The sequence below is a fragment of the Nitrospiria bacterium genome, assembly GCA_036397255.1.
Taxonomy (GTDB): Bacteria; Nitrospirota; Nitrospiria; order DASWJH01; family DASWJH01; genus DASWJH01.
The window spans coordinates 1-49021 of sequence record DASWJH010000066.1 but is presented as its reverse complement, the minus strand read 5'-3'; the positions used below and the strand labels follow the sequence as shown (position 1 = coordinate 49021).

The 49021-nt window shown below is 42.3% G+C and carries 44 protein-coding genes; 19 read left to right on the top strand and 25 right to left on the bottom strand.

The annotated features are described in order from the left end of the window. The first annotated feature begins 323 nt into the window (after positions 1–323). On the top strand, positions 324–500 hold the full coding sequence (locus VGB26_08945; protein ID HEX9757914.1) for a hypothetical protein: 177 nt from the start codon (positions 324–326) through the stop codon (positions 498–500). A gap of 151 nt (positions 501–651) precedes the next feature. Here VGB26_08945 and VGB26_08940 read toward each other — a convergent pair whose 3' ends face one another. Together VGB26_08940 and VGB26_08935 are read right to left on the bottom strand one after the other, a co-directional pair. After that, positions 652–1512, bottom strand: coding sequence for a GAF domain-containing protein (locus tag VGB26_08940; GenBank protein ID HEX9757913.1), 861 nt, complete (start codon positions 1510–1512; stop codon positions 652–654). A 121-nt stretch (positions 1513–1633) separates the two neighbouring features. Then, a complete protein-coding gene (locus VGB26_08935; GenBank protein HEX9757912.1) occupies positions 1634–2440 on the bottom strand; it encodes a class I SAM-dependent methyltransferase in 807 nt (268 codons plus the stop codon). Between the two features lie 409 nt (positions 2441–2849). Here VGB26_08935 and VGB26_08930 point away from each other — a divergent pair, with 409 nt between their 5' ends. Next, on the top strand, positions 2850–3617 hold the full coding sequence (locus VGB26_08930) for an HAD family hydrolase (GenBank protein HEX9757911.1): 768 nt from the start codon (positions 2850–2852) through the stop codon (positions 3615–3617). A 56-nt stretch (positions 3618–3673) separates the two neighbouring features. On the opposite strand, the gene VGB26_08925 is transcribed toward VGB26_08930, so the two are convergent. Further along, positions 3674–4273 (bottom strand): MBL fold metallo-hydrolase, encoded by a 600-nt coding sequence (locus tag VGB26_08925; protein HEX9757910.1) that lies wholly within the window; start codon positions 4271–4273, stop codon positions 3674–3676. A gap of 59 nt (positions 4274–4332) precedes the next feature. Then, positions 4333–5520 (bottom strand): hypothetical protein, encoded by a 1188-nt coding sequence (locus VGB26_08920; protein HEX9757909.1) that lies wholly within the window; start codon positions 5518–5520, stop codon positions 4333–4335. Between the two features lie 429 nt (positions 5521–5949). On the opposite strand from VGB26_08920, the gene VGB26_08915 reads away from it, so the two are divergent. From VGB26_08915 to VGB26_08890, 6 genes are all read left to right on the top strand, one after another. Then, positions 5950–7083, top strand: coding sequence for a Re/Si-specific NAD(P)(+) transhydrogenase subunit alpha (locus VGB26_08915; protein HEX9757908.1), 1134 nt, complete (start codon positions 5950–5952; stop codon positions 7081–7083). A gap of 65 nt (positions 7084–7148) precedes the next feature. Continuing rightward, complete coding sequence (locus tag VGB26_08910) at positions 7149–7427, top strand: proton-translocating transhydrogenase family protein (protein HEX9757907.1); 279 nt, start codon at positions 7149–7151, stop codon at positions 7425–7427. Between the two features lie 44 nt (positions 7428–7471). Next, the gene (locus tag VGB26_08905) at positions 7472–8869 is read left to right on the top strand and encodes an NAD(P)(+) transhydrogenase (Re/Si-specific) subunit beta (protein ID HEX9757906.1); all 1398 of its coding nucleotides are present in this window, start codon (positions 7472–7474) and stop codon (positions 8867–8869) included. A gap of 719 nt (positions 8870–9588) precedes the next feature. Beyond that, positions 9589–11028: a glutamate--tRNA ligase gene (gene gltX, locus VGB26_08900; GenBank protein ID HEX9757905.1), complete on the top strand. Its 1440-nt coding sequence runs from the start codon at positions 9589–9591 to the stop codon at positions 11026–11028. 4 nt (positions 11029–11032) lie between these two features. Beyond that, positions 11033–11887, top strand: coding sequence for a pyruvate, water dikinase regulatory protein (locus VGB26_08895; GenBank protein ID HEX9757904.1), 855 nt, complete (start codon positions 11033–11035; stop codon positions 11885–11887). A gap of 125 nt (positions 11888–12012) precedes the next feature. After that, a complete protein-coding gene (locus tag VGB26_08890) occupies positions 12013–12387 on the top strand; it encodes a hypothetical protein (GenBank protein ID HEX9757903.1) in 375 nt (124 codons plus the stop codon). Here the strand turns inward: VGB26_08890 and VGB26_08885 are convergent. The 6 genes from VGB26_08885 to VGB26_08860 all read right to left on the bottom strand — a co-directional run bounded on the left by VGB26_08885 (position 12384) and on the right by VGB26_08860 (position 19362). After that, on the bottom strand, positions 12384–13424 hold the full coding sequence (locus tag VGB26_08885; protein ID HEX9757902.1) for a hypothetical protein: 1041 nt from the start codon (positions 13422–13424) through the stop codon (positions 12384–12386). The two genes, VGB26_08890 and VGB26_08885, sit on opposite strands and share 4 nt — an antisense overlap. Positions 13425–13581: 157 nt before the next feature. After that, positions 13582–15585, bottom strand: coding sequence for a hypothetical protein (locus VGB26_08880; protein ID HEX9757901.1), 2004 nt, complete (start codon positions 15583–15585; stop codon positions 13582–13584). Between the two features lie 315 nt (positions 15586–15900). After that, positions 15901–16578, bottom strand: a complete 678-nt coding sequence (locus VGB26_08875) for a DUF3386 family protein (GenBank protein HEX9757900.1) — start codon at positions 16576–16578, stop codon at positions 15901–15903. Between the two features lie 55 nt (positions 16579–16633). Then, entirely contained in the window at positions 16634–17911 is a 1278-nt protein-coding gene (locus VGB26_08870) for an alpha/beta hydrolase-fold protein (protein HEX9757899.1), read from the bottom strand. A 76-nt stretch (positions 17912–17987) separates the two neighbouring features. After that, positions 17988–18950: a 4-hydroxy-3-methylbut-2-enyl diphosphate reductase gene (locus VGB26_08865; protein HEX9757898.1), complete on the bottom strand. Its 963-nt coding sequence runs from the start codon at positions 18948–18950 to the stop codon at positions 17988–17990. Between the two features lie 181 nt (positions 18951–19131). Then, positions 19132–19362 carry a hypothetical protein gene (locus tag VGB26_08860; GenBank protein HEX9757897.1) on the bottom strand — a complete coding sequence of 77 codons (231 nt, stop codon included), beginning with the start codon at positions 19360–19362 and terminating at the stop codon, positions 19132–19134. A 28-nt stretch (positions 19363–19390) separates the two neighbouring features. Here VGB26_08860 and VGB26_08855 point away from each other — a divergent pair, with 28 nt between their 5' ends. Next, positions 19391–20140 (top strand): competence/damage-inducible protein A, encoded by a 750-nt coding sequence (locus VGB26_08855; protein HEX9757896.1) that lies wholly within the window; start codon positions 19391–19393, stop codon positions 20138–20140. A gap of 33 nt (positions 20141–20173) precedes the next feature. Here the strand turns inward: VGB26_08855 and VGB26_08850 are convergent, their stop codons facing one another. Both VGB26_08850 and VGB26_08845 read right to left on the bottom strand, forming a co-directional pair. Further along, positions 20174–20473 carry a protease inhibitor I42 family protein gene (locus VGB26_08850; GenBank protein HEX9757895.1) on the bottom strand — a complete coding sequence of 100 codons (300 nt, stop codon included), beginning with the start codon at positions 20471–20473 and terminating at the stop codon, positions 20174–20176. Between the two features lie 75 nt (positions 20474–20548). Then, on the bottom strand, positions 20549–21517 hold the full coding sequence (locus tag VGB26_08845) for a hypothetical protein (GenBank protein ID HEX9757894.1): 969 nt from the start codon (positions 21515–21517) through the stop codon (positions 20549–20551). A gap of 239 nt (positions 21518–21756) precedes the next feature. Here VGB26_08845 and VGB26_08840 point away from each other — a divergent pair, with 239 nt between their 5' ends. Continuing rightward, on the top strand, positions 21757–22131 hold the full coding sequence (locus VGB26_08840) for a hypothetical protein (GenBank protein HEX9757893.1): 375 nt from the start codon (positions 21757–21759) through the stop codon (positions 22129–22131). On the opposite strand, the gene VGB26_08835 is transcribed toward VGB26_08840, so the two are convergent. After that, positions 22115–22747, bottom strand: coding sequence for a cob(I)yrinic acid a,c-diamide adenosyltransferase (locus VGB26_08835; GenBank protein ID HEX9757892.1), 633 nt, complete (start codon positions 22745–22747; stop codon positions 22115–22117). The genes VGB26_08840 and VGB26_08835 overlap by 17 nt on opposite strands. A 123-nt stretch (positions 22748–22870) precedes the next feature. Then, a complete protein-coding gene (locus tag VGB26_08830; GenBank protein HEX9757891.1) occupies positions 22871–23344 on the bottom strand; it encodes a hypothetical protein in 474 nt (157 codons plus the stop codon). A 194-nt stretch (positions 23345–23538) separates the two neighbouring features. On the opposite strand from VGB26_08830, the gene VGB26_08825 reads away from it, so the two are divergent. Next, positions 23539–24060 carry a DUF192 domain-containing protein gene (locus VGB26_08825; GenBank protein HEX9757890.1) on the top strand — a complete coding sequence of 174 codons (522 nt, stop codon included), beginning with the start codon at positions 23539–23541 and terminating at the stop codon, positions 24058–24060. On the opposite strand, the gene VGB26_08820 is transcribed toward VGB26_08825, so the two are convergent. From VGB26_08820 to der, 5 genes are all read right to left on the bottom strand, one after another. Beyond that, positions 24057–25511, bottom strand: a complete 1455-nt coding sequence (locus VGB26_08820; protein ID HEX9757889.1) for an SLC13 family permease — start codon at positions 25509–25511, stop codon at positions 24057–24059. The two genes, VGB26_08825 and VGB26_08820, sit on opposite strands and share 4 nt — an antisense overlap. Positions 25512–25740: 229 nt before the next feature. Next, positions 25741–27882 carry a bifunctional (p)ppGpp synthetase/guanosine-3',5'-bis(diphosphate) 3'-pyrophosphohydrolase gene (locus tag VGB26_08815; protein ID HEX9757888.1) on the bottom strand — a complete coding sequence of 714 codons (2142 nt, stop codon included), beginning with the start codon at positions 27880–27882 and terminating at the stop codon, positions 25741–25743. A gap of 24 nt (positions 27883–27906) precedes the next feature. Then, entirely contained in the window at positions 27907–29655 is a 1749-nt protein-coding gene (recJ, locus tag VGB26_08810; protein HEX9757887.1) for a single-stranded-DNA-specific exonuclease RecJ, read from the bottom strand. After that, a complete protein-coding gene (locus VGB26_08805) occupies positions 29656–29904 on the bottom strand; it encodes a helix-turn-helix domain-containing protein (GenBank protein ID HEX9757886.1) in 249 nt (82 codons plus the stop codon). It lies immediately after the preceding gene. A 133-nt stretch (positions 29905–30037) separates the two neighbouring features. Continuing rightward, the gene (gene der / locus VGB26_08800; protein HEX9757885.1) at positions 30038–31342 is read right to left on the bottom strand and encodes a ribosome biogenesis GTPase Der; all 1305 of its coding nucleotides are present in this window, start codon (positions 31340–31342) and stop codon (positions 30038–30040) included. A 156-nt stretch (positions 31343–31498) separates the two neighbouring features. Between der and VGB26_08795 the strand changes: the two genes are divergently transcribed. Next, positions 31499–32263, top strand: coding sequence for an alpha/beta fold hydrolase (locus tag VGB26_08795; protein ID HEX9757884.1), 765 nt, complete (start codon positions 31499–31501; stop codon positions 32261–32263). A gap of 68 nt (positions 32264–32331) precedes the next feature. Here the strand turns inward: VGB26_08795 and VGB26_08790 are convergent, their stop codons facing one another. Together VGB26_08790 and VGB26_08785 are read right to left on the bottom strand one after the other, a co-directional pair. Further along, positions 32332–32490 (bottom strand): hypothetical protein, encoded by a 159-nt coding sequence (locus tag VGB26_08790; protein HEX9757883.1) that lies wholly within the window; start codon positions 32488–32490, stop codon positions 32332–32334. Then, positions 32487–33824: a DUF4382 domain-containing protein gene (locus tag VGB26_08785; GenBank protein HEX9757882.1), complete on the bottom strand. Its 1338-nt coding sequence runs from the start codon at positions 33822–33824 to the stop codon at positions 32487–32489. Before VGB26_08785 ends, VGB26_08790 begins: the two co-directional genes overlap by 4 nt. Before the next feature lie 627 nt (positions 33825–34451). Between VGB26_08785 and VGB26_08780 the strand changes: the two genes are divergently transcribed. The 4 genes from VGB26_08780 to holA all read left to right on the top strand — a co-directional run bounded on the left by VGB26_08780 (position 34452) and on the right by holA (position 40436). After that, the gene (locus tag VGB26_08780) at positions 34452–36011 is read left to right on the top strand and encodes a fused MFS/spermidine synthase (GenBank protein ID HEX9757881.1); all 1560 of its coding nucleotides are present in this window, start codon (positions 34452–34454) and stop codon (positions 36009–36011) included. Positions 36012–36186: 175 nt separating this feature from the next. Then, a complete protein-coding gene (leuS, locus tag VGB26_08775; protein ID HEX9757880.1) occupies positions 36187–38790 on the top strand; it encodes a leucine--tRNA ligase in 2604 nt (867 codons plus the stop codon). 26 nt (positions 38791–38816) lie between these two features. After that, complete coding sequence (gene lptE / locus VGB26_08770) at positions 38817–39353, top strand: LPS assembly lipoprotein LptE (protein ID HEX9757879.1); 537 nt, start codon at positions 38817–38819, stop codon at positions 39351–39353. Positions 39354–39383: 30 nt separating this feature from the next. Next, entirely contained in the window at positions 39384–40436 is a 1053-nt protein-coding gene (holA, locus tag VGB26_08765) for a DNA polymerase III subunit delta (protein ID HEX9757878.1), read from the top strand. A 19-nt stretch (positions 40437–40455) separates the two neighbouring features. On the opposite strand, the gene rpsT is transcribed toward holA, so the two are convergent. Continuing rightward, entirely contained in the window at positions 40456–40773 is a 318-nt protein-coding gene (gene rpsT / locus VGB26_08760) for a 30S ribosomal protein S20 (GenBank protein HEX9757877.1), read from the bottom strand. A gap of 221 nt (positions 40774–40994) precedes the next feature. On the opposite strand from rpsT, the gene murJ reads away from it, so the two are divergent. Both murJ and VGB26_08750 read left to right on the top strand, forming a co-directional pair. Then, positions 40995–42590, top strand: coding sequence for a murein biosynthesis integral membrane protein MurJ (gene murJ / locus VGB26_08755; GenBank protein ID HEX9757876.1), 1596 nt, complete (start codon positions 40995–40997; stop codon positions 42588–42590). Positions 42591–43007: 417 nt separating this feature from the next. Beyond that, the gene (locus VGB26_08750; GenBank protein HEX9757875.1) at positions 43008–43535 is read left to right on the top strand and encodes an HTH domain-containing protein; all 528 of its coding nucleotides are present in this window, start codon (positions 43008–43010) and stop codon (positions 43533–43535) included. Between the two features lie 735 nt (positions 43536–44270). Here the strand turns inward: VGB26_08750 and lpxC are convergent. Beyond that, a complete protein-coding gene (gene lpxC / locus VGB26_08745) occupies positions 44271–45191 on the bottom strand; it encodes a UDP-3-O-acyl-N-acetylglucosamine deacetylase (GenBank protein ID HEX9757874.1) in 921 nt (306 codons plus the stop codon). 281 nt (positions 45192–45472) lie between these two features. Here lpxC and VGB26_08740 point away from each other — a divergent pair, with 281 nt between their 5' ends. Further along, positions 45473–46549, top strand: a complete 1077-nt coding sequence (locus VGB26_08740; protein HEX9757873.1) for an ATP-dependent 6-phosphofructokinase — start codon at positions 45473–45475, stop codon at positions 46547–46549. Between the two features lie 374 nt (positions 46550–46923). Here VGB26_08740 and VGB26_08735 read toward each other — a convergent pair whose 3' ends face one another. Together VGB26_08735 and ltrA are read right to left on the bottom strand one after the other, a co-directional pair. Then, positions 46924–47109, bottom strand: coding sequence for a DsrE family protein (locus tag VGB26_08735; GenBank protein HEX9757872.1), 186 nt, complete (start codon positions 47107–47109; stop codon positions 46924–46926). A 634-nt stretch (positions 47110–47743) separates the two neighbouring features. After that, positions 47744–48868, bottom strand: a complete 1125-nt coding sequence (gene ltrA / locus VGB26_08730; protein HEX9757871.1) for a group II intron reverse transcriptase/maturase — start codon at positions 48866–48868, stop codon at positions 47744–47746. Positions 48869–49021 lie beyond the last annotated feature (153 nt).

Below are 49021 nucleotides of genomic sequence, written 5' to 3'. Positions count from 1 at the left end.
GGGAATGACGAACTGGATTTTGCAGGAACCTCTAATACTTCAAAGGCTTCAACCACAGAATGACTTTGCCTTGACCCTTGCCCTGTATGGACCTTAAACACTTTTTAACAATTTTTACCCACTCGATTACACGAAGACCCATTATATTTAAGCTAAAAAAGACAACATAAAGACCACCGACCTTAAAATCTTGCCTCCTTGAAACCCATCTGGTATTCTCAATGAGAAAAGGCATTCCTTCAATTACATTACAGAGAAGGAGAATTCATGGGTTCCAATATTTAATTTAAAATCAAAAACCCCTTGGGAGAATAACCATGATCATGAGAGATGAGCTAGAATCCTTAAAAGACCAATCCATTGAGGTTACCTGCAATGGAATTGCCTACAAGGGCCGGTTGGTGGGATCTACCGAAGAGGAGGTCCATTTGCAAACCGCCATTCAATTTTTGGCTTTACCCATGGCGGGGATTTCCCAAGTCAAAAAATCAGAAGATTGAAATAAAACCCTCCCCATCAAAAGGGTTCTTCCAAAAAATTCGAGTCCATAATTTTTTCTATGTAAATGAATCCAATATAAGGAGGAATCTTTCTTAGACCTTAGTGAAGGGAATTTAACTATTAAAATGATCCAAAAATGTTTGAGAATTTTTAATCGGGAAAACCTTCCAACTCCGTTTTTTCTCCGGATTTGACCCCTTGTTTATTATAATGAAAAATTTCTTTCTCAATAGCCATGATTGCATCATTTCCAAAAATTGAAAGGAGTTTGAGATCTGGTTCTGAAAAACATTTCTCTCCACTGTACCTTACCCCTATCAATACACCAATGGGGGAATCATCTAATTTCAAAGGGACACCCAATATGCAGGTTTTGTCGGGAATTTCTAAATGGGAAAAATTCTCATCCCCAATATCATTGGGAAAACTCAGGGGTTCCCCGGCCCACATGATCTCCCATTCAAATCCTCCTCCTTTTTCAATTTCCCTACCCATGGCTTCTTTTTCGTTATTACCCGAGGCGGCGTAAGTGACCAATCGGTTTGAATTCCCTTCCACCAACATCAAGGTGACCAAATCAGCCTTCAAACATTCACGGACCTTTATCACCAAGAGGTTCATCACGGCCCGAACCCCCCCCCTACTCGTCAACGTTTTACTCACATCCAACAAGGCCGACAATTCTTCCACCCGCTGCTTTAATCCTTCTAAACGTGTACTTTCTTCAATCAGGGTCTGTCTTAAAATTCCAATTTTTCGATTAGCAAAAAAAAGATAAGCACAGCAAAAAATTATAATCCCCCCGAAAAGAGTCAGAATGGTTACGAGAACATTAGGTTTCACAGTGGAATCGTCTAAATTTCCAAGCGAATGTGGAAGAAAAATGGAAAGAATAAAAAGAGATAGAAGGAGAACCAAAAACATTGAAAAAAGAAACAGGTTCCGGTCCTCTTGATTTAGACTTTCCAAATTTAAAGCCGATTGCTTGAAAATTTTTTGTTGAAATTTCAACAAAATCAAATTCCTCAAGTCAGTTTAAAGAAAATCCACTTTTTCTATTCTAACGTAAACTTCTATTCTGTCAATAAATCAATAAAATTAGAAAGTTATAAATAAAAACGGAAAAAAAAGTCTAACTTTTTTGAGTCACCACCACAATATTATAACCAAGGCGGTAAAAAGGAAAGATTCCAGATAGGGGTTGATCCAGTTTTCCAAGCCAAAGGGCTAATTCCCCAAATATACTTCGCTCTCCCTCTTCAAGGGCAAACCGGTCAGGGACCAGGGATGCAAAAATATTATGCCCGTGAAATTCCAATGGTTTAAGGTTATATTTTGTAAGAATTTTTTGAAGTTCAGGGTAGGTAAACGTTTTAAAACACATACCGTTCCATATCCGGCTATCATGCCCCCTTCTCCAATGGGTCATGGCATCCCAAAGCTCAAGTGGATGATATAACAGATTAAAGTTCCATTTGTTATCTACTTCAAAAGAAACCAACCCTCCGGGCCTGGCCACACGGGCTAATTCCCCAATGGCATTCTCATAATCTTCCCGAATATGACTAACCACATCCCCATATGAAAAAACCGCATCAAAGCTCTCATTTTCAAAAGGTATTTTGGTAATACTTTCAGTAACAAACGAGACATTTTGATACCCCATACAGCGATTCCGGGCAAGCTCTATCAGGCCTGCCGCAATATCCAACCCAATAACCTCTTCAGCACATTTGGCCAATTGAATGGTTTGAAGACCACTTCCACACCCTGCATCTAAAACACGTTTGAACCTTCCATTTTTTGTAAGTTTAGGAATTAATTTGTTATAAAGAAGATAAGAATTGACCAGAAAAGGAACTTTAGAAACAATCAAATCAAGATTTTTGGCCATTTGATTATAGGTGTGAGCAACCTCCTGGATTGCACCTTCTCCCATAAAATCTCCTTCAACCTTTTACTGGCCCATCCACTCCGTTTATTAAAGACCGAACCCAAAAGAAAGAGAGGAATTTTTATAAAAAGGTCTCCCGATTGTCCTTTTAAATTTCGTGCGCAATCCTAACATAAACTTTTTTTTCAAACAAGAACGATAATTTCCTATAAAAACAACCTTTCCATTTTCCTAATCAATGGCCCTATTTAAGCCTTCGGGGTATTTTTTTAAAATAACTTTTGAGTTAAAAAAGACCCCAAGATTCCCTGGGTTCCTTTGTTTTTAAAATACAGATTTGACGAAAAAGGAAAATAGAAGGTATTATAAAAACCATTAATTGCCATCATAGGTTTTTAAAACCTTAGAAAACCGGAATATATAACCTCTAAAAAGAAAAAACCAAATTTCCTTTATGCCTAAATCTAAATATAAAGCGATTCTTCTTGATCTTTTTGGAACGGTGGTTCTTTTCGATGAAAAGAAACTTCCCCGTACCCGTGTCAATGGTTTGGAATATTCCAGTACAGCGGGAGAACTTTATAATATTCTGGCCAAATATTATCCGGAAATCCCATTGGAGTTTTTTTGCCAAAACCTTTTCGAAGTCAGAAGAGAAATAAAAAAAACAAAAGATGAAGATTTTCGGGAAGTCAATTCTCTGGAGCGCTTTCGGCGGGTAACCCATCGGCTTTCCTTACCCTCAGGAAATGGGGCAGAGGAAATCGCAAACCATTTTAATAAAGAACACATGAATTGGATTAAAACCTGTGTGACCTTTCCAATGGACCATCTCCCAATTCTGAAATCAATAAGTGAAATGTTTCCTTTGGCTTTGGTTTCAAACTTTGACCACGCCCCAACGGGTTATCAAATCTTGGAAGAATATAACCTGTTGCCCTATTTTAGAACCATCTTGTTCTCAGATGAAGTGGGTTGGTGCAAACCCCACCCTATTCTATTCACCACCGCATTGGAACGCTTAGGCGTAACCCCCGAGGAAGCGTTGTTTGTTGGAGATACGCCCGATTTGGATATTCTTGGGCCCAAAAATATTGGAATGGAAGTGGCCTGGATTGAAAACGCCGATCACCCTCTTCCTCCCGATTATCCTAAACCGGACTATTATTTAAAAAAATTCATTGATCTTCCCATACTCTTAACCTCAGGGAATTATCCCTAAATTTAAGGTCCCACAATATAAAAAAAGAGGATGTTTTTAACTTGGTGGGGGGTTATTTATTTATTTCCAAACTGAAGAAATGATTCCAGGGTTTGGAATTGAAGAAAAGGATTATGAGTTTTTTCATAAGCCAGTGTCGAACTTGGGTGGTCAGCGTAATTGTGACCAGGAAAAAGGATTGTAGGATCAGGAAGCTTCATTAACTGGTTAGTAAGACTCCAAAACATATCTTCCGCATTGCCTCCGGGAAGGTCATAACGGCCACAACTCCCTATAAAAAGGGTATCCCCTGCAATCAGACGGTTCTCTACATAAAAACACTGGGAACCCGGGGTATGACCCGGAGTGTGGATGAACTGAACCTTGAAACCACCCAAAGAAACTTCCTCGCCACTTTCAATTCGTTTGACATTAGGAAGTACCGCCTTTAATACTCCCGCCTCTTTTCTATGCACAAAAACCCGCGCATCCGTTTTCTCAACCAACTCTTCAAGTCCATTCACATGATCATGATGGGTATGGGTAACCAGAACCGTGGTGATTCTTAAACCCGCTTTTTCGGATTCCTGCAAAACAAAAGGAATATCCCAAGCAGGATCTACAACCGCAGCCGTCCGGCTCCCTGGGTCACCCAGCAGATAGACAAAGTTTTGCATGGGACCCAATTGCATCTGCCTGATCCATAGTTCGGGGGGAGAGTTGTTCTGGGGAATATTCAAGGGGTCGTCAGTTTACCGATTTTTTGTGCGGTGGTTTCCGAAAACCAGACCACCTTATCTTGATCTATCAAAATCGAGGTGGGACCACTATTCAATGTGGGAATTTGAAATTCAGTAAACCCATCAGTTGTCCCCGGGCTTGATGCTTGGGGGTCCAACCTTCCAATACGATTTCCCCGATATTCCGTAAACCAAACAACATTTGTATCGGGGTCAACGGTAATTCCACGTGGGGAACCCCCATTTGGAAGAATAAACTCGGAAAATTGCTTCCCGATATTTTTAGAAGGATCAAATAAACCAATTTTATTCCCATCTTCTTCGGTAAACCATATTCGGTCTTGAGAATCAATTGCAACCCCCGCGGGGTAACTGGTGGTTGTCGGTATAAGGTAAAAGGTTGGGAAAAAATCATTTGATGAATCCAATTTTCCTATTTGATTGGAGGTGGAACAGGAGAACCAAACATTATCTTGACTATCGACATCAATTCCCGAGGGTCCTTGACATATTTGGAATTCGTCGATTCCCACTCCCACACCGGTATTGGCAACAGCTGGATCTAGTCGCCCAATTTTATCTTTTAAGCTTTCTGTAAACCAAACCTTTCCTTTTGAGTCCAACGTAATTCCTAAAGGCCCACTATCTAGCGTGGGAATTGGGAATTCCGAGGCATTTCGGAAACCTACTTGTTCGATTACCCCTGTCCCAAACCCAGAAACCCAGTTTTTCCTGGTGAAGGGATCAAAAATCAAACCTCTTGGCTGGACACTTTTGGGATCAGGTGGAATTTGTTGATTTTGAGACTGGTTTGAGGCAGTGGGAAATATTATTCGACAAGCATCTTTTGCAGTCTGGCAATTTGGAAAAATTTCATTGATGGGATCAAAAACACCAAGCATATCAGGAGATTCCTCATGTGAAGAAATATCAGCAGAAAACCAAAGAAGGTTTTTTGTCTCATCCTTCGCTAAACCATAAGGGGAAACAAAATTACCATTCTCATCTGCGGGAATGGAACATTCCTTGATAAATGGACTACCCGTCATACACACTGAAGTTGAGGAATTTACTGGGGAACCGGCCCCTTGAATGACACTATTGGATTCGCCCCCATTTCCACAGCCCAATGAAAACACAAGAAAAAGAAGGCCTAGGGATAGGAAAATAAATTGTTTTTTCATGGGACCGCTCCCCCTTATTGTTGAGTTATTTTACTCCAATCCATCTCAATAGGCAACAACCATGCCAAATTCTTTGTTTAGCAAGGAAAAAAAGGGAAAGCAGATAAACCTTTGATTTCAAAATGCTCCTCCCGGCCTAAAGGTTTTTAACCCCAAAAACCCTTCCAAATCCTAAGAAAATATAAGGAAAAAGACTTCCCAACACCCCCCCACAAAATGCATATTGTGGAAAATCATTCCCTCTCCAGGTTTCCGGTAACCTGACCTATGTTTATAAAAGATTCCAATATTTCGGAATATTTGTGTTGACGAGAAGTACTTGGATTTGGTAGTTTTTTAACTTTTTAAATTGGATTTTGAGAAAAACTCAAGGCTTTCAACAGTTCTTTAGGGTAATTAAAACACTTCACGGAATGAGGTAGACCAAATATGAAAGTGGGGATTCCCAAAGAAATCACGGCTGAGGAGCGAAGAGTCGCAGCCACGCCAGAAACAGTTGGAAAAATGATTAAAAAAGGGTTTGAAGTTCTGGTTCAGTCGGATGCTGGGGAAGAATCCTTCATCTCAAATAATGATTATGAAAAAGCGGGAGCAACCATTAGGACAAATGCAGCCTCCTTATATTCTGAAGCGGATATTATTCTAAAGGTTCAAAAACCCACACAAAATAAGGAGGAAGGAAAACACGAAGTTCAAATGGCAAAAGAAGGATCCGTTGTCATTGCCTTCCTTCAACCCGCAACCAATTTAGACCTAATCCAGCAAATGTCATCCAAAAAAATTTCGGCTTTTTCCATGGAGCTCATTCCCCGGATAACCCGAGCACAAAATATGGATGCTTTGAGCTCAATGGCCAATATTGCAGGGTACAAAAGTGTCATTGAAGCCGCAAATGCTTTTAGTAAATTTTTCCCTTTATTGATGACCGCGGCCGGGACCGTAACACCCGCCAAGGTTTTAATTTTAGGTGCTGGGGTTGCAGGACTTCAAGCCATCGCAACCGCAAAACGTCTAGGGGCCGTGGTGCAAGCTTTCGACACCCGCCCCATTGTAAAAGAGCAAGTTGAGAGTCTGGGGGCGGATTTTATTGATATGGGTGTTACCCACGAGGAGGCCCAGGACTCCGGGGGTTATGCAAAAGAGCTTTCAAAAGAGTTTTACCAAAAAGAGAAAGAGGTCATTCATAAAAATGTAAAAAATTCAGACATCATAATCACAACAGCCCAAATTCCGGGAAAACCCGCCCCCCTACTGATTACCGAAGAGATGGTCAAAGATATGAAGCCTGGCTCCGTCATTGTGGACCTTGCGGTTGAGCAGGGGGGAAATTGCGCCCTTAGCGAGGTTGGAAAAGTGGTGACCAAATACGGGGTAACCATCATCGGAAAGGTAAATGTTCCCAGCCTCTTATCCGTTCATGCCAGCCAACTTTATGCTCGAAACCTGGCTAATCTTTTATTTCACCTTTTTCCCAAACAGGATGCGATCTTAAATCTAGAGGACGAAATCACTTCAAGTTCATTAGTCACACACGAGGGCAAGGTTAGATACCCCCCAACTTAACAGGACCTCATTTCTTTTAAAAAAGAGTCGCGTTTTCAAAACCATTTATCACGGGAGATTAATCAATGGAGACATTCATGGAAGGAGTAACCGTTTTGGTTCTAGCCATCTTTGTGGGTTGGCAGGTCATTTGGAAGGTAACACCCGCTTTGCACACCCCCCTGATGTCCGTGACCAATGCCATATCCGGGATTATCCTGGTGGGTGCCCTCCTCACCGTAGGAGCAGAGGAAATGAGGTTGAGCACGATTTTAGGATTTGTGGCAGTGGTCCTGGCCAGCATCAACGTTTTTGGAGGGTTTATTGTCACTCAGAGAATGTTGCAAATGTTTAAGAAAAAATAAAATAAATCGGTTCTAAAATCTTAAAAAATGAGGAAGGGTATAAAGTGTCTGAAAGCGTCTTTTCACTGGCCTATTTAATCGCATCGGTTTTATTCATATCGGGTTTGAAGGGTCTAAGTTCACCCGCAACGGCACGTAAAGGGAATATTTCCGGAATTATTGGAATGATCATTGCTATTGGGGCAACTATTCTAGATCCAAAAATCGAAAGTTATACTCTCCTCATTGTAGGCATTTTAATTGGAGCCACCATCGGGACCGCCTTGGCCCTAAAGATTCAAATGACCTCCATGCCTGAATTGGTGGCCCTACTTCATAGCTTTGTAGGGCTGGCTGCAGTTCTGGTTGCGGCCGCCGTCTTTTATGACCACCAAGAAATGGGAACCTCTATTCCCCTGGATATGCTCGCGGAAATGTTTATCGGAGCCTTCATTGGGGCTATTACCTTTACCGGTAGTTTGGTGGCTTTTGCTAAATTACGAGGACTGGTGGGGGGCCAGCCCACTGTTTTCAAAGGGCAACACTTAATAAATCTTCTCCTTGGAATGATTATGATTGGTTTTGGAATTTACTTTTCCCTTTCTCAAGACCCCACCCCTTTTCTCATTTTGACCGCAATTGCTTTTGCCTTAGGGGTCCTTTTAATTATTCCCATTGGAGGGGCTGATATGCCGGTAGTGGTTTCTATGCTGAACTCTTACTCAGGGTGGTCCGCCGCCGCAACCGGTTTTATTCTTTCCAATAACCTTTTAATCATCACAGGAGCCTTAGTGGGATCCTCTGGAGCCATCCTCAGTTACATCATGTGTAAAGCAATGAACCGTTCTATTTTAAACGTTTTGTTTGGAGGATTCGGAACTGGGGATCAAGCCACTGCGGCAGTTTCTCTCGCTGCACAAGCCGCTCAAAAAGGTGTAAAGAGTGGCAGCCCGGAAGATGTAGCCTATATTTTGAGTGCAGCAAAGTCGATCATCATTGTCCCTGGATATGGAATGGCGGTAGCTCACGCGCAACATGCCGTCCGGGAACTATTTGACCTTTTAGAAGCTAGGGGAATCAAGGTCACCTTTGGTATTCACCCGGTTGCAGGCCGAATGCCTGGACATATGAATGTCCTATTGGCCGAAGCCAATGTTCCTTACAACCGCGTTTTTGAGATGGAGGACATCAATTCAAGTTTTTCTTCTACCGATGTTTCCTTCGTCATTGGGGCAAACGATATTGTTAATCCGGGGGCTCTAACCGATAAAGATAGCCCAATTTATGGAATGCCTATCTTAGAAGTAAATCGTTCAAAAACCGTTATGGTTTTAAAAAGGAGCATGAATACAGGGTTTGCGGGGATAGACAATAAACTCTTTTACGAGGATAATACCATGATGGTTTTTGGAAGTGCCAAGGAAACCGTTGAAGAAATCGTAGGGGCCCTCAAGAACCTTTAAAATACCTTTTCAATTTTTTTTCTTACTTTTTTCTGGTTAGACCCTCCCCTTTATTCTTTTTCCTGCTATGAAAGAAAAAAACAGGTTTGCACTCAAAGAGTGGGCCATGGTTGTATCGGCTTTAACTCAAGGAAAGCAAATTATTTTATTGCGTAAAGGGGGCCTCTCAGACCAGGAGAATCTTTTTTCACTAGAGCATAAAGAATTTTTTATGTTCCCCACCCATCTTCACCAGCAACGAATCACAGTGGGGCGAGAACATTTGGAAAAAGGCTCAAAATTCGACGTCCTCACTCTTACCACGTATGCCAATTCAAAAGGGATTTTTTGGGTCAAAAATTTAAACCTTTTAAAAAAGTTGGAACCTTTTCACATATTTTCTATAGATGAAATAAAAAACAGATTTTCCAGGGGTAAAATTCCAGGCATTCAAGTTTTGCTTCTTCGTGTTTACAAACTATCATCCCCTGTACAAATCCCAATGCTCCCTCATTTCCAGGGATGTAAATCATGGGTTGATTTAGGAAAAGAAATTCCCCTCCTTAACTTTCAGCCGGTTCTTGAGGACAACGCATTTTATCACCAGGTAAAACAAATAAAAAAAATTTGCGATGGGGAATAAGACCCTTCCGATAATAATTTCCTGTTCTAAATAAAGGGTCTCTTTACTTTCAAAATAGCCCGTGTCATAATTTGGAATGAAAGAAAGGTATAATCCCATGGAAGCCGTTCGTGTCCGCTTTGCCCCCAGCCCTACCGGATTTCTCCACATTGGAGGTGTTCGAACAGCCCTTTTCAATTGGCTTTTTGCAAAACATCATGGGGGAAAGTTTTTCCTGAGAATAGAGGATACGGACCGGTCCCGCTCCACACCCGAAGCCATTGAGGCCATCACCCAAGGATTGTTATGGTTGGGTTTAAACTGGGACCCATGGGCAGAATGGCCCTCTGAACATGTTTTGCAAACCGATCGGTTGAGCGTTTATCGATCAAAAGTAGAGGAGCTTTTATCCAAAGGGTTAGCTTACCGGTGTTATTGCCTACCTGAGGAGTTAGAGCAAAGAAGGAAAGAGGCCATTTCAAAAGGAAAACCGCCCCGATATGACGGGAGGTGTAGAAACCTCCAATCTCCCCCTTCACAACAAACCTCCGCCATCCGCTTTAAAAATAATCCCGACGAACAGACAGTCATCCATGATTTGGTTAAAGGAAAGGTTATCTTCGAAAACAGTACCTTGGATGATCTCATTTTGTTCCGCTCCGATGGAACCCCCACCTACAACCTTTCTGTTGTGGTAGACGATGGAGACATGAAAATATCCCATGTGATTCGGGGAGATGATCATCTCAATAATACCCCAAAACAAATACAACTGTTTCGGACCTTCGGTTATCCGGTACCAAAGTTTGCTCACCTTTCAATGATTTTAGGCCCTGACCGGAACCGTTTATCAAAACGACATGGGGCCACTTCGGTTCAATGGTACCGGGACCAAGGGTTTCTCCCAGAGGCCTTGATCAATTACCTGGTCAGACTAGGCTGGTCCCACAAAGACCAAGAAATTTTTTCCATTCGAGAACTGATTGAAAAATTCTCTTTTGAGCAGGTGGGTTCTTCTGCAGCGGTGTTCAACCCCGAAAAGCTTATCTGGTTGAATGCCCATTATATTAAAACGGGAGAACCAAAACGATTAAAAGAGCTTTTCATTTCTTTTCTTGCAAAAGAAGGAGATATATCTCAAAATGAAATTGAGCAAGACCCCCGAACCGAACAGATCATTAAAGCCCTGCAGGAGCGTTCCCGGACATTAACCGAAATGGCAAACTCGGCCATTTGTTTTTTCAAAAAACCTGTCATGGAAGAAAAAGCAAAAGGCCAATTTCTCACCCGCGAAAACCTTTCCCTGATCCAAGCTTTAAAAGAACGTTTTGAAACGGTAACCCCCTTTTCTCATGAAACCTTAGAACCCGTTTTCAAGGAAATCATGGCTCAATTTGGTGTAAAAATGGCCAAATTGGCTCAACCCCTTCGAGTGGCCCTTACCGGAAAAACCGTGAGTCCCGGAATTTATGACGTATTATGCCTCATAGGGCAAAAAGAAACGGTGAATCGTTTAGAAATGGCCACAAATATAATTCAACAGAACAAGGCAATGTAAGTTAATGGAGAAAACCCCAAAAAAAGCCCGTCATATATTTGTGGTTTCCGATGCCACTGGTGAAACCGCCGAACGGATGACCCAAGCGGCCCTTTCCCAATTTACCCATACTCGAACCGTGGTTACATGCCACCGTTATATCCGGAACAAGCAACAACTGGAAGATATCCTCATAAAAGCCAAGGCGGAAAATGGTCTTATTCTCTACACCTTGGTTTCTGATGATATTCGAAAAGCACTTCGGGAAAGAACGGTTGCCCATGAAATCCCTGCAGTGGACCTGATGGGCCCTCTTCTCACCACCATGGCAGGTTTTCTTAGAACCTCCCCTCAATCTCTCCCCGGCCTTCTCCATAAGGTCGATACGGAATATTTTCTTCGTATCGAAGCAGTTCAATTTACGGTAAAACATGATGATGGACAAAATCTTCCAACCATTGACCAAGCAGATATTATTTTGGTTGGGGCTTCCAGAACTGCAAAAACCCCCCTTTCCATGTATCTGGCCCATTACGGTTTTAAAGTCGCCAACATTCCGATTATCTTGAATCTCCCCCCCCCTCGCGATCTATTTTTGATTGAACCCTCACGTGTTGTTGGCCTACTGATTGATCCAGAGCGTTTGATGGAGGTTCGTCAGGCTCGCCTTAGGAAATTAAAACAAAGCGTAACAGGGTATGCGGATTTGAGCTTGGTTTCCCAGGAACTTGATTATTGCAGAGAACTATATAACCAAAATAGAGGATGGCATATACTGGATGTTACCGGGCGGGCAGTGGAAGAAGTGGCGTCGGACATTTTATCCATCCTTAAGGGAAACAATCCCCTTCAAAGTCAAAAATCAAAGTCAATATCCTAAAAGGAAAAACGTTTATAATTCAGAGGAACAAGAATTTTTTTATGCGGAAATGCTCGAATTTAATGTCCACACAAAAAAGCAAACTTTCCCTCCCAGGAAGGAAAACATGGAGGGGTGGAATTCTTTTGATTTGTTTTTTTTTAACGGCTTGTCAATCCGACCCCACCAACCCTTCATGGAATATCACCTTTGCCAAAGCAGAAATTGATAGGTTAATCCATGAAGGAGAGAAAATGATGGTTTTGGGTAAAGAGGGGAAATTGGAAGAAATGGCTTCTGTGGCAAGAAGAATAAAAAATATTTCAAAAGAGACGCAAAAAGCCATTCCCCCCACACTTTCCGAGGGAAACCATTCAATTCGACATTTAAAGGTAGTATTGGACGAGATAGAATCGGTTATTGTGCATAGCCGAAAAGGACACAAGGAAGACTGCCTCCTGCATGGGGAAAGAGCGCTGGGCCGAATCAAAAAAGCCAAGGAACATATGGATAAACTTTAAGGTTGTTCCTCCTGCTCCTTATTTTTTCCTAAAACATCCACCAGGGTCCACTGTTCTCCACCATTTCTGGTCATAAACAAACCCCCTTGGGTCCCGGCATAAATCGTTTTTGGATCTTTTGGATCCATTGCCATTGACCTTAGAACCATGTGGGTTAACCCGCTACTCGAAAGAGTCCAATTCCGACCCCTATCATGACTTTTATATATCCCTTTTCCGGTTCCCGCAAATAAAAGGTTGTTATCCAATGGATTGATTAGGACCGAAGCAACAAACCTTGCACCACTATTCAAACCATAACTGGATGTTTCCCAACTTAACCCATTGTTAGAAGTGGTAAAAATCCCATTGGTTGTTCCAATAAATAATCGTTGGGGATCCTGATGATCTAAAACAATTGAATTTACCCCTAACCTCATCGCGGTCCCCACCTCCCCTTCAATTAATCCTTCGTTTATTTTGATCCAGGTTTTTCCAGCATTCAAGCTTTTGTACATCCCACCACTGGTTCCACAATAAAGTGTATTGAAATCCTTCGGTGAAAAAATAATTGGTACAACATAAACACTTTCCATCCCTTTTACAGTTTCATGCCATTCTCCTCCTGCATTGGTACTTTTATAAACACCAACGGTGGTCCCAATAAATAAAACGTTAGGATCAAAAGGATGAAAGACAATACTGTTAACCACTGAGACATGCTCTTTTAAACCAATGTTAGCCCGATGCCACTGCTGACCTCCATCAACGCTCTTGAAAATGGCTTCAGCAAATGTTCCGGCATAAACCGTAGAGGAAAGAATCGGATCGATGGCCAATGATCTAACATCAGACGTTTCTAATCCTTCATTCATAGGAGACCATGTTTTTCCACTATCTCGGGTTTTATAAACTCCCTGTTTCATTGCTACATACACGATTCTGGATTTGCTGGGATGAATGGCGATAGCGGTGATGGTTGGCTGTCGGTTACACCCGATAAAGAAAAGCAAGATCCATAGGGAGAAAAAAATTTGAAAAAAAGATTTCCGCCTCACACATCCTCCACAAAAAAATCCCTTAAACCACACCGCTAAAACCAATTCAATGGAAACCGTTTTCTTATTTCTTCTGGGTTAAATAAAAATAAAAAAGATATATGTTGGGGATTCAATAAAGGAAATACAATCCTGGGAAGGATTTAAAAAAAAGTTTTTACAACTTTTGTGAAAACCCTCCAAGCAGAAGGTTCCCAGAGACCAAATCTGCCCCAATCATTACACCCCGATCCCCAGTTCCCACAAGAAGGATACCGTCAGAGGGAACCGAAATGCTATAAATCGGAGCATCAGGAAGATACCCCTTTGCTTTCTTCCACACGGTTCCACCGTCCTTACTCCAAAATAATCCTTTGGTCGTTCCAAGATAAAGAATGCTATTTTTTGTTGTTTCCCTAACGGCAAGGGTCAAAAAAGAAAGGGAGGAATCGAAAGAAAGGCTGATATCTTTCCAACCCAAGCGTCCCTTATTATTCAGCTCACCCTTGAAAACGGCCTTCTGGTTCCAGGCATAAAAAACATCATTCACTACAGAAACTCCAGCAATGTCTTTTGGAAGTGGGTTTGAAAGAATTTTGGTCCATTCATTCCCTTTTTCTCTTTTAAAAATATCCTGCTCCCCCACACCATAAAGAAACCCGTCAGAATCCATTGAAAGGCCTTTTATTTTTTTCTGCTCACCCTCTATTTCCACCGGATTCCAGGAAACCCCAGAAGCACTACGGCTAAACAACCCTTTGGCTGTTCCCACAAACAAAACGTCATCCCCGGTGATGATAAACGAATTAATCGCCTGGGGCCCTAACCCTTCATCTAAAAGAATCCATTTCCTTTTGGCCCGATTGGCCAGGTAAACTCCTGCATTGGTTCCCGCATAAAGAGTACGTGATCGGTCATGAGCCAGAAAAAAAACCTCCGATGTTTTTAAACCTTGATTCATCTGGAACCATAAATTCCCAAAATCTTTTGTGTGATAAACTCCCCCCCCTCCGGTGGCAGCATAATACCCCCGTTCTTCGTTTACCGCCACTGATTGAACTACCTGATATAAAAGCCCCTTATGAAGATATTCCCAATCTTTTTCACCAACCTTTTTCCTATACATTCCTACGGGAGTTCCAACAAAAAGAGTTTCATTTTTCCCTAAAAGCATACTTTGAACACTATCCTCTTCCATTCCTTGACTAATCAGGTTCCAATCTTTCCCACGATTTGAACTGTTATATACCCCCTGTCCTGTTCCAACATAAATACTGTGTTCCCCAGAAAGTATAATCCCCCGAATCGACAAATTACCTAGTCCCCTATTCAGGTCCTCCCAAACCTCTCCTTGGGTGGGGGTTTGGAAAATCCCGCCACCAAAAGTCCCGGCAAACAGGGCTTTCCTTTTTTCATCAAAGGTAAGAACCCGAATAAAATTCTCCCGGAGACCCTCGTCATCCCTTAAACCTTGATTCATTTTTACCCAATTTTTCCCTCTATCTCCACTTCTAAACATTCCCCCGCCGGCCGTTCCGGCAAAAATGGTTCCTTCCTGAGACACAGCAATTGACCGCACAAGGTCCATTTCTAAACCTTTATTTGCCGGACTCCAGCGTTTTCCCCCATCTTGACTGATAAAAACCCCTTTACCTGTTCCCGCATAAATATCTTGATTTTGATCCATAACCAGAACCGGGATCTGGGTATTGGTTAATCCGTCGTTACTAGAAACCCATTTTGCCCCTTGATCATGACTGATAAAAACCCCACCTCGTATGCCTCCAGCGTAAACTGTATGGTCCGGCCCTACCATAAGGCTCAAAATAAAAAGATCCTTGAGACCCTTTTTTACCGCTTTCCAGGAATCTCCCTCATCCATACTTCTGTAAATGCCATCCCCGAAAATACTTGCATAAATAGTCCCATCCGGTCCTTTTGCAAGTGCTTGGACACTGCCCCCTCCAACGGGTCCATTGGTTCGATACAAAGTGACTTCCCCTTGTTGAGGTTGATCAAAACCTTCCTGGTCGGCAAGATATTTAAATTGGGTGAGTTGTTGAAGAGGAGGTCCCTCGCACCCCTGGGGAAATCCCATAGTGGACAAACAAAGGAAAAGGACCCAACCGAAAATTTGAATATTCCTTCGTTTAACTCGAACCCTGGGTTTTAATCTCTTCATTTTGACTTACCCTAAAAAAACTGGAAAAACCCTGATTATCTAAAAAGGTGGGTCATTGACTCATTGAAAGGAATTATTCAAGTTGCCCAAAAAAATAATATGAGATCCCAAAAAATATGAGAATGACACCCGCGGCCCGGACCAGGATCATTGCGGCCCTACCCCACGTCGGGTCCACTTGGGCTTTTTTCCACAACCTTTGAAATAACATTGGTAAGAGGAAAAAATCAAAAACCCCGAAAAAAGCCAATATTAAACCAAAAATTTGATTATTAGACATCCGGCAAATTCAACGAAAATCGTAAATGACAATCCTTATGACAAGAACCTGTGGCCCTCAAATACCATCGTTTTTACCTTAACCTCACCCCCCTCTACAAAGATGATTCGTCTTTTTCCGGGGAGGTAAAGGGTATCGATAATGGCATGGTGATCGGTATAACTCTCAACCTGCTTTATAGAATGATCTTGTGGGTTAAAATAAAATACCGTGTACCGAGTGGTCAAATGTTTTCCGTTCAGAGTTTTTAAGGAATCTTCAACATTAATGGTAAATCGGACGGGTCCCATGCTTCGATTAATCTGAGTGATTTGCCCATTTCTAATTCGATATTTGGATTTGAGCCCGTCCCCGTGAATCAGAAGCAGTTGTCCCAAGGGGTTATGATCATCTCCCCCCAGGGTTAAAACATAACGGCCATCGGACTCTTCAAATTGCCGGGGACCCCGATGAACAGCCATCATTCCAATTTGTCCTTGTGCCCAAGTTTGAAGGGCTTCATCAGGAAGGGAGAGGTTCACTTCCTGCGGGGTCTGTACCGTAACATTCCCGGAAAAACTTTTTCCGTTGTCCACCACAGTCAAATCAGCAGAAAAACCTTTAAATTCTTTTGTCCACCGATAGGTATTTTCAAAAGCTTGACGAAGAAGCTCACGTGCCTTTGGTTCATCTGAAACTTTAATCTCTTCTTTTTTATTTTCATATTTCATCATGCCAATTCCTCCTTGAGTCTAATTTTTTATGATCCTTAACAAAACTTATGAAAACCTAAAGGGATCCTAAAGATATGGGGACCACCGCCCAAACGGTTCTCGCGGGGTCCGGCCAATCATAAGCTTCTTTTAAGAAAACCCTTGGATCGGGTTTAACAATATCTTGAAACCGGATCGATCCGTTTACCTTGATGACAACGGGTTTTTCAAAATTGACCAATTGGTCAGAAAGCAGCACCTCAAATTCACGGATCCGCTCAGTCGTAATCTCTAACCGATTTTCCCCAAACACCTCTCCCCGGAGCCGTGCAAATTGTCCTGCTTTAATAGCCTCCCCTTCAGACCGATCAGTATAGGAAGCCCAAAAAGAGGCAACATCTTCCACTCTTCGAACACGGATCCAATTGTTTCGTCCGATATGATCACGATCATGAACAATGGAAAGGTTTTGGTTTAGGGAGGGTCGGGTCTGTTTAGCCAACCATTTGAAAAGAGCTTGGGTCTCTTCTTCGGGAAAAAAATGGCCGCCGGCTTGGGGATGTTCATAATGATGCTCCCGGTAAAGGACATTTAACTTTTTTTCCTTCATATATTTGCTAACCCCTTGGCTGAATTTTGGAGGCATCACCCGGTCCTTAGATCCATGAAGAAGGTACATGGGGGTGGGATTTAAATTATCCAAAAGGGGGAAAAGAACCTTTGGAAAAGCTCCTGACATTGGAAAAAGGCCAGCAAAAAGATCGGAATGATTGGAACCGATTAAAAGGGTCCCAACTCCCCCACTAGACATACCTCCCAAGAAAATACGGTTCATGTCCAATCGATAGTTCAACATTAATTCCTTTATCAGAGCAAGGATAAATTTTTCGGCTCCAGGAGTCCACCACTCACCCATTGAAATAGTAGGACACACCACCATAAACTCAGATCCAAAACGGGATACCCATCGGTCCAAATAAGCGGACCCCGTAAAACCTGTTCCATGAAGAAGGATGACCACGGGTTGAGGTGTTTGATGCGAATAATCCTGAGGAATAAAAAGAGAATAATCTTGTTCAATCTTCCCCACTTTTAATTTCTCATGAGGAAAACTGCCGGTCCTGAGGGGTCCAGAGGGTTTTAAGGTTTGCAGGGCACCCCTTAGATCAGAAAAGGAATTTTTTAAAAGTTCACTCCTTAAATGTTTGGTTTTTTCTTCATCGGTTTCCCGAAGGTAAGCGAAAAGGTCGGATTTGATTTGGTTTTCATCCACCTGGGTAGCCAGGGTGGTACCGTTGTCATAAAATAAAAAGAAAAATAGGAAGGAAAAATAAAAAACGCATACAACCTTCATTAGAAAGCTCCTGTTATTTATATTTCAAGGGACAACCAGGAACTGGGAGGTGAGACAAGCCCCTTCAAGAAGGTTCTTAGGAATTGTGAAAGGAGATGGGATCTTTTTCCTCTAGGAGCTCCGGGGGCAACGCAAAACTAACCTCTTCCTTAATGGCCTCCACCTCCCGGATATCCGAAACGCCCATTTCTTTAAAAAAGGAAATCACTTCTTCAACCAGATGTTCGGGAGCCGACGCACCGGCCGTAATTCCAACACATCGTACCCCATTCAACCAGTCTGGATTGATTCCTCTGACATCATCAATGAGGTAAGATTTTGCACCCGCGGCTTCTGCTACTTCTCTTAAACGATTTGAATTGGAACTGTTTGAAGACCCCAGGACGAGAACCAATTCCGCTTCATGGGCAATCTGTTTTACAGCGGTTTGTCGGTTTTGGGTGGCATAACAAATATCCTCTTTGGCAGGTGCATTGAGTGCAGGAAAACGCTCTTTCAAGGCTGAAACCACTTCTTTTGTATCATCAACGCTCAAGGTCGTTTGGGTAATCACTGCAACTTTATCAGGATTAGGAACGCTCAATGTCATCGCCTCTTCCGCATTTCCAACCAAACGGATATTCTCGGGAGCTTCACCCATGGTTCCAATGACCTCATCATGGCCTTCGTGCCCAACCAAAAAAATGGTATGGCCTTCCTTCGCATAACGAACTGCTTCATGATGCACTTTGGTTACTAAAGGGCAGGTGGCGTCTATGACCTTTAGCTTTTTTTCTTCGGCATATTCTCGAACCTCAGGAGAAACCCCATGAGCGGAAAAAATTACCCGGGCACCTTCGGGAACCTCTTCTAACTCATCCACAAAAACAGCCCCTTTGGCATGAAGCTCTTTCACCGCGTGGCTGTTATGTACAATTTCCCTTCGAACATAGATAGGGCCAGGGTAGATCTGAAGAGCTATCTCCACAACATCAATCGCCCTTTCCACACCGGCACAAAAACCACGGGGTTTTGCTAAAATCAATTTTTCGGGTTTCATTCTTTGTGTCTCTCCCTGAAGATAAACTTCCAACACCCTACAATGAGATCTTTCCAAAGTCAAGTTATTTTGGGCCCTTCAAACGAACCTGTTTAGGATCTTTTTTGGATAACCTTTTCTTGTCAACCCCCTCTTGACATCCTTTCCCGGGAAAGCATATGATCCCTAAAAATTGAACGGGCTAACTACTGGGGGTTCCCGGTTTAAGAATTTTTATTTCTTGACGGACCTTTTCCTTTCGCGTTCCAACCGAAGAAGCACAATACTTACAGAGATATTCAAACAGCTGACCATCTGGAAGCACCAACAATAGTTTTTCACGAACCGGCACGGCCTGAGAACATTTTTGGCAAAACAGAGAAGCCGCTCGAAGGGATTCAAAAGTTTCCCGCTTGGGTTTAGAATAACGCACTGGGCCTCCCTTTCTTGAATTGAACAAAATGGTTTCCTCTCATTTCAAAAACCACCCTACCGCATCTATTCTTATTATAGGGAACGAAATTCTTTCTGGAAAAACGGAAGATTCAAATTCAAAGTTTCTATGTCTCGAACTCCGAAAACTGGGTGTCACTGTGAGTAAGGTCACTATTCTCCAGGATCTTGAGGATGAAATTGCAAGGGAAATAGAACAGGCCTCAAAACAATTCTCCTGGGTTTTTACCTGCGGGGGGGTAGGACCGACACATGATGACGTTACCATAAAAGGAATTGCCAAAGGGCTCTCCCGGGGCCTTTTTCCTCATCCAGACTTATTACAAATCCTTCATGAACGGTATGGAAATTCTTTAAACATGGCCCAACAAAAACTCGCTCAAGTCCCTGAGGGAACAGTTCTGATTTTTGGGGAAAACGGAAAATTCCCTGTCCTCAATCTGGAAAATATTTTCATCCTACCCGGGGTCCCTATAATTATGCAAAAAAAATTTACCTTAATCAAGAGCCGTTTTCAAAGCATGCCCTTTTCTATCAAACGGATTTTTGTTAATGCTTACGAAGAAGAAATCGCCCATATCCTAGATCAGCTAGTGGAGGAATTTCCTGAACTTCTGCTGGGATCCTATCCTCACCTAAATCAAGAAAACTATAAAGTCCTCTTAACTCTGGAGTCGAAAGACCACAATTTATTAAATAAATCCTTTCATAAATTAATAAACATTCTTCCAGCAAACTTCATTTATAAAAGTGAATAAGTTTTTGCATGGAAACCTGTTTTAAAAAAAAATTTACCCCAGTACATGAATTGAAAACCGTTTTCGATTTTCAGCGGTAAACTTCCAGCCCAAACGCTTTTCAAAAACAATTTCAAAATCTCCAATTTTTAAGGCTTCAAACTCTAATCCCCTCATTCCAGCATTGTATGTTGATGTTTCCTGATAATCATCATCTAATAGGATAAACGCCTCTTCATCGAAGATCGGTGCCCAGGCTTCTCCCCTGTCCCGATCTTCCCATATCCTAATTTTAAATGGATTTCCAATTTGGGTTTCAATTGTTTTTTGTTTGTCTTTGGCAACCCCGTCCATCTTAAAGTTCCTTCCTGCTTTGGTAAAGCCACCCCGTTTTCCCTTTCCGAACCAGGATAAAACAAAAACATTTTATCATTTTCTGGTTTGGGTGACAACCCGCAAAAACCATTGATTAAAGAAACCGCATCCGGCCCAAACAATGGCTTCCCCATTTAGAAGCGTGCGTTCCAAAAGACCCAAAATACACAGTTTATCCAAAAAAGGTTTTGGGTTTTCCAAATCGAATTTTTTTCCAACCATTGATGGATTCACCGGCCCCCCCTTTTCAATGAGAAAGTATAAAATTCCCACCAGGGTGTTTTTTTCAATATCTTGCCTGAGGTGGTCAAAACAGCGCTGACACCATGCCTCCCACTGAGGAGAACATTTCTCTAAAATCATATCCAAAGAGGATTTTCCGGTTTGGCACAAAGTTTCAATGATGGAATGGAGAAGAAATGGGTGTTTCCCGGTTAAATCAAATACCTGCTGTTGAGAAAACGATACCCTATTGGAAGGAATGATGCCATCCAACATGGAACGGGCCTCTTTCTCCGTAAAAACGGCGAGGGGTACCAGCCGCACTTTTTCTCCAATAGGACTTTTTTCTTCCAAAAATTTTTTATACCATTCAATATTCCCCGCCCACACAATACTCCAGGGAACACACAAATAAGATAATCCTAAAGGACCCCTCAACCGCTTTATCAAATCTTGGCCCGGGTGGTCGATAAAAAATTCACAATCATCCAACAATAAAATTAAATGATCAAACCCCAGGCCTTTCGGTCGGGTCCGTTCCACCAATCGGCACAAAGAATCGGACAACGAAGTGAGGGTCCAATTGGGCCTATCCCGAAGGGATAGATAAACCGGAATAGGTGGAAATTTATCGAAGGCGGGTCCTTTATCGATCAAATTTCTATAGACCTGTTGCAAAAGAGCGGTTTTTCCCAGAAAAGGACCTCCGGAAACCAGAAAAGACTTTCCTTCCATCGTTCCCACCAAAAGGGTCCGGGCTATTCCCTCCCTTCCAAAGTATTGTGCCTCTTCCCTTCCCATTTTTTAAAAAGTTCCCTCATATTTGGGACCTTTGATGGATACAAAGTTTTTCTCTACTATTCTTTTTTCCAATCGGTTTCACGCTTTTAAAAGGGCCTGTTAATAAAGAACCGATTGGGGGGGGACTAAGGAGATTTACCCCAAAAAACAATCCCATACATTGAGTTGAAAATTTTCATATTACTCTACCTTGACTGAAAAGAACAAGGAAGATTACAATACCTTGAGAATAGGAATTTATGATGATCTTAAATATCGAGGAAAATCCAAATTGTGAAACCGCCGAAGGAATTCGCTTTAAAACAGTGGGGCCTCCCCGACCCATAAAGCAGGTTAAAATGTATGATCAAGATCCTGAAGGGACCTTGTGTCAAATTACCGGTTGGTCAGATGACCCAGAAAATCCAGTTTGCCCCGCGTATTCACAAAAAGTAGAGGATTCAGGAGATGGTGAGGCGTTTCTCGTTTTTGGGGGGGCATGGGGGCTTCGCTTAAAGCCTATAGGTGACGGGGACCAAGAAAAGGAGGGGGAATGGTCTCTCACAAATCCGGAACAATGGGGCGAGGCCTATCTGATCCTAAATGACCGGGAGGATCTTACTTTCTTCGAATAGGTTTTTTTTTTCTTTTTAATAGAGGAGGACCTTTACTCAGCCCCCTTTCCCAAAGGGATTCCTTTTCTCCATATCGCTTCGAAACCCATCTGGAAAGAACAAAAAACCAATCACTTAATCGATTAATATAAATAAAAACGTGAGGGTTTATTTTGTCTGAATTTCCCAAACGAAAAATCTCCCGTTCCGTTCTTCGGCAAACCGTTCGACAATGGTGTAAAAGGCTGCTGATAATTCCCCCACCAGGAAGGACAAAAGATTTTAAAGGCAAAACCTCTTTTTGATACAGATCCATTTCCTGTTCCAACCTTCTGATTTGTTCCTTTTCTATCTGGGGCATTCCCTTAATAAAAACTTCTTGGGGAGTTGCCAATTCACTTCCCGCATCAAACAATTCATTTTGTATGACCCTCAATTTAATTTCAACCTCTTTGGCTTCTACCCTCTTTATTTTTCGATTAAACGCCCGTGTCATTCCCACAATAGCGTTGAGTTCATCCACACACCCATAGGCCTCAATCCTTTGTGCGTCTTTTGGGACCCTCTTACCTCCAACCAATGAGGTCGTTCCCTGATCGCCTGTTCTGGTATAAACCCTACGAATACGTATAGCCATTTTTAAAATTAAAAGTGGAAAGGGCGATTGCCATATGAAATGGTTTCATTTTGATAAAGGATTTGAGAATTTAAAAACGTTTGATAAGATAACAAGATTTAAGGGAAAGGTTCAAGTCCTACCTTACCTGAAATTTTCCCTTGTGCCTGCTGAATAGCGATATTGGTATTTTAAAGGATAGACGGCTTCCAGAAAAGTCAAAATGCATCTGCGGGGAGTAACAGTCAATAGGGTTGAGAGATCTAAGGGTTCAAATCGAGCTGTTTCCCATTGAAAATTCCCCTCAGGGCTCATGCCACACTCTCCAATGATTAAAAAAAATTCCTCTTTTTTGCTACAGGGCCCGGAAACCAAACAATCCCTTACATTCTCCAACCCCATAAAAATCCGGCTTAAAAGTAATATTCCATTCCCTTCTACTCCGGGAATAGGAGGAGATAAATGAAACCTTAGGTCGGAATAGCTTTTAGCGGTCCTAAAATATTTCTTATGGGAAAACCCCTGTGAAACATGGATGGCCACACCCCCATTCTCCCTCTCGGAGATTCTGACAACACTTCCACTTCCCAGCATGACCAACAGCATTAAAGGTTGCATATCTTTACTCCTGAACCTACTTTTAAATATACTATACCCAATCCAACTTGTCGAGAATTTTATAAAAAAACCAAAAACTAAGAAAATACCAACCAAAACACATTGGTCAAAAAATTTTCGAAGTCAAAAAAAAAAAACCGAAAGACGATCTAGACCCATTGACAATTAATGGTCACCATCCTTAGGATGAGGGAATGGGAAGGAAAAATCAGAAACTAAAAACCACAACCTTCATCATATCCCTGATCTTAATTTTTATCGGTTTTTGGGGCCTAAGGGAAATATATTCTACCCCCAACCCCTCTCAAAAAAAACAGGGGATCATACCCCATGGTCTTGAAACTCTTGTTTTACCTTCGGGTTCTATCCTTTATGCTGAAATCGCCGACACTTTTTCAAAAAGGAAACAGGGCCTCATGTTTCGCAAAGACCTCCCCTCGGATAGAGGAATGTTGTTCTTTTACCCAAAGCCCGGTGGGTATCGGATTTGGATGAAAAACTGCTTTATTTCACTGGATATTCTTTGGTTAAATTCCAATAAAGAAATTATTGAATTGAAGGAAAATGCCCCCCCCTGTCAAAAAGACCCCTGTCCAATTTATGGAACCACCCATAATGCACAGTATATTCTGGAAGCTGCATCCGGAACGATAAAAACCCACCATCTTGTCCTAGGTACCCGATTTCAATTTAAAGAAAGGAAAGTAAAAAATTAAAATCCAACCCAATGGGGCAAACCAGAGAACGAAATCCCTAGGACGGGTACAGCAATCAGATAAACCACTAACGTGATGAGTAAGGCCCCGATCAGATTAAGCCCTAAGCCCGCCTTGGCCATCTGTGTAATTGAAATGTAACCACTCCCAAATACAATGGCTGTGGGTGGGGTAGCCACGGGAAGCATAAAGGCGCAGGAGGCGGCCATCGCGGTGGGAACCATAAACAGCATCGGATTGACTTCCATGGCCACGGCCATGGAACCCATTATGGGCATAAAGACAGTGGAGATCGCTGTATTAGAAGTCACTTGCGTCAAAAAGGTCATTACCAAGCAAATCCCCAAAATGACCAAAACGATGGGCAATCCCTCTAAAACAGCCAACCCCTCTCCAATCCATTGGGAAAGCCCACTGGACTGGATGGCAGAGGCCAAGGCAATCCCACCTCCAAACAGGATTAGAATTCCCCAGGGAATCTCTTTGGCATGCTCCCAATCCAAAACAAATTCCTTTTTTTTTAAATCCACAGGAAGGATAAATAAGATTAAAGCGGCTAAAATAGCCACGGTGGAATCATTGACATGGTTTTCTAAACCAAAAAGAGGGGCCCAACCGGGAATCGTAAATGCCCCCACCTCTATATTCTTTCGAAAAACCCAACCGATAATTGCTAGGATAAAAATAACCGAGGTAAATTTCTCTCCTTTTGTCATCAGTCCAAGTTCTTTTCGTTTGTTTTGAATCAGCTCCTGGCCTCCTGGAATTTCCGCTAATTTGACGGGAAGCGCAAATCGGGTCAGATAAACCCAAGTCAGGGGAAGAAAAACAAGGGTCAACGGCAACCCGACCATCATCCACTTGAAAAAAGTGACCTCGGGGGCCTCCGGATAAAGCGTTTTGATGGCACTTGCAAAAACAATATTTGGAGGAGTCCCAATCAAAGTGCCAATGCCTCCGATCAAGGATGCATAAGCGATGCTTAAAATCAAACAGGAAGCAAAATTTTTGTAATCAAGATCATTTTCAGATGGGCTCAGTTTTAAAGCGTTTTCAACGTGGAATAAAATCGCCAACCCGATGGGAAACATCACCATCGTAGAAGCTGTATCCGAAATCCACATGGATAAAAAAGCCGTAGCAGCCATGATTCCAAAAATAATTCCTCGAGGACTTGTTCCGACGAAAGAAATAATGGATAGGGCCATTCGCCCATGAAGATTCCATTTTTCAATGGCCTTGGCTAGAAAAAAACCTCCCATAAAAAAGTAAATGTAATGATGACCATAGGAAGAGGCCAAATCCCCCGCCCTCATAATGCCCAAAAGAGGAAAGGCAGCTAAGGGAATCAGCGCTGTGGCATACAAAGGAATAGCCTCGGTCATCCACCAAAAGGCCATTAAAAAAGCAATCGCAAGTACTTTTTTGCCTTCTGCACTTAACCCTTCCATGGGGAACAAACCGAAAAAAATTAGGGTTAAGGGAATCCCCCCCCACAGCCCAATCTTTTGACGAAGTGAAAAAAATGTTGTTTTCATTTTAAAAAAAGATGGTCAGCAACACCTTTTGGTTAGTGGGGAATTATTGTCGGTCAGGGGTTTTATCTTTGAAATTGAGATGAGATTCTAAAAGAAGCTTTTCCAATCCCGTATTGCAAGAACGGCCGTCATGAAGCCGGGATTACCCTTGTCGAACCCGGTGGGCCTGTAAAACCCCTTCGACCTGTTCAATTTTTTTAAGAACCTTATCCAGGTGAGCTTTATTTTGGATATTGACCACGAACTTTAAAACAGCTCGCTGGTCATCGGTTGTATTAATTTGAGCATGACTAATATTTGCCTTAGCGGAACTAATGGATGAGGAAACACTTGCCAAAAGCCCCGGGCGATCCACCGTAAGAACGGAAATTTTAACGGGATGCATGACCGTTCCCTCGGTATCCCAATCCACATCCATTAGACGGTCTTTATCGTAATCCAATTCATCAATGTTGGGACAATCTACCGAATGAATGGAAAGTCCCCTACCCCGCGTAATAAACCCGATGATCTGGTCTCCCGGGACGGGATTACAACACTTGGAAAAATGAATCAAAATATCCCCCACCCCTTTTATTTTTACCCCCTGTTGGGGAAGACCTATTTTTCGGGCCAGCTTTTCTTTTAAGCCTTCTTTTAATTTTTCATCCGAAAGCAATCGGTTGACAACCTGGTGGGGAGAAACCCTTCCATAACCAAGAGTGACAATCAGTTCCTCCACGTTTTCAATTCCCATTTCCTTTCCCACATTTAATAATTTCTCGGACTTAAAACACTCACTGGGACTCAGGTGGTTTTTCCTCATTTCCCGTTCCAAAAGCCGTTTACCAATTTCCAAACTTCTCTTACGCTCTTCTATCTTTATCCAATGTTTTATCCGAGCCTTGGCCCGGGAGGTTTTGACAAATTTTAACCAATCTTTACTGGGGGTATGGATGGGAGTGGTTATGATTTCCACTCGGTCCCCACTCTTCAAAGGGTACTTCAACGGCACAATCTTTCCATCAATTTTTGCCCCCACGCAGCGATGGCCGATCTCGGTATGGATACTATACGCAAAATCAACCGGGGTAGACCCTTTCACCAATTCCTTAACCTCCCCTTTCGGGGTAAACACATAAACAACATCTGGAAAAAGGTTAACCTTCAAAGAATCCATAAATTGCCGTTGATCCGCCAATTCATGCTGCCACTCCACCATTTGGCGAAGCCACGCAAACACCTTATCATCTTTGGAATCAATTTTTCCCTTTTCCTTGTATTTCCAATGAGCGGCAATTCCCTCTTCCGCAATGTGGTGCATTTCCTGGCTCCGTATTTGGAACTCTACCCTCTCCCCTGTAGGTCCATGGACGGTGGTATGAAGGGATTGATACCGGTTAGATTTCGGAACCCCTATATAATCTTTAAACCGCCCAGGGACCGGACGCCAAAGGGAATGAACCATCCCAAATATGGCATAACAGTTCACAACTGAATCAGTAATAATTCTGACCCCGGCCAGATCATAAACTTCGTCAAAGGGAATTCCCTGACGTTCCATTTTCTGATAAATTCCGTAAATATGTTTTGACCGGCCTACCACCTGACCGGGCAAACCGTATTCTTTAAGACTCTTTTTCACCACTTCAATCACTTCCTGAAGATAACGCTCCCTTTCCTCCCGTTTCTTAGCTACTTTTTTACTCAGTTTTTTATAGACCTCGTTTTTTAGAAAAGAAAAGCAAAGGTCTTCCAGTTCACTTTTAATCCAACCAATTCCTAAACGGTTGGCAAGGGGGGCATAAATATCCAAAGTTTCCTGGGCAATTCTTTTTTGCTTGAGTTCGGGAAGGTGTTGAAGGGTTCTCATATTATGCAAACGATCAGCTAATTTAATTAAAATCACCCGAATATCCTCAGACATAGAAAGAAGCATTTTTCTAAAATTCTCAGCTTGTCGTTCTTCATGGGTGGTAAAACGGATTTTACTGATTTTAGTAACCCCTTCGACCAATAAAGAAATTTCAGAACCAAACTCTTTTTCCACTTCCTCGAGGGAAAGGTGAGTATCTTCAACAGTATCGTGCAAAAAACCCGCCACAATGGAAGGAACATCCAACTTCAAATCAGTAAGAATGGAAGCCACCTCAATGGGGTGTTTCACATAAGGCTCCCCTGAGCGTCGGGTTTGTCCCTGATGGGCTTTGGCCGATACCTCAAAGGCCTTGCGAATATTTTCAACTTCAGCCTGGGGATTGTAGGACAACACCCTTTTGATTAATTGTTCAACCGATTGTTCCATTTCTTTTTACCCTTTAGGACACATCTAAATACGTTTTTCTTCCACCGAACCCATTGGATTTCGCAGGTCCCGGATTCGGAGCTGAAGTTTTTTTTCACCCCTCCAAATATCCTGAATTAAAGAGAAAGCCATATCAATCCGAACCTCCTGCCTCAGAAGATTGGAAAAAACAGATCCCATTTGAAATCCGATTGCGTCACAACTCAGGGTTCCCCTTTGAACCCGCATTTTCAAATGATCTTTCCCGACTACTCTGGGGAATAAGGGTTCTAGAGACCTTGTCATAAAAACCGGTTCCGGATTGGCAGCCCCGTACGGGGATAGTGTTTCGAGCTCATCCGTAAGCTGCAGATTTAAATCATCCAGTTGGACCTCTGCATCAATCATCAGGCAAGGCTCCAATTCCTCTGGAGTTAGCGTTTTTTCAACAAGGGATGAAAATTTTTCCCGAAGAGAATCAATTTTTTCGGCCCGGATGGTAAGCCCTGCAGCATATTTGTGGCCCCCAAACCCCTCCATAAGTTCTGAACATTGGAGCAACCCTTGATATAAATGGAAAGAGGGAATACTCCGAGCGGAGCCTTTCCCCACCCCATCTGGATTAATGGAAATAATAATCGTTGGACGGTAATATCGCTCTACCAATCGTGAAGCAATGATTCCAATAACCCCAGGATGCCATCGCGGGGAGGCCAAAACCAACGCTTTTTCCTTATCAAAATTAACCTCCGCGGCAATTTTTTCATTGGCTTCCTTAAGAATTTCCGCTTCAATTCGCTGGCGCTCCTGATTTTGTTGATTTAAGTAAAGGGCTGCCCTTTGTGCTTCCTCCGCGGAAGAGGTGGTTAATAGAACAACACCTTCATTGGCATTGGCCATCCGCCCTCCGGCATTGATTCGGGGGCCCAAAACAAACCCTACCGTTCCCACATTCACTGGACGGTTATTCACCCCGCACACTTTTTTAAGGACATCTAACCCCAACCGCGGGGTTTGCGAAAGCACCTTCAAACCTTCTTTTACAAGGAACCGATTTTCACCCCGAAGGGGGGCAACATCAGCAATCGTACCGAGTGCCACCAAGTCCAAATAGGGAATTAACCGTTCATCCAAAGCGGGACGGGAGTTCTCCATTTTAAGGAAATACCCTTGAACCAATTTAAAAGCAATACCCACCGCACATAATCCAGTGAAAGGATATTCCCCATCCTCGCGGTGGGGATTAATTAAGGCATAAGCGGGAGGGGTTTCCGGTGGAGGTTGATGGTGATCCGTTACAATTACATCCATTCCATTTTCCTGCGCCCATGAAATCTCCTTAACGGAGGTCGTTCCACAATCGGCCGTTATAAGTAGTTGGACTCCTTCATTGACCAGGTTTTGAATGGCGAATAGGTTTAAACCATATCCTTCAGCTATACGGTCAGGAATATAATAGTCCACTCTTTTCCCCAGGGTTTTAAAAAATTCTAAATAGAGAGAGGTGGCCGTGACTCCATCTACATCATAATCCCCATATATAACGACTTTTTCCCCCTTTTGGAGGGCCATTAATATCCGGTCCAAGGCTTTGGAAAGGTCCGGCAACAGAAAAGGGGGGTGAAGAGAAGATGGGCCGGAATTTATAAAGTCCTGGGCTTCCTCCGGGGAGGTTATGCCACGGTTTATTAAAATTCTGGCAATAATGGGGCTAACTTTCAAAGTGTCACTTAATATCCACTGAAGATCTTTAGAGCCTTCTCGCTTCTTCCAACTTTTTCCTAATCTCATCATCTACCTCTTTCGAACCAAAGAAACCGAAGATCTTAAGGAATGCCCTTCTTTTCCTGATTTTCCAGGAAGTGGCCCATTTTTTAGGCACCCTTCCTCTATCCAAGCATCGATCAAATCCTTTTTAAAACGCCATTGCCCGGAAATTTTCATCGATGGAACACCTCCCTTCCGTGCCAGCTTATAAATCGTCCTTTCATCTACTTGTAAATAGGCCCCCACCTGGCGGGCCGTCATAATATCTGGAATCATTTTTCCCCTCCATAAACGCGGATTCTTAAATAACCAGGAAAAACAAAAAAAAACAAAATTTTACACTTTTTTCCACTTTTTTACTCCATTTTACCCTATCGAAAGTTTATTATCCAGGTCAAAGAAAAAGGGTTTAAGTCCGTTCTCGTAAAAAAATCCTTAAGGGAACACCTTTAAAGGAGAAAGCCTTTCGGATACCATTTTCCAAATAACGCACATAGGAAACCTTGACTCCCACCTTTCGTTTTATAAAAACGACAAAGGAGGGAGGCTTTATCCCCACTTGAGTCATAAAATAAAACTTTACCTCCCTGCCCTTGTAAAGAGGATGAGGGTACTCGGAAACTAATTTTTCAAACACCCGGTTTAAATCTGCGGTCCCAACCCGCTTTTCGTATTCTTGCATCACCCCCTGAATGTTCTGAAAGAGGGATTGTATGCCTACCTTTTTTTTTCCTGAAATAAATAAAACCGGGGCAAAAGTTAAAAAAGGAAAGTGCTTTTGGATCCAATCCGCTTTCTCCTTTTTAAATTTCCCAAAATCCGAAATAAGATCGATTTTGTTTAAAACAAGAAGACACCCTTTCCCTTCGGTTTGAATGGCGGTTGCAATTTTGGTATCCTGGTCAGTGATTCCCTCCACCGCATCCAATAGGAGAAGAGCAACGTCACATCGTTTCAAACTCTGAAGGGCCCGCTGAACACTATAATATTCAACATCTCCTTTCACCTTGGACCGCTTTCGAATTCCAGCCGTATCAATAAAAAGAAACGTTTCCGTTTGGTGGATCACCTGTGTATCAATGGAATCCCGAGTAGTCCCGGGAACCTCACTGGTCACCAACCGTTCTTCATCCAACAACGTGTTAATAAGGGTTGATTTTCCGGTATTGGGTCGGCCCAATACCGCTACTCTTATATTGGGATTAAAATCGATTTTTTCATTGTCCCCTAAGTAAGGAAAAAGGGCTTCCATCAAATCACCAATCCCACGTCCATGCTCAGAAGAAAGAGGGAAAAAGGTGACCTTACCCAACCGGTAGAAATCTGAAAAATTTTTCTCACTATTTTTTACATCTACTTTATTCACCCCATAAAAAAGTGTCTTTCCGCTTTTGCAGAGCATTCGGTGGATTTCTTGATCCAAAGGGGTTAAACCCTCTTTCCCATCCATTAAAAAAATTAAAAGATCGGCCTCCCCTATAGCCAGCTTCACCTGGTGCATAACCGCTTGTTCCATTCCCCGTTTTTTCTCCGAAATTACTCCTCCGGTATCCAAAAGGAAAAACTTCTTTCCATCATAGGAACAACCCTGGATATTCCGATCTCGGGTAACCCCGGGCTCATCTTGGACAATTGCGATTCTTTTTCCTAATAACCGGTTAAAAAGAGTTGATTTTCCAACATTGGGACGGCCGACAATTGCAACTTTCTTCATGTTATTCAAGACCTTTTAAAAAGAGTGGTACCCAAAGAAAATGGTGCGTGATTTTAACACACCCCTCTGATCTGCACAAGGAAGGGAATTTTTCCTGAGATTGACTTAATAAGGAGGGGGGGTTTAAGATCCGATAAACGCTTTTTTATCCGATAAATGCCAAAATTAAATTTTTCAAAAAATTCAAATCAATTCCTAGACTACTCTTTTACGTCTCCCTCTGGAAAGAGCGGTACGGAAACGTTGATCATTTATATCCATGGTTTTGCCTCCCATCAGCGCGGAGAAAAGGTTCTTTTTCTCCAAGAACGGTTTAATGAAATTGGAACAGCTTTTCTAGCATTTGACCACCGTGGACATGGAAACTCCAGTGGGACTATGAAAGGATTAACCGTTACAAAAAATTTAGAGGATCTCGGCCAAATCATTCAATTTCAAGGAGAAAACTTTAAAAACCTGGTCCTGATTGGATCGTCCATGGGAGGCCAAACCGCCGCCTGGTATGCCGCAAACCACCCAAACCAGATTGACGCAAACCTTCTTATCGCCCCTGCTTTTCGATTTCTTGAAAATCGTAAAAGGGAGCTTGGCCCTCAGGGTCTTAAAAGCTTAGAGGAAAAAGGAGAAATAACCATAAAAAATGATTGGGTAGAGGTAACGATCGGAAAGGAATTGGTTGAGGATGCTCAAAATTATCCGGTGGAAACCCTCTTGCAGAAATATCAAACCCCAACCCTAATGATTCACGGGTTGAACGACGAGTCCGTCCCAATATCAGACAGTTTTTCCTTTATTCAAGCCTCAAAAGCACGCCCTTCGGAACTTTTAATGATTGCTGGAGGAGACCACCGTTTGACCCAACACAAAGACACTCTCTTTTTATATATGAAAACTTTTTTAAAAAAAATGGGGTTAATTTGACCTTTTAAAAAAAACAATTCTTTGCTTTTTAGTTTTTCAGTTTTATCTTGAAAAGATTTTTTTAATTTTCAGGTCCCATCTTCCTCATCAACAACGACAACTTTTGCCTGAAATACATTTAAAGAGTCAAATTCCCCAAATAGATACACATCGTCCCCTCCTCTAAGGGAATCAAAAAGAATTAAATCCACCCCAAGGTGATCAACCTTTCCTTTGATATCTTTCATATGGTTGATGGGAGGATCACTGCATCCTCAATTACATGAACAGGGACAATCTGCGTAATCTCAGAGCACCCAGAAGGAGTACAATGCTGTTTTTCCTCCAATAAATCAAAGGTCCTATTCCCATAACCTGGATCGCTGGGATCATCCGGAATATCCTCTATGATACCCTTAATCTGGTTTGGATCAACTACAGAAGGTTTAACAATAATTAGAGCTGCTTGGAAAAGATCCGGTTCTTGACCCAGATCAATTACCCCTTCAATGATTAGCCGTTTTCCTTTTTTCAATTCATCAGGGCCAAGCAACCGATGGGTTCCCACTTCAATGATTCGGGTTTCAGGGTAGATCCGAACCAAAAGCTCCCCAGAAACTCTCTGTCCAGCATCCAGACTAAATTTAAACTCCTCCGGTTGATCTCCGCTCCCATTTGAAGGGATCTCTTCAGTAATCACACCATAGAGACGGAGAACATCACCAATTTGGATGAGTTTGGCCTGGATATGTAAACCCAGTTCCTCGTTGCGGTCTAAAAGCCCACGAGCGACAACCTTTTCTCCTGTTTTAAGTGATCCAAAATTCCCTGGAAGCCCATCGGCAAGGAATATCTGGGTGTCACCCGTGACGGCCACATCAATAAGATGGTTCCGATCGGAATCATCGGAGCCCGAATCATCATCAAAGAAACCCTTATCCATTGAGAAAGAATCTTCATCAGATGAAGAAACACCATCTTCGGAATCCTTGAAGAATGGGGAATCCCTTTGAATCGTAAAGAAATGATCGTGGATGGAATCAATGGTTCCCTCCACCGCAACGAAACGGGGAAGAGTATCAAAACCGTGTAAAACTTTAACAAAAACAACTGGCCTAAATTTATATTTTCCGGATCCTGTTTTATGAATATGTATGGATTTTTCCGCATCCAAATCCAAATGAATAACAGATGTCTCTCCATCCCCGATATATAAACCATTTTTCAAAACCAGATCCAGCTTTCCATTCGCCACCAATTGAATATCGCTACCTGAAATCTTCTTCTCGGGTGTTATTAATTCCGGATCGCTGATTCGTAACCTTATCTTATTATAAAAACCCGTACGAACCCATCCGACCACGAAAAGGTCATCATCTCCCTGCAATTTAAGCAAATCAATCCGGCGCTCCCCAACAAATAAATTAACAGGGGGTTTATCATCGGATAAAAGAGTCACTTCATTAATGGTAACATTCACCTGAATAAATTCGGGAGCCGGCCCATCCGTGATTAATATGGCAACCTTACCGGTAGATCCAATTCCCCCGCCATTACCGGAATCGGACCCGCAGGCTGTCATGAACCCTCCAAAGATGAGCCCCAGGCCCAAAAAGATTAAAGAAAATTTAGATTTCAAAAATGGAAATATTTTCATGGAGAATGTCTCCCAGCGGTTTCATGTTTTTTATATTAAATTAATATGAGTGGGATTATATTCCCAATTACTATTTTAATTCAACTTTAAATAATACCTTGAATATTAACTACCTAACCCATTGTAATTTTTTCTCTTTATGTTATTATAAATATAAATTCCAAAGGGAATTTTTTGGCGGTCGGAGTTTTTACTGTAAAAGCGTTTTGAAAAAAAAAGCTCCCGCTTTGAAGGGTTTAAACCCGTTTTTTAACAATTGCCCAAAGGGTTTTAAAGAATAAGGTCTTTTTTTTGTTCAGAAACCTCACAGGTAACTAATCATTAGCCACATTTAAAAAGAATTTTAAAAATTTATATAAAGGGAATATCCAAGATATTATGTGATATAATGTAAGGGAGTTTGTATCCATAAATCCCCAAATAATTTCAAAATCTTTCCCATTGAAAAAAAACCGTTTCACCCTCTAGGAAAACCAGGAGCAGCCTTACCCGAAAGGAAACTTTTAACCCCAGCCTAAAAAGCTCCCTAAAATTCAACCCATAGGTGTCACCTTGCCTTCAACCAAAACGGTTAGAAAATTTCTCTACATCCTTTCCTTTATCGAGGGTTTTTGTGTGCTGGCCATTCAGATTGGAGGAACACGGCTTCTGGCCCCCGCATTTGGAACGAGTATTTTCGTTTGGACATCCCAAATTTCCATCACACTGATAACTTTAGCCGTTGGGTATATCGGGGCGGGAAAACTGACGGAACGCTTCGACCCTATACAAATGCTATCTTTTACACTGACGACAGCAACAGCCTGGCTGGCCTCCCTTCCTTTCCTGAAGGGTTTTTTGCTTTCCCCTCTTTTAACGCTTGATTCCCGCTTAGGGGTCCTCCTAGGTGCTTCTTTTCTTTTTGGTCTCCCCCTGCTTTTATTGGGGGGAACCGGACCCATTATCATAAAAGCCCTTGTTGAAAAGGTTCATGAATCGGGTAAAATTGCGGGCAGGGTATTCGGAATATCCACATTTGGAAGCGTGGCCGGAGCCTTATACCTCGGTTTTTTCGGTTTGGGGATTCATCCCACTCACCACATCCTTTGGGGTTTGGCTGCTTTAATGGGGTTATGCAGCCTTTTTCCCTTATTAATATTAAAAACACCTATTCCGCTTCTATTGATCCTTTTTCCTCTTCTGGCTTCCTTTTTGCCCACCCATATTCCCTCAAATACCCCGTGGAAAATCCTTCAAACCAGACCCAGTTCATATGGAGAACTTACGGTGATTGATATTAAAAAAAACAAAAAAGTCTTCCGTTGTCTTTTTAACGACGGACTTCAACAAAACTGTGTTTCTCAGATTCCAAAAGAAAAAAAAATGGCCGGACTTTTCCACACCAACCGAATGGCCATTTTGGCAGAGGCATTTGGAAAAACTGAAGGAGAATCCCTTTTCATCGGTTCCGCTGCGGGAGTTTTACCTATGTATTTCTCTAATCGGGGAGGACAAGTAGACATCATTGAAATCAATCCCGCAATGTTACCTCTGGCAAAAAAATATTTTGGTTTTCAACCCTCTTTGGTGAGAACCATTACCATTGATGATGGTCGAGCGGCGATCCGAAAAATAAACACCAAATATGATTTAATAATTTTAAATGCGTTTATCGGAGATTCTTTTCCATCTCATTTAGTGACCTGGGAGTCTTTCCAATCCATGGGACAAAGACTTAAAAAAAATGGAATCATTCTTTCCAATTTAATGGGAACCCTTGGAACCGAAAACGGGAGAAAAAGTGTTGAGGCAATCCAGGCCACTTATCAGAGAGTATTTCAAGAAAACCTCTTTTATTCAACCCACACCCTTCGTTTCAAAACCGCCAATATTTTTGTCGTCTCTTCAAACACCTCACTAAAGAAAATAAAAAATTTTAATGAAATCCTGTATCCAAAAGTAACCCAGGGAGATTTGGATGCTTTATCCTTTTTAATTCCCATTACCAAAAGGAGTGTTCCGTTTCTTTCCGATGCCTTCAACCCGATCGAACATTTAGACGCAGAGACCCGACAATCTCTTAGAAAAAATATGATTCAACAATCACAAGATTCAAACCGGTTTCTTTTTTGAAACCTTTTTTCCTCTTGTCCATATTTCCCCCAAACCCAGGGATGATATGCAATGAGGTGGTAACTTTTGAAAAAAGGTCATAACTACCTGAAGGGAAAACAAGACATCGTGAAACTCCACTCCCTTGAAAAAAGGGTAACCCTATGATAACGTGGGAACAATTTTTGGAGGATGTGTGACAGTCTCTCACTACAATCACAAAACCATAGAAGAAAAATGGCAGGGGTATTGGTTTGACCAGAAAATTTTTCAGGTTAATGAAAAATCCCCTAAACCGGTTTTTTATTGCTTAGAAATGTTTCCCTACCCATCCGGCAAGATTCATATGGGCCATGTCCGAAACTATACCCTTGGGGATGTGATCGCCCGCTATAAAAAAATGCAGGGATTTGAAGTCCTTCATCCCATCGGTTGGGATGCCTTTGGGCTTCCTGCAGAAAATGCCGCGATTGAACGGAAGGTTCACCCCTCCTATTGGACAAAAGAAAACATCGATCACATGCGCATTCAGCTGAAACGGATCGGTTTATCCTACGACTGGGAACGGGAAATTAACACCTCGAGTCCTGACTTTTACCGTTGGAACCAATGGTTTTTTCTCAAGATGTACGATAAAGGGCTTGCCTATAAAAAACGGTCTCCAGTCAATTGGTGCCCTTCTTGTGAGACCGTGCTGGCCAACGAACAGGTCATTGAAGGGGCATGCTGGCGGTGCGATCAAGCCGTAGAACAAAAAGAGCTTGAGCAATGGTTTTTTAAAATAACCGCCTTCGCCGAGGAACTCTTGCAAGGGTGTAATGAACTGAAAGGTTGGCCAGAACGGGTTTTAACCATGCAGAGAAATTGGATTGGAAAAAGTGTTGGGGTGGAGGTGAATTTTCCTCTGGTTGAATTCGATGACGCCATCCGAGTTTTCACCACACGACCGGATACGTTATATGGAGCCACCTTTATTAGCCTTGCCCCTGATCATCCGATGGTTGAAAAAATCATTCAAGGAAAACCCGAAGCCCAACGGGTCGAAGGCTTTGTAAAAAGAGTGAAAAATCAGGATAAAAAATTAAGAACCGCTGATGAATTGGAAAAGGAAGGGGTTTTCACAGGAAGTTACGCCCTTAATCCCCTAACTCAAAAACCCATTCCCATTTGGGTAGCCAATTTTGTTTTAATGGAGTATGGAACCGGGGCGATCATGGCCGTCCCAGCCCATGATCAAAGGGACTTTGAATTTGCACGAAAGTACAAACTTCCCATTCGTGTTGTCATTCAAGATCCTAAAAAACTCCTCCGGGCCGATCAGATGGATAAGGCTTATACCGAAGAAACGGGTGAATTAATTGAATCAGAATCGTTCACGGGATTATCACCAAGCCAGGCTCAAGAAAAAATCGCCCTATTTTTAGATGATCAAAACCTGGGAAAACAGACCATCAACTACCGCCTCAGAGACTGGGGAATTTCCCGTCAACGGTATTGGGGAACCCCCATTCCCATCCTTTATTGCGATAACTGTGGGGTGGTTCCTGTTCCCTACGACCAACTTCCCGTGAAGCTTCCCCTCAACCCTCTATTAACAGGAACAGGAAAATCCCCTCTATCAGAGGACAAAGATTTTTTGAGAGCCCAATGCCCAAAGTGCCATCAGGGTGCAACACGGGAAACCGATACCATGGACACCTTTGTGGACTCCTCCTGGTATTTTCTTCGGTACCTTTCCCCAAAAATGGATCATGGCCCGTTTGATGCCAACAAGGCAAACCGTTGGATGCCGGTTCATCAATACATTGGTGGAATAGAACACGCAGTTTTACATCTTTTATATGCTCGTTTTTTCACGCGGGTGACCCGGGATTTCGGCCTTCTGAGGGAGGGCGAACCTTTCTCAAATCTCCTGACCCAGGGAATGGTGGTTAAAGAAAGTTATTTTTGTCCCCAGCATGGGTACCTTTTCCCGAAAGAGGTGTCCCAGGGAAATAAATGTTCTAAGTGCCAACAACCGATAGAAATCGGTCGAATCGAAAAAATGTCCAAATCGAAAAAAAACGTCATTGAACCCGATGACCTGATAAAAAAATATGGGGCCGATACCTCTCGCCTTTTTTCTCTTTTCGCAGCCCCTCCAGAGAAAGATTTAGAATGGAATGACCAGGGGGTGGAAGGAGCTTTCCGTTTTCTACAGAAAATTCACCGCATGGTAAATCAATTTCAGGAATTAAAAACTCAAAAGGAAGAAGTGGGAGAAAAACCGACCCAAACCCTTCCTTCTTCAGATATGGAGAGAGGCCTATACAGGAAAACGCACCAAACCATAAAAAAAGTCACCGAGGATATTGAACGGGATTTCCATTTTAATACAGCGGTTGCCGCTTTAATGGAATTTTCAAATGCGATATCCCAGTACCTCTCACAAAAAAAAGAAAAAGATGAAGAAACGGATTTAGGTGTGTTATCTCTCGCAATAAAAACTTTGGTGATCCTTTTAAACCCTTTCGCTCCCCATCTATCCGAAGAAATGTGGCAGTTACTTGGAAACCCACCCAGTGTCAACCAGGTTTCCTGGCCAACTTTTCAAAAGGAGGCCTTACAAGAGGATTTAATAACCATTGTGATTCAGATCAACGGAAAGCTGAGAGTTAAAATCGACCTCCCCCCTGACACCCATGAAGATGAGGTTAAAAAAAGGGTGCTCCAAAACACCAAAGTCAAAGATTTTGTTGAGGGAAAGTCAATCAAAAAACTTATTTATGTTCCAAAACGTCTGGTTAATATTGTTATTTAAACGTTTTCACCACCCAAGGATTTAATTTGCGAACCCTCTCTTTTGAGAATGGCTGTTTTCTTTCTTTTTTAATCGCCTTGGGTTTTTCTTTTTGGGTTTCAGGTTGCAGTTATACCGTTGTAGGAATAAACCCTTCCCAAAATTTCCTGTCTAAGAGGACCATTCACTTTCCCATTTTGTCTAATGCCACTTCCGAACCCCTTATTGAGGAACGCCTCTCTCAATTGATTTCCCAAGAACTTTTAACGGACCACCGCATTCGGTTGGTTAACGGGTCCCAAGAAGCCGATACCATCCTAAAAGGGGAAATTACCTCATTCGGGGAAACGACCCTCTCTTTCGATCCTTTCCAAAATTCTTTGGAGGTTCGTGTTTCTGTAAACTTTAATTTATCATTGGAATCGTTACAGGATGAGGAAATTTCCTGGGAAACCCAAGGATTTCAAACTTCAGCAGAATACATAACCACCAACGACACGGCAGCCACTCGGGTAGCCAAAGACCGGGCCCTTCGGGAGATTGGGAAAAATATCGCCCAAACCATAATTTTTCAAATTTTTTGAAACCGCCTTCTCAAGGAAAATAAAAAATTTATGACTAAATTAAAGAACCCTTTATTAAAATTCACTGATTTCTTTAAATCCGTCGATCATTCTCCTCCTCTTCCCATTTATTTTTTTAACGGTGAGGGGCCTTTTTTTATCCAAAAAGGACTCAACCTTTTAAAGAAAAAGTTTGCAGGCTCACCTTCAGATCAATTGAATTTTCAAACTTTTTTTGGACACGAGGTTTCAGCCAACGACCTGGTGAACGCCTGCCAAACATTCCCTTTCCTTTCAGAAAAAAGAATCGTGATTTTAAAGGGTTTAGACAAAATGCCATCGGGGGAACAGGAAAAACTGGTTTCCTATCTTCAAAACCCCTCACCCTCAACTTTCCTTCTTATCACCGCTGAAAAAATTGATCTTAGAAAAAAAATCTGCCAGGCCATTCAAGCTCATGGAGCCATTGTTTCCTGCACTCCTCCTTATGAATCCCAAATCCCTTTTTGGATTAAAAAAATGGCGGAATCGATTAACCTGGGTTTATCAGACGAGGCTATAATCGAACTGAAGGAACAACTGGGAAATGATCTCTTAAAAATCCAAACGGAGTTAGAAAAAATTTCTCTCTATCACCTGGGGAAAAAAGAAACATTGAACAGGGATGATATTACGGTTGTTTTAGTAGGGGAAAAAGAACATTCCATTTTTGATCTCACCCGTGCCATTGGACAAAAAGATTTTGAAACAGCAATGAAAACCTTAAAAAGGGTTTTGGAAAATGGGGACCATCCATTGATGGTCTTAACCTTTTTGATCAGGCAATTCCGGTTAATTTGGAAAACCAAAGATTTGTTTTCTAACGGAGTCCCAAAAGAGGAAATTTCCAAAAAACTTGGCGTTCATCCCTTTTATGGGCAGACCTTGCAAAATCAAGCCCGACTTTATTCGGAAGAGAAACTTCAGGAAAGTTTTATGATGTTTAAAGAGGCAGACGCGGCATTAAAGGAAAGTTTTCATAACCCCCGTTTCTTCCTTGAACGGCTCATTTTTTTTCTGTGTCAGCCGACAAAAAACTTTTCCACCAGAGGGGGGAAAACATAGGGAGAAAAAACAAACCAGGTTAGGCTTCCTTCTTTTTGTTTTTCCCAGATGAACCGGTTCCTTTTTTTTCAATCCCTTTGAGGGAATTGACCTTGAGCGTTAACCGTGAAACCTTTCGAGCTGCTGTGTTTCGATGAACATACCCTTTAGACACCGCTTTACCCAGAGCGGAAGAAACAGTGACAAGACAAAGCTGGGCGTCGTCTACTTTTTTCTGGTCAATGGCAGAATGGACCTTTTTAATTAATGTTTTTAAGGTCGAAAGTACAGACCGATTCCGCTCCCGCCTTGTATTTATTTGCCGCTCACGTTTTAAAGCTGATCGATGAATTGCCACAATTTCCTCCTTTGGTTTTTAAACTAAAAAAAAATCCCCCCATGGGGCGGGGAGAAAGAACCAGTAAATGTTTCAGCCTCCCATTTCTTATCAAAAACTTTAAATATAAGCATGAAAAAAATGAAAATAATGATTTAAAATCCCTACTTTGTACCATAAAAGAAGATTGTAGTCAATAAGGTTCAGGAAACCAAAAAAATATTTCTTGCCTCTAAATCATAATGACGGAACAAAAAAAAATTACCAAAGCAGCAGGGATCATTAGTCTGGGTACTTTCCTGAGCCGAATAATGGGATTTCTCCGAGACATGGTCTTAGCTCGTCTTTTCGGAGCGGGTTTAGCCGCCGACGCTTTCTTTGTCGCTTTTCGTATACCCAATATGCTCAGGGAACTTTTTGCTGAAGGTTCTATGTCGGCGGCTTTTATTCCAGTTTTTACGGAATATCTAACCCAAAAATCTCGTCGGGATGCCTGGGAACTGGCAGGGGCGGTTTTTACCACACTACTAACTATTCTTACTGCAATTACCCTTCTAGGGATTCTTTTCTCACCTTGGATAGTAAAAGGACTGGCCCCCGGTTTTACCCAGTATCCCGAAAAAACAGCGTTAACAATATTACTCAACCAAATCATGTTCCCCTACCTCCTGTTTATTTCCTTATCTGCCCTCGTGATGGGAATCCTAAACTCATTTCGTTCCTTTGCGGCCCCAGCCCTCTCCCCGGTCATGTTTAATTTGTCCATTATTTTGGCAGCTTTCTTATTATCTCCTTTATTTTCAAAACCTATCCTGGGTATTGCTCTCGGGGTCCTCATTGGGGGGCTGAGCCAGTTTCTTTTTCAACTCCCCAGCCTCCATCGACTGGGTTTTTCATTGTTATTTAAATTTAATCCCACCCATCCTGGAGTACTTAAAATAGGGCGACTCATTTTACCCACCATGATTGGGCTTTCCGTAACTCAAATCAATATTTTGGTGAACACCCTTTTGGCCTCTTTTTTGAGTGAGGGAAGTGTTACCTATCTGTTCTATGGAATGAGACTAATTCATTTCCCTTTGGGTCTATTTGGAGTGGCATTTGCTACCGCCCTACTGCCCACCATGGCTTCCCAAGCGGCAGCGGGTGCAATTAATGACCTTAAGGTAACACTCTCATTTGGCCTTCGGCTTGTCTTCTTTGTCACACTCCCTGCAATGGTGGGACTTATTTTCTTAAGGATTCCTATTGTTCATCTCCTTTTTGAACATGGCCAATTCACCTCAGAGGCCACCTTAAACACCGCTACGGCTGTTCTTTTTTATTCAGTCGGACTTTGGGCCTTTGCGGGGGTCCGTATCACCATTCCTACATTTTATTCTTTACAAGACACCACCACTCCAGTAAAGGTCGCCGTCCTCAGCATGATCATCAATATCCTCCTCAACCTGCTGCTTATGGGTCCTTTGGCTCACGGCGGTTTGGCCTTAGCAACCTCACTATCCGCAATAGTCCATTTCTTCATCCTTCTCCTGCTCTTAAAAAGGAGGCTGGGAAATATTGAGCTCGGACGGCTTTTTACATCACTTCTGAGAAATATCAGCTCTTGTTTTCTTATTGCCATTATATGCGGGTTAGTCAGTGGCCTTGAAATCTGGAATGTTCAGGGTGACTGGTTTGAAAAAATCGTTCTTATTGGAATGGCACTTCTTTTTAGTACTGCCGCTTACTTACTGACCCAGCGATTGATGGGAAGCGAAGAGTTTTTCTTTCTTCAAGATTTTGTATCCGAAAAGTTTCGTAAAAAAGGAACCTCTCTAAAGAACAAAAAACTTTAATTTAACCCCTTCTAAAAAGAGGATGTTGTCTCGGATTCATTTTTTGGGAAATTTTAAATTAATAAAATTTAGGATTAGGTGAATCCATTTGATTTCCAAAAAATAATTTTAAATTTTTAACAACCTAATTTGTTTTTATTAGATAAATTAAATATTTGATAAATATTTCAAAAAACCACTTTCTCTCTTCACTAGTGTATTTATCTGCTATAATCAAAAAACCCTTCCAATTAATAGGAGATATAAGATTAAAGCAACCCTCTTTGCATGCATTTGTATTCAAGAAAAGGATGTTAGCATCATAGCAAAAGATTTTATAAAAAATTTTCTTGACAGATATAAAATGCTATGCTAGGATTTAGACGCATTTTGTGAGTTTAATCAAATTTTCAATTGTTTTTGTAGGGTTAGAAGGAAATGGAAGAGCTAAAAGACATCATCGATGGTTTAGAGCAGCGGGTGTGCGTTTATAAAAACAAGCTGCAGGAACTTCAAAAAAAGCGGGAAAAGGTCGATGATGAAGTTAAAACAGTTAAGAAGTACTTAGAGTTAGCCGAAACTCTCTACCGTGTTGAAGTTGATAAAGCAAAACTTGCTAACCTTTCACATCAGATCATCGCAGAAAACGATAAAGAAAGGGCTGCAAGACCCCAATTTACCTCTGTCCCGGACGTAACAGACCAATCCAGAGAAATCCTTTTAGGAAAAACAAAATATGTGGGTTTAAGTGTTCCCCAGGCCGCCTTCCTCTTACTTAAGGAAGCAGGAAAAGCCATGCATGCTAAGGATATCTACCACAGCTTAACTGAAGGTGGAATCCGAATTAGGGGAAAAACCCCGGTCACATCAATTGCCATTTCTTTGAATAGGGATAAACGTTTTAGGAAGGTTGCTCCGAATACCTTTGAGATTGTTGAAGAGCGGCTCCTTCAGTCCGCTTCTTAAAGTTTTCAAGAGCTTCCATGGCCCAAGGGCATATGGAGGATAACCACCATAGAGAAAGAGGAAAGGGGGTGAAAGGGACTTGGCAACTAAGAAAAAACCCGCGAAAAAAAAGAGCAGTGCAAAAGCAAAGAAAAAGAAGTAGGGTTCTTGAAGCATCAAAAAGGTGGGGTCCTCTTGGGGACCCCACTTCTAATTTGACTTTCATTATACAGTAACCTTCCCCAGTTTAATACCCTTTTTTATATTTTCAAGCCAAAATTAACATTATTTTTTCGTTACCTCATAACGAAATTATAAGTTACTGTTTTTATTAAATTTTTTAATAATAACAACAAAAACAAGGTTTTTTTGGACGGTTCCCTAAAACTTTCCCCCTTCCCACTCTCCCCAGTTGCAAAAAACATTTAAGGCACCATTTACCATAGCGGACCTCGACTGCATCATAACAGGTCTAAACATGCCGCCAGAGACTGAAGCTGCAGATTACCCCATGTGATAACGGAAAAAAAAAGATCTTTTGCCTGCCCTCTTTTTACTTTTTAAATCGCCGTAGAAATCCAACCCATCTAAACAGAATGCTTGGATATGAGCACTGTAACCGAAATTGCCTCCGATTCGGTGATAAATTCCAGGTTTTCATTTCATTCAAAACACGCATAAAGCAAGATCCCTCTTTTATTTTAAGAGAAAACCATTTCCGGTTTTAATGAATAAAAACCTTTTGAAGAGCAAGCGTTATAGAGATAGGCGTTGCGGGGTCAGGCTTTCAACCCCAGGCAGGATAACAGGAACCTCTTGTTCGGAAGGATTAATTATTTTCCAGCATTTTTCATTGGATAAAATCTTAGAAACTAAGCAGGTGTGTAGGGCATGCCCGCCTCGTTCGGCAACAACCTTCCCAATAACGGGCATTCCAATTAGGAACAGGTCCCCAAGAAGATCTAAAACCTTATGTCGGGCAAATTCATCCTCAAATCGCAATCCATTTTCATTTAAGATCCCTTTCTCCCCCACCACAATGGCATTTTCTAGGGAGCCCCCTCGGGCAACACCCCTATTCCAAAGGGCTTCAATTTCGTGAAGAAAGCAAAAAGTCCTAGCCCCTGCAATCTCCTGCTCAAACTCGTTTTCTTTGTTTCGAAAAATAAAAGACTGCCGCCCAATCACTGAGTGAGGGTATTCAATAGAACATTGGACTTTAAAATGAGGGTAAGGTTCAATCCAAATCCGCTTGTTTCCTTCCTTCACTTCAATGGTTTTTAATATCTTCATATAGAACTGTCCAATTCCCTGAGAAACAATTCTGGCTTCCTTTAAAACAGAAACAAAGGGACTTGCACTACCATCCAAAATAGGGATTTCGGGGCCATCCACCTCAACATATAGGTTATCAATTCCTAGACCCATGACAGCCGAGAGTAAATGTTCCACGGTTTGAATCACACAACCCTGGCGGCCTAATGTAGTAGAAAGATCGGTTGCTATTACATTTTGAGCCACCCCTTTAATAAAGACAGGGGGATTGAGATCCCTTCTAATAAAAACGACACCCGTATTGACTGGAGCGGGTAAAAAATTTATATTAACAACCTGTCCGGAATGAAGTCCAATTCCTGAACATGTTACTAACTTAGCTATAGATCTCTGTTGCCTCATTTATAACTCCTTCTTTAAGAAAGACAAAACTACAACTTATGCAAATATTATTCCATAATTTAAAATAAAAAACAATTAACATATAACAACATGTTATTAAAGGAAAATAACACTTTAAAGATTAATTTTCTAAATTAAAAAGTAAACCATTCAAATAAATTTATGTTGCATAAACAACACAAATCCTAAAGGGAAAGTTGCGTTTTTGCCATATCCTCCTTTCTTTTGACAAATTTTCCTTAAAATCACATCAGGATTTAAAATAGAAAGGAAATTCTCATATGAGGATAGGAGTCTTAACGGGTGGGGGAGACTGTCCTGGCCTAAATGCAGTAATTCGCGCGGTTTTTAAAACCTCCTTTAATAATGGTTGGGATGTTATCGGAATTGAGGATGGATTTGAAGGATTATTAGATCCAACCAAATCTGTTTTCTTATCTCCTGAAAAAATCCACGGAATTTTACCCTTGGGTGGAACAATATTGGGAACATCCAACATGCCCGACCCGTTCGAGCAATCCCTAAATGATCCAACCCTTAGGTCATCAGTGGAAAAACCAACCAACATGTTAAAAAATATCCAGGAACTTGGCCTAAATGCGGTCATTGCAATTGGGGGGGATGGGACCCTAACCATTTCACAGGGCCTGTTCCAAATGGGGGGTCCGTTAATAGGTATTCCAAAGACAATTGATAATGATATTCCAGGCACTGATGTAACCTTGGGTTTTAGAACGGCAGTAGAGACGGTTACCCAGGCCCTAGACAGACTGCATTCGACAGCGGAAAGCCATCACCGAATATTTGTGGTTGAGGTCATGGGACGTTATGGGGGATGGATTGCCTTGGAGGCCGGGATGGCCGGGGGCGCAGACATTATTCTTATCCCGGAAATACCCTTTGAAATGGAAAAAATACAGGAAAAAATCCAAAGCCAATTTGAAAAAGGCAGAAAATGCTGTCTCATCGTTGTTGCAGAAGGATCAAAACCCTTAGGGGGAGGGATGTCCGTTTTAAAAAAATCAGAAAGTGGTTATGTGCTCCGTTTGGAAGGAGTTGGAAAAAAAGTAGGAGAAGAAATTAGCCGAAAAACGGGAAAGGATGTTCGGGTAACGGTCCTTGGACACCTTCAAAGAGGGGGCTCACCCTGTTCTTTTGACAGAATTTTAGGAACCCGTTTTGGAACGGCAGCAATTGAACTCATTAAGGAAGGTGGTTTCGGGAAAATGGTCTGTCTTAAAACACCCCATATAACCTCCGTTCCTCTTCAGGAAGCGGTTAAAGAATTAAAAACAGTCCCCCCACATGGAGGTCTGGTTAATTCTGCTGAGGCTTTGGGAATATCGCTGGGAAGGTAAGGAGGGATTTTCAAAAAAGCCATTTCCCATCAATCATGAGCCATTTTTTTTTGTTCTATTGCTTGAAACCAAATATACTCCTATCCCAAAAAATAAACCCACCCCCATGGCGGCGTGAAATAACCCCAAAAATCCACCCACTCCCAAAACAATCCCTTTGGACCAATAAAAAACCACACCAATCATAAGGGATAAAAACATTACCCCTACTCCGACCCAAAAATGAATTTTTTTTTGGGATTCCCAGATTCCCATGTCCATTTCTCCAACCCTATTCATTTTAGGTTTGTCAGTCTCAAACATTAAAATTCAATATTCTTGTCCGACGCAACCACCAAGTCAACATAAGCATCCATTCCCTGAATTAGCCCGCCTTAAATTAAACCCTCTTTGGTGATTTTCCTTGCAACCGCACAGGCCTGGCACACCCAAAATGGAACATTGCCCTCAACCAAAACCGATAATACATCCTTCAGAGGAGGAATTCCAATTCCAACCACAGAATCAGCAATCCCTTCTCTTCCCATCACGACTGCTTCGTTTTGGAGCCAAACGGTCACCTCATGGCCTTGAGCTTTGGCGGCTTTCGCAGCGAAAAAGGAAGTGTCGCTTGGGTGGGATCATCTGTTCCACGACTTACTGAAATTACCATTTTCATATGAGTGGCCTCCTTCAAAAAATTTGATTTGAATTTCTTTATCTATAAAAAATGGGCATCCAAAAGGAGATCTTTCAGGGGTTGCACCCATTACAATTTAGTTTTACTTATGAAAAAGAAAACCTGAAGATTATATTACTGATTCCCCTTTGGGAGCAATTATAAAAATACCCCCTTTTCCCCTTACCCACTTCTTTCAGGAAAACCTTATCAAATTTGGGTCTTCGTGTAATCGAGTGGGTAAATTTTGCCATTACCCGCCTGTCCGGCGGGCACTTGCAGGCAGGGGAAAGCGGAAATCCAGGCCCTTCCCGATAGGGGTAGGGAAGGCGATTGCCTCCCCTTCCTCCGAACCGGACAGGCGGTGTAGGGTCAAGCAGTGGCGCATCGCCATAGGCTCTCCCTTGGCCGTTGCCACCCTTTCGGGTTCGGTGCCCGTTTAGGGATTACCCTAGCCTGTCTCCACCACCTGCCACATCAAACGGTACGTGCCCTTTTCGAGCATACCGCTTTCCTTATGCCTTCTTCCGGCAGCATTACGACCAGCAATAATGGATGCGGTTCATCTCTATGCAGGCAAGTCCATACCTTCCGTAGAGAACCTTATTGGGCAGTGCCCGATACTTCCCAACCCCACCCTTCTTGCTTCTGTAGCGCAGTGTCTTCCTCAATCGATCATTCGTATAGGTTTGTAGCTGCCTAAAGACTCGATGGCTGTGGGTGTGACTGTAGTAATTCGTCCACCCCATCAGGATTGGATTGATGTGTTTCACAATCCAGGCTGCAGGTAAGTTCTGGTACCTGCGCTTATCCGTATACCACCTAATCTTGTCCCATACACGCTTCTTGGATTCCTGCGTGGGGATCACGTGGGTGACATCTTTATGATGTCTGCTCGAGTAATCCCTCACGAAGTGATATCCAAGATAATCAAACCCCTCTCTGGCATCCCGAAACTGTGTCTTATCCAGGTTGATTCCCAGTCCTAAGCCTTCAAGGATCTCCTTCGCTTCCTTCCAGATTCTAGGGTCCTCCCGCGGCACTTGGATGAGGATGTCATCACAGTACCGAGTAAGCACCGCATCATAGCGCCACTTTCGGTGGTTGTTCCTTTTATGCCACTCCTCATCAAACTGGTGTAAGTACCAGTTGGACAGAAGCGGGGAAACCACCCCACCTTGGGGAGAGCCTTCCTCTGGTTGGATTATTTCCCCCCGATCTACCACCTTGGCTTTTAACCAAGCCTTCAGCATCTTCAGGATGTTCTTGTCCGCTACATATCGGCGGATAAGATCCATCAGACGATCATGGGGGATCGTGTCGAAGTAAGCCTGAAGGTCCACCTGAATCACTTGAGTACATCCAAAGTTTAAATACTTCCACACCTGTTTGGATGCTCCTCGTGTAGAGCGCTTTGGACGAAATCCATAAGAGCAGTCAAGAAATTTTGCCTCCGCTATCGGTTCCAGCACCATTTTGACTGCTCTCTGTACGATCCTGTCCCGAATACAGGGAATCCCAAGCGGTCTCTTCTGACCATTGGGTTTTGGGATGTAGACCCTTCGGATACTCTTTGCTCCGTATCGCTTCTCCCGCAGCTCCTGCTGTAATTCCTGCAGGTACCGAACCTCTCCATACGCCTCTATCTGGTCAACCCCTATCCCATCATTCCCTTGTCAATGGTCATTTAAAAGTGTACCAATTCTGGTCATGGAAAAGTGTACCAGTCCGGCACATCCCTCAGGTTTTTAGGTTTGAGAGCTTTTGGTCCTTTTGGAGTCAAAATCGGCTCTCCTAAATGCCCCAGGATTGAT

Bases quoted from the DNA above. Each gene is read 5' to 3' on its own strand.
- VGB26_08925 (HEX9757910.1), bottom strand. From the start codon at position 4,273: ATGCAAAACTTTGTCTATCTGCTGGGTGACCCAGGGAGCCGGACGGCT.
- VGB26_08915 (HEX9757908.1), top strand. From the start codon at position 5,950: ATGAAAGTGGGGATTCCCAAAGAAATCACGGCTGAGGAGCGAAGAGTC.
- VGB26_08875 (HEX9757900.1), bottom strand. From the start codon at position 16,578: ATGATGAAATATGAAAATAAAAAAGAAGAGATTAAAGTTTCAGATGAA.
- VGB26_08815 (HEX9757888.1), bottom strand. From the start codon at position 27,882: ATGGAACAATCGGTTGAACAATTAATCAAAAGGGTGTTGTCCTACAAT.
- VGB26_08870 (HEX9757899.1), bottom strand. From the start codon at position 17,911: ATGAAGGTTGTATGCGTTTTTTATTTTTCCTTCCTATTTTTCTTTTTA.
- VGB26_08895 (HEX9757904.1), top strand. From the start codon at position 11,033: ATGGAGAAAACCCCAAAAAAAGCCCGTCATATATTTGTGGTTTCCGAT.
- VGB26_08805 (HEX9757886.1), bottom strand. From the start codon at position 29,904: ATGATTCCAGATATTATGACGGCCCGCCAGGTGGGGGCCTATTTACAA.
- VGB26_08835 (HEX9757892.1), bottom strand. From the start codon at position 22,747: ATGGCTATACGTATTCGTAGGGTTTATACCAGAACAGGCGATCAGGGA.
- lpxC (HEX9757874.1), bottom strand. From the start codon at position 45,191: ATGAGGCAACAGAGATCTATAGCTAAGTTAGTAACATGTTCAGGAATT.
- VGB26_08855 (HEX9757896.1), top strand. From the start codon at position 19,391: ATGGTTTCCTCTCATTTCAAAAACCACCCTACCGCATCTATTCTTATT.
- VGB26_08785 (HEX9757882.1), bottom strand. From the start codon at position 33,824: ATGACAGCCTGCGGGTCCGATTCCGGTAATGGCGGGGGAATTGGATCT.
- VGB26_08845 (HEX9757894.1), bottom strand. From the start codon at position 21,517: ATGGGAAGGGAAGAGGCACAATACTTTGGAAGGGAGGGAATAGCCCGG.
- VGB26_08850 (HEX9757895.1), bottom strand. From the start codon at position 20,473: ATGGACGGGGTTGCCAAAGACAAACAAAAAACAATTGAAACCCAAATT.
- VGB26_08840 (HEX9757893.1), top strand. From the start codon at position 21,757: ATGATGATCTTAAATATCGAGGAAAATCCAAATTGTGAAACCGCCGAA.
- VGB26_08865 (HEX9757898.1), bottom strand. From the start codon at position 18,950: ATGAAACCCGAAAAATTGATTTTAGCAAAACCCCGTGGTTTTTGTGCC.
- VGB26_08790 (HEX9757883.1), bottom strand. From the start codon at position 32,490: ATGAAAGATATCAAAGGAAAGGTTGATCACCTTGGGGTGGATTTAATT.
- VGB26_08930 (HEX9757911.1), top strand. From the start codon at position 2,850: ATGCCTAAATCTAAATATAAAGCGATTCTTCTTGATCTTTTTGGAACG.
- recJ (HEX9757887.1), bottom strand. From the start codon at position 29,655: ATGATGAGATTAGGAAAAAGTTGGAAGAAGCGAGAAGGCTCTAAAGAT.
- VGB26_08920 (HEX9757909.1), bottom strand. From the start codon at position 5,520: ATGAAAAAACAATTTATTTTCCTATCCCTAGGCCTTCTTTTTCTTGTG.
- der (HEX9757885.1), bottom strand. From the start codon at position 31,342: ATGAAGAAAGTTGCAATTGTCGGCCGTCCCAATGTTGGAAAATCAACT.
- murJ (HEX9757876.1), top strand. From the start codon at position 40,995: ATGACGGAACAAAAAAAAATTACCAAAGCAGCAGGGATCATTAGTCTG.
- VGB26_08820 (HEX9757889.1), bottom strand. From the start codon at position 25,511: ATGGAAGGGTTAAGTGCAGAAGGCAAAAAAGTACTTGCGATTGCTTTT.
- VGB26_08825 (HEX9757890.1), top strand. From the start codon at position 23,539: ATGGGAAGGAAAAATCAGAAACTAAAAACCACAACCTTCATCATATCC.
- gltX (HEX9757905.1), top strand. From the start codon at position 9,589: ATGGAAGCCGTTCGTGTCCGCTTTGCCCCCAGCCCTACCGGATTTCTC.
- VGB26_08795 (HEX9757884.1), top strand. From the start codon at position 31,499: ATGCCAAAATTAAATTTTTCAAAAAATTCAAATCAATTCCTAGACTAC.
- VGB26_08830 (HEX9757891.1), bottom strand. From the start codon at position 23,344: ATGCAACCTTTAATGCTGTTGGTCATGCTGGGAAGTGGAAGTGTTGTC.
- VGB26_08945 (HEX9757914.1), top strand. From the start codon at position 324: ATGAGAGATGAGCTAGAATCCTTAAAAGACCAATCCATTGAGGTTACC.
- VGB26_08935 (HEX9757912.1), bottom strand. From the start codon at position 2,440: ATGGGAGAAGGTGCAATCCAGGAGGTTGCTCACACCTATAATCAAATG.
- VGB26_08880 (HEX9757901.1), bottom strand. From the start codon at position 15,585: ATGAAGAGATTAAAACCCAGGGTTCGAGTTAAACGAAGGAATATTCAA.
- VGB26_08910 (HEX9757907.1), top strand. From the start codon at position 7,149: ATGGAGACATTCATGGAAGGAGTAACCGTTTTGGTTCTAGCCATCTTT.
- holA (HEX9757878.1), top strand. From the start codon at position 39,384: ATGACTAAATTAAAGAACCCTTTATTAAAATTCACTGATTTCTTTAAA.
- VGB26_08740 (HEX9757873.1), top strand. From the start codon at position 45,473: ATGAGGATAGGAGTCTTAACGGGTGGGGGAGACTGTCCTGGCCTAAAT.
- VGB26_08750 (HEX9757875.1), top strand. From the start codon at position 43,008: ATGGAAGAGCTAAAAGACATCATCGATGGTTTAGAGCAGCGGGTGTGC.